This window comes from Mesorhizobium sp. M6A.T.Cr.TU.017.01.1.1 (assembly GCF_004023115.1).
GTDB classification, from domain to species: Bacteria; Pseudomonadota; Alphaproteobacteria; order Rhizobiales; family Rhizobiaceae; genus Mesorhizobium; species Mesorhizobium mediterraneum.
The window spans coordinates 17,366-74,044 of record NZ_RZTA01000008.1 but is presented as its reverse complement, the minus strand read 5'-3'; the positions used below and the strand labels follow the sequence as shown (position 1 = coordinate 74,044).

Genomic DNA, 56,679 nt, shown 5'->3' with positions numbered 1-56,679 from the left:
GCCGAGGGTCTGAACGGCACGGTCGAGAAGAACGTCACGCTCGCCTTCGCCACCGAATTGCGGGCCAGACTTGCCGCAGTCGGCAAGTACGACGTGTTCATGACGCGCGAGACGGATCAATTCCTGCGGTTGGACGACCGCGTGCGCATTGCTCGCCAGCACGAGGCCGATCTGCTCATTTCGATCCACGCTGACACGATCAGGGTCAAGGGCCTTCGCGGCGCAACCGTCTACACGGTCTCCGATAAGGCTTCCGATCCCGAAGCGCAGGCGCTCGCCGACCGTGAAAACCTTTCCGACCAATTCGCCGGCATGGAGATCAAGGACGATAACAAGGAAGTGACCGACATTCTGATCGACCTGATTCGACGCGAGACGCATAGTTTCTCGATGAGTTTCGCCCAGACTTTGGTCGGCCAGCTTTCCACCAGCGTCGGCCTCATCAACAATCCGCAGCGTTCGGCCAGCTTCAAAGTGTTGAAGGCGCCGGATGTCCCCTCCGTGCTGGTCGAGCTCGGCTATCTGTCGAACGCCAAGGACGAGGCGCAACTGCTCAGCGCCGATTGGCGCGGCAAGGCGGCCCAGAGCATAACCAACGCCATCGCCCTGTTCGCTTCAGCCAGGGTCGGAGCAGGAACCGGAGGCTGAGATGCCAGCCGTCGCCCACAACCAGAGGCAGCGTTGCACGACAACAACACCCCGTACTTATTTCCCCGATTCGAGACCGAAATTCCGTGCTGCCGCATTTTCCCCACATGGTGGCGACATGGGTTTTCGATTACTGGTCGGGATCATCTCGAAAGCTTGCGCGAAAGGCGGCTTCGTTTAGGAGATTCCCGAACCAAGGACTGGAGCGGGCATGATTCGTCTCATTGGCTATTTCTTCGGCATCGGCACGGCTCTGGCCCTTTTGGTCGCGGCGGGCGTGGCGATCTATATCAGCCATTTGTCGAAGGATCTGCCCGACTACGAGGTCCTGGCTAAGTATGAACCGCCAGTGACGACCCGCATCCATGCGTCCGATGGTGCGCTGATGGCCGAATATGCGCGCGAGCGCCGCCTGTATTTGCCGATCCAGGCGGTGCCGGATCGTGTCAAGGCGGCCTTCCTGTCTGCCGAGGACAAGAATTTCTACAATCATCCCGGCATCGATATGACCGGCCTTGGCCGCGCAATCATGGTCAATCTGCAGAATTTCGGCTCGGGCAAGCGCCAGGTCGGCGCCTCGACGATCACCCAGCAGGTGGCGAAAAACTTCCTGTTGTCCTCGGACCAGACCTACGAGCGCAAGATCAAGGAGATGATCCTCGCCTTCCGCATCGAGCAGGCCTATTCGAAGGATCGCATTCTCGAGCTCTACCTTAACGAGATTTTCTTCGGACTTGGCGCCTACGGCGTCGCCGGCGCAGCACTCACCTATTTCGACAAGGCGGTGAATGAACTCACCGTGGCGGAGGCGGCCTACCTGGCGGCTTTGCCGAAGGGCCCCTCCAACTATCACCCGTTCAAATATGCCGACCGCGCCATCGAGCGCCGCAACTGGGTCATCGACCAGATGGTCGGCAACGGCTACGTCACGCCCGAGGAAGGCGCCAAGGCCAAGGCCGAGCCGCTCGGCGTCAAGCCACGCCGCTCCGGCACCTATCTGTTCGCCGGCGAATACTTCACCGAGGAAGTGCGTCGCCAGATCAGCGCGCGCTACGGCGAGAATGCGCTCTACGAGGGCGGCCTGTCGGTCCGTACAACGCTCGATCCCAAGATGCAGCTCATCGCCCGCAAAGCCATGCAGAACGGCCTGATGAAGTTCGACACGCTGCGCGGCTATCGCGGGCCGGTGAAGACCATCAGCGTATCCGGCGACTGGGGCGTGCCTTTGAGCGAAGTCAAGGGACTTGACGACGTGCCCGAATGGTCGCTCGCCGTCGTGCTCGACAGCTCGGAGAGCGGCCTGTCCATCGGCCTTCGGCCGACGCGGCAGATCTCGGGCGAACTCGTCAAAGATCGCATCGAAGGCACCGTCAGCCGCGAGGACATGAGCTTCGCCATGCGTCATGTAGTCGACGGCAAGACGGTCAAGGCCAAGTCGCCGGCGGATGTGCTGAAGCCGGGCGACGTCATCTTCGTGCAGAAGAAAGAGGGTACGGACGGAGCCTATATCCTGCGCCAGGCCCCCGAAGTGGAAGGCGGCTTGATCGCCATGGATCCGCATACCGGCCGTGTTCTGGCCATGGTCGGCGGGTTCTCCTACGCGCAATCCGAATTCAACCGTGCCACGCAGGCCATGCGGCAGCCGGGTTCGTCGTTCAAGCCGATCGTCTATTCGGCCGCCCTCGACAATGGCTATACGCCGGCTTCGGTGATCATGGACGGCCCGATCACCATCAAGAGCGGCAACACGACCTGGACGCCGAAGAACTACGATGGAAGGACAGCTGGCCCGGCGACCTTGCGGTCCGGCATCGAGAGGTCGCGCAATCTGATGACTGTGCGCCTGGCCAACGACATGGGCATGAAGCTGGTCGCGGAATATGCCGAGCGCTTCGGCGTCTATGACCGTCTGGCGCCGTACCTGCCGATGGCGCTGGGTTCGGGCGAGACCACCGTGATGCGCATGGTGTCGGCTTATTCGATCATGGCCAACGGCGGCAAGTCGATCAAGCCGACGCTGATCGACCGCATCCAGGATCGCTACGGCAAGACGGTGTACAGACAGGACGAACGCGGCTGCGAAAATTGCAACGCCGCCGAATGGCAGAACCAGCCTGAGCCGGAACTGGTCGACAATTCCGAGCAGGTGCTCGATCCGATGACCGCCTATCAGATCACCTCGATGATGGAGGGCGTCGTAGAGCGCGGCACCGGCGCCACCGTCGCCGAACTCGGCCGCCACATCGCCGGCAAGACCGGAACGACAAACGACGAGAAGGATACCTGGTTCATCGGCTACACGCCCAATCTCGTTGTCGGGCTTTACATGGGCTACGATCAGCCGAAAGGTCTTGGCAAGGGCGCGACTGGCGGCGGCCTCGCCGCGCCGATCTTCAAGGACGTCATGCGCGTGGCGCTGGACGGCACGCCCAATGTCGATTTCAAGGTCCCCGAAGGCATGAAGCTGATCGCCATCAATCGCAAGACCGGCATGCGCGCCAACCCAGGCGACGCTGGCGCCTTTATCGAAGCCTTCAAGCCGGGCACCGGCCCCGCCGACAGCTACTGGGTAATCGGCATGGATGCGGACGGCTCCAACGCCTCCGGCGGTTCGCTGTCGCCACAGGCCAACCAAGCCATCCAGTCCGGCGGCGGCGGGCTCTATTGACATAGGATATGGCATTCTGGGCCGGCTTTCGAGCCGGCCCATTTCGCTTTACAGGCGGCGGTGCCGTCCCTATGTATCGCGCCAACGCAAGCTCTGTTTAAGCAATAGGGCACCATTTCAACACAGGACAGAACAGCCAGCCATGCGCGCGGAAACGCAGAACATTGTCGACGAAATCAGGCAGGCGATTACCCTGCTGAGGAGGCATCTTTGACTGGGATCAGGCCATAAAGCGGCTTGAATACCTGAACGTGCGTGCCGAGGATTCGAGCCTCTGGAACGAGCCGCTGGAGGCGCAGAAGCTGATGCGTGAGCGCCAGGGCCTCGAGGACGGCATCGCCGCAGTCAAAGGCCTCACCCAGGCGCTGGAAGACAATATCGGCCTGATCGAGCTTGGCGAGGAAGAGGGCGACGAGAGCGTCGTCGCCGAGGCGGAAGCGGCGATCCGCTCGATGCGCGGCGAGGCAAAGGCGCGCCAGATCGAGACGCTGCTTTCGGGCGAGGCGGACGCCAACGACAGCTATCTCGAGGTCCATGCCGGCGCCGGCGGCACCGAAAGCCAGGACTGGGCCTCGATGCTTCTGCGCATGTACACGCGTTGGGCCGAGCGGCGCCGCTTCAAGGTCGAGGTGCTGGAAGTGCATGACGGCGAAGAGGCGGGCATCAAGTCCGCCACGCTGCTGATCAAGGGCCACAATGCCTATGGTTGGCTGAAGACGGAATCCGGTGTCCACCGTCTCGTGCGTATTTCGCCCTATGACAGCAATGCGCGCCGCCACACGTCGTTCGCCAGCGTCTGGGTCTATCCCGTGATCGACGATACGATCGAGATCGACGTTTCCGAATCGGATGTTCGCATCGACACCTATCGTTCGTCCGGATCGGGCGGCCAGCACGTCAACACCACCGATTCGGCGGTCCGCATCACCCATCTCGCCACCGGCATCGCGGTCGCCTGCCAGGCCGAGCGCTCTCAGCACAAGAACAAGGCGAAGGCCTGGGAGATGCTGCGCTCGCGGCTCTACGAGGAAGAGCTGAAGAAGCGCGAGGCGGTGGCGAACGCCACCGAAGCGTCGAAGAGCGATATCGGCTGGGGCCACCAGATCCGCTCCTACGTTCTGCAGCCCTATCAACTGGTGAAGGATCTGCGCACAGGCGTCGAGAGCACAAGCCCGTCGAGCGTGCTGGACGGCGACCTCGACGACTTCATGGAGGCCTCGCTGTCGCAGCGCATCGAGGGCGGCGCCGGCGAAGTGGTGGCCGATATCGACTGAAGCTCCTACGCACCAAAGCGGCAGGAACATCACGCTACAGTAACAGGCTCTCACCCTAATTGAGCGGTCGCTTTATGGCTTTGTTTTTTCATCGAATTTTTCAGAACGACTTCTACTTCGGGGGTAGATTCTGCCGGCCTGCCGGCGCTTAGCCCGGAACCACTGCGAGCTGAATCTCGTTATCTGCGATCCCATCTGCCGGGGTTGATGAAGTCACTCTCGTCGACCCCGGCAGTCTGGTTCCGGCTGCAGATGTCGGCGCTCGGCTTGCACAGCAATCTTGCGCCAACAAAGGAATCAGCCCAGCATTCGAAGGCTGGGGGAAAAAAAGCATTTATGGCCGGACGCGGCGTATCTGCGACCTGACGATCCGGCCACTGGGAAGACACGATCCGGGAACGGGCAAGCGAAACGCTTGAACTCGTTGATAGGAACTGCGCCCATGCCTGCTTTCACGACCCGACCGGCCTCAGCCGTCAACACGGCGCGCCGCCTCCTGAATTCAATCATCGCGGTGGTGGCTCTGACGGCCGCCACCATCACATTTGCAGCGGCCGCTTTGGCGCACGACGCCAAGCCGACCGCAGCGAAGCCGCAAGGCTGGAGTTACCCATTCTCCTGTTGCTCGGGTTATGATTGCCGCGCCGTCTCGCAGACCTCGATCAGCGAGCGTCCGGAGGGCTACGTCATCAAGGGGACAGGCGAGGTCGTGGCCTACAGCGACACACGGATCAAGAATTCGCCCGATGGCGAATATCACTGGTGCTCGGTCGCCGGCGCCAACGACGGAAAGACCATCTGCCTGTTCGTGCCGCCGTCGTCCTTTTAGGCGCCACGCGTCTGACGCAGGCAAGCGAGTCTGCTGCAGACGGTTGTCAGAAGCGTCTCTTTATGTTGCCTTGCCGCGCGGGCGGCAGGCAATCGGGAGGAAGGCGTTCATGACCATAAAGGCAAGCTGCCACTGCAGGGCGACGACATTCGAGGTCTCGCAAGCGCCGCAGACCGTGACGCAATGCACCTGTTCCTTCTGCTCGAAGCGCGGCTCGTTATGGGCCTACTACACCCCGTCGCAATTCAAGCTCACCAGCCCACTCAAGAATGTCTCATTCTACCAGTGGGGGTCGAAAACGATCAAACACGGTTTCTGCGCCACCTGCGGCTGCGGCACCTTTACCGAAACGCCGGACTGGTCGACCGGCAAGCCGGATTTCGACAATCCGAAGATCAGCGTGAACTCGCGGCTGTTCGACGATTTCGACCTCGATCAGGTCGAGATCGTCGTCATCGACGGCAAGAATCTCTGGTAGCCGATAGTTTCTGGCAGCCAATCAAAATTGCGCAATATCGCGGCCGCGGATTTTGACCGGGAAAAGCCATAGCCAGCCGCGTTCCCGTTCCATTTTTCGCCGCATTTCATGTTACAAGACATTAGAGCGACGTGCCTCCACTTGGACGCACAAAGTACGCTCTAAGACTTTGAATCTATGCATCGTGCCTTCCGAAATCGATGATTTTCGGGTCGATGCGACGGAAGGGCTGATGCGGCGCGCCGTCGGTGGGACCGCGGACTGGAGAGGGACTACCCAATGAAAAAGACTGTGCTCGTCGCCGTGGCGACGGCTGTACTCGTGAGCGCCTGCACCACGACCGATCCGTATACCGGAGAGCAGAAGGTTTCCAACACTGCGGCCGGCGCCGGCATCGGCGCGCTGGCGGGTGCGGGGCTCGGCCTGCTTGCCGGTGGCAACGATCGCCGTAATGCGCTGATCGGCGCTGGCGTCGGCGCGCTCGCCGGCGGCGCCATCGGCGCCACCATGGACCAGAACGAGGCCGAACTGCGCCGGCAGCTTCAGGGCTCCGGCGTCAGCGTCACCCGCACCGGCGACCAGATCATCCTCAACATGCCGTCCGACATCACCTTCAACGTCGACCAGGACGCGGTGAAGCCCGGCTTCTATCAAGTGCTGAATTCGGTCGCACTTGTGCTGAACAAGTTCCGGCAGACCACGGTCGACGTGTTCGGCCACACCGACTCGACCGGTGGCGACCAACACAATTTCGACCTGTCGCAGCGCCGCGCGCTGGCAGTCGCCAACTATCTGTCCGGGCAGGGCGTCGATTCCCGCCGCTTCGCCGTCACCGGCTTCGGCAAGACGCGTCCAATCGCTTCCAATGCGACGGCCGACGGCCGTGCCCAGAACCGCCGCGTCGAGATCCAGCTTTCACCGCTCACCTGAGCAAGACAAACAAGAACACGGTATTGAACATGAGAACGGCCCCGCAAGGGGCCGTTCTTGTTTGCTTTTGCTGGACCGACGAGCATCGGCGCCCGTCGCTTCGTTTTCGTAGTGTCAGGGTCGGACCGGCTGATCGACAATCGCCGCAACGATCCGGCGCACGATCGGAAGGACAATCAGCAGGCTCGGAAACGCAACAACCCATGACACGCCCCATGCGTATGACCAGGTCGCCACGAAACCGTTCGTCCAGCCCGTGCCGATCGCCGTCGAAACCGCCGAGATGATGCAGGTCATGAGGATTGAAAGAACGAACGGCATTACCACTGCACTGTAGGAAGGCGGCAGTTTTCTCAGCTTCAACGTCTTTTGCGGTGATGCTTGCATGGAAATCTCCTAGTCAGAAAATGTTTGTGGGCGCGATCAGGCGACCTGTGCCGTTTGCAAGGCTAGTTCTCGGATAAAGCTTCGTAGCGAACGCGGCTCGCGGCCCAAGGCGCAGCGCAACGTCAGGCTGTTTCCGCCGAGACCATATTTGGCGTAGTGTTCATGGACTTTAGCCAGCAGCTGCAATTGGCGGTCATCGTAGGGAAGACGGGTATTCGCCGCCCACTCACCAAAGGTCGGCTCGCCAGCAGAAATGGACCGGCCAAGTTCCTCACTCATCATTGAAACGATCTCTTCCCGGCTATGCATACCGTCCGCGCACAGTTCAAGCGTCGCATAAGACAACCGCGCTTCGGTCAATGCGATCGCTGCCACTTCGGCGACATCGCGGTAATCGACACGCGCCAGCTTTGCTGTCTTTGGAAACGGTTCCGAGAAAACGCCGTCCCTAACGATGGACGGCCAGGCTGCTGCGATGTTCTGCATGAAATTGGCAGGATGCAAAATGGTGTATTCCATGTTCGTCGAGTAGAGAGCATTGCGCAAATTGCCGGTCACGACCTCGGATGCCCCGAGCCTCCGGGCCTTTTCGGCGTTCGCAGGGGCGCGAATGAGTGCTCGAACAGTGGCATTGCGGCGGATAAGTTCAGGCACGACAAATCCGGCAAATCGGCCTGTTGCGCCCACGACCAGGACGGTTGGATCGGGTGCTCGCATGACAATTCCCTTCGATGAAACCTGCCCTTTCGGGATTTCTTTCAGGGAAATAAAACGTCGCGAACAGCGTTACAATTATTTGGCTTTGCGATAGTTTCTCTCGATTTTCGAGAGAAACGGAGATGTCATGAGCCGGATAGTCGATTTTGAAGCTTTCATGGCAGTCGTCGAGCACGGAAGTTTGACGGCCGCCGCACGCCGGCTGAACCGCTCACTGCAATCGATCAGCCGGTCTTTGGCGACGCTGGAGGAATCCGTCGGGGTCGAGCTTGTACAGAGAACGACGCGCCGTTCGACACCAAGCGAAGCTGGGGCGGCGTTTTTCCACCGCATCAAACCCGCCATCGACGAAATAAACGACGCAAGACTCCAAGCCGCCAACCAACGATCGGAACCATCGGGCATCTTGCGCGTGGGCGCGCCAGTTCTGTTCGGCCCGGATTTCGTAATACCTGTCATCGCCGACTACATGCAGATGCATCCTCAGGTCGAGGTTGACCTCCAGCTCGCCGACGGATTTGTCGACCTTGATGCCGAGGGCCTCGATCTGGCAATACGGATCGGCAATTTGCCGGATTCCAGCTTGCGAGCCAGACGCTTGGGCGCGTTGCGGCGCGTCGTGTTCGGCTCGCCTTCCTACTTTGAACGCCGTGGCCGACCAACGCATCCCTTTGAACTGAGCAAGCACAGTTGCATTGTTCGAACCTCCGACCAGCGTCCAGGCGAATGGATGTTTCAGATCGAGGGGAAACCTCGGGCGTTGAAAGTGGCTGGCAGTTTTCGATCCAATTTGATGGCACCGATCTATGCGGCCGCAGTTCACGGATTGGGTTTGGGCTACTCGCCCCTTTGGCAGATAAGGCATTTGGTGGATGATGGCCGCCTAGAGGTGGTTTTAAGCGACTTCGAGCCGGTGCCGGTGCCGATGCACGCCGTGTGGCCGGAAGGCAGATCATCTTCAGCCAAAGTTCGCACGTTTCTGGATATGTTGCCGTCCCGCCTGGAATTTAAAAATCTGTAGCCACCGGATCAGACAAGACAACGCGGCGCGGTCGACGGCCTCGTGGTCATGGCGGCCTCGACCCCGCCTAGGACTAGAACCGACACGCTGAGATCCAGCTTTCGCGCCGCCAACCTGAACAAAGCAAATATCAGACATGAAAACGGCCCCGCAAAGGGCCGTTTTCGTTGGCATTTGAGAATTTCTGCTGTGATCAGACCTTGGCCACGATGCGCATGAAGGCGGGCATATCGTCGCCGAAGCCGACGGTCGCATCATTGTCTTCCTGGCGATTGCGGGCAGGGCGGTTGCCGTCGCGCTGCGGCCTGGTGTCGCCACGTTCCGGCGCACGCTGTTCGTTGCGATTGCGATCGGGCGAAGCCTTGCGTTCGGATGAAGCTTGGCGTTCGGGGGAGGCTTGGCGCTCGGGGGAAGCTTGGCGCTCGGTATTTTCCGAGCGGATCGCTTCCTTGCGCGCGCGCCGCTCACCGGCATCGGTGACTGCGGTCTCGGCCATCACTGGCTCGCCCGTCGTATCCGGTGCTGCATCTTCGCTTTGCCTGGCGTGGCGTTCGCGCGGTTTGCGTTCGCCCCTGTCCTTGCGGTCGTCGTCCTTACGACCGGCACGGCGCGGCGCGCCGCGGCCACGGCGGGGAGCATCGTCCTCTCCACCCTCGCTGGCGACGACCGTCGACAGATCGCCGTCATGCCACTCGATCTTGTTGCCGATCAGCCGTTCGATCGCGTCGATGTATTTCGTGTCGGACTTGGTGGCGATGGTGAAGGATTTGCCCGAGCGTCCGGCGCGGCCGGTGCGGCCGATACGGTGGACATAGTCCTCGGCATGGATCGGCACGTCGTAATTGAAGACGTGGCTGACATCGGGAATGTCGAGGCCGCGCGCGGCAACGTCCGAAGCAACGAGGTAGCGCAGTTTGCCGTCACGGAAATTGGCCAGCATCTGCATGCGCGCGCGCTGGTCCATGTCGCCATGCAGCGCGCCGGCGTCGAAATCATATTTCAGCAGCGACCGGAAAAGCTCCGAAACCTCGACCTTACGGTTGCAGAAGATGATGGCGTTCTTCAGCTCGGCGTCCTCGGCCTTTATCAGATTGCGCAGCGTCTCGCGCTTATCCCAGGGTTTCGAACCGGATTTCACCAGCCGCTGGATGATATTGGTGGCGGCCGACGCGGCCTTCGAAACCTCGACGCGCACCGGGGCGTGCAGGAATTTCTCGGTGAGCTTGGTGATCTCAGGCGGCATCGTCGCCGAGAAGAACAGCGTCTGCCTCGTGAACGGGATCATTTCGCAGATGCGCTCGATGTCGGGAATGAAGCCCATGTCGAGCATGCGGTCGGCCTCGTCGATGACGAGGATCTCGACGCCGTTGAGCAGAAGCTTTCCGCGCTCGCGATGGTCGAGCAGGCGGCCGGGCGTCGCGATCAGCACGTCGGCGCCGCGCTCCAGCTTCTTGTCCTGCTCGTCGAAGGACACGCCGCCGATCAACAGCGCGATATTGAGCTTGTGGTTCTTGCCGTATCTGATGAAATTTTCTTCGACCTGCGCGGCAAGCTCGCGCGTTGGCTCGAGGATCAGTGTGCGCGGCATGCGGGCGCGTGCCCGGCCTTTTTCGAGGCGGGTCAGCATCGGCAGCACGAACGAAGCCGTCTTGCCGGTGCCGGTCTGGGCGATGCCCAAAATATCCTTACCGAGCAAGGCATGCGGGATGGCGCCCGCCTGGATCGGCGTCGGCTCGGTGTAGCCGGCATCGGTGACTGCGGAAAGGACCTTCGGCGACAGGCCGAGGTCTGCGAAGGTCAACGCTTCTTGAGCGATCTGGGCGTCTGAGGACAAGTTTGGCTGTCTTTGGCTGGTTCGGGGGCGCAACATAAGCAGTCGCGGCAAGCGCCGCGCGCCTGCAAGATTGGTATTGCAGGTAGGCGCAAGCCCACGATTTGTCAACAGAAACGGGCGGGGAACGGCATGATTGTGAAGTCGTAACCTTAATCGCGATGCTTAATCGAGCTGTCGGTCGCTGTACCGGCTCAGTAACGGAACTGTTCGGCGAGAATGCGCTCATTCCACGAATGGTTGGGATCGAACAGCAGCGTCGCGGTCGCCGTCGGTGATTCCCTGACCGTGACCGTGGTCACCCCCTTGACCTCGGTGTGGTCGGCGGCGGCATTCACCGGCCGTTTTTCCGGCTCCAGAATTTCAAAGCGCACGACCGCCTTGTTGGAGAGCAGCGCGCCGCGCCAGCGGCGCGGGCGGAACGGACTGACCGGGGTCAGCGCCAGCAGCGGTGCGTCGAGCGGCAGGATCGGCCCGTGCGCGGACAGATTGTAGGCGGTCGAGCCGGCTGGCGTCGCGATCATCACACCGTCACAGTTCAATTCCTCCAGCCGCACTTGCTCGTCCACGGTGATACGGATCTTGGCCGTCTGGTAGGATTGGCGCCACAGCGCAACCTCATTGATCGCCAAGGCCGAAATCGTTTCGCCCTCTGCCGTCACCGCCTGCATCTCCAGCGGACGGATCGTTTCGGCAACGGCCGCCGCGATGCGCCCCGTCAAACCGCTGGCGCGGTATTCGTTCATCAGGAAGCCGATGGTGCCACGGTTCATGCCGTAGATCTTTTTTCCTGTGCTCATCGTGTCGCGCAAGGTCTGCAACAGGAAGCCGTCGCCACCCAGGGCGACGACAATCTCGGCATCCTCGATGGATGCCTGGCCATAGCGCGCCGACAGGCTTTCCAGCGCCGCATTGGCGTCAGCGGTGCCGGACGAGACGAAGGCGAAACGGTTGGCGGCTTTGCTCATGGCTCCCCAATGGCGACCGGTTGCTGGGGCCGCGCCAGCGCCGGGTTAGCATGGGCGGGCAAATCTGCAAAGGCAGGCATGTGCTGAGTTCTACACAGTGCCGGGAAGCGCGCCGGCCAGGCGCTCGCGCATCGTGTCGAGTGACAAGCGAATGTGATGGTTAAGACGGGGATTAAACTCTCGTAAAGCCGGATCGATCATGTTAGCCGGCAGTGGATGGGCGGCGTGGGGGCCAGCCAGTCGGATCAATCTATTGCCGGTAACACGCCTGATCATCATCGTCCTGATGCTGGGAAGTTTTGCTCTTGCCTTTGCCCAACTGGTGCGCCAGTCCGAAGAGACGAGTTTGAGACCCCAACCCACGGCTTCACGCTGCGGCGATGCCGCCGGCACGCCGTGCCCGCAAAGGGCGCTGTGAATTCGCCAAGCACCTCCCGCGATACGTGAGGCCGGTGCCTATCGCGCCTGCAGCAGATGGCAGCCGGCCTGCCGCTTTTGTGCGAGATACTCCTCGATAAGCTGGCGATAGCGCACCTTGCCGAAACTCGGGAAATGGCCGCCATGCACGACCGCGATATCGAGCTCGCGCATCCGTAATAGCGTCTCGACATAGTCGTCGACGGCTGAATGATAGACATCGTCGATCAGCGGGCCGTCATAGATGATGTCGCCGGAAAGCAGGATGCCAGTCTTCTGCTCGTAGAGCGCGATGCCGCCGGGCGAATGGCCCGGCGTGTGGATCACCTCGAAGGCACGGTCGCCGAGATCGATGATGTCGCCTTGCCCGAGCAAGCGATCGGCCGGCGCCGGCAGGATCCGGTAGCGCGCCGTATCCCAGCCCTGCGGCAGGCCGTCGAACATTGCGTCGGTCGCGTAGCGGTCGGCGACCGTCCATTCGTTGCGCGGGTCGGCGAGGATTTCGGCCTCGGCGCGATGCACGCAGCGGTCCGGAAATTCGTGATGGCAGCCGATATGATCGAAATGCGTGTGGCTGGCCACGCAGGTGAGTTTTCGTTCCGTCACCAGCGGCACATGGCGCCGCAGGCTGAAATGGCCGAGGCCGGTGTCGAACAGCAGGTCGCGGTCGCGACCACGCACATGCCAGATGTTGCAGCGGAAGAACGGCTTGATCCACGGCTCGTGGATCAGCGTCACGCCATCGCCCATGCGGATGGTTTCATACCAATTCGGAGCGTCGATGACCGGAAGCGTGCCCATGGCTCAACCCGCCAGAAGGATGATGTGGCCAGCGTCGCACGAAACCGCAACGATGTCGCCCGGCCGGACGGCCGCAGCGGCGGGAACCCTGGCGATGAAGTGCAGCGCCGGGTCTTTCTCGGAGACGGCAAGCACGCGCTTGAAGCTGCCTTGAAACACAACGTCGCTCACCTTGGCTGTGCCGAGCCTTACAGCGCCGCTGGCCGCGCCGAGAACGAGATGCTCCGGACGGATGGCAAGGGCGACGGCCGTCCCGGCTAACGCTGTGTCGGGCAGCGAGAACGATCCAGTCTGCGTCGCGACAGTGGTTGTTCCGTCCTTCGCCTTCGTCACCGTTCCCGATATCAGCGTGCTTTCGCCCATGAAGGTCGCGGAAAACCGCGTCGCCGGCCGCGCATAGACGCGCTCGGGCGGCCCTTCGTCCTCGATGCGCCCGTCGTTCATCACCACGCAGTGGTCGGCCAGCGCCATCGCTTCTTCCTGGTCATGGGTGACATGGATGAAGGCGGTGCCGACGCGTTTCTGGATCGCTTTCAGCTCGTCCTGCATCTGCCGGCGCAGCTTGAGATCGAGCGCGCCGAGCGGCTCATCGAGCAGCAGCACCGCCGGCTCGATCACCAGCGCTCGCGCCAATGCGACGCGCTGCCGCTGGCCGCCCGACAATTGGTGCGGCTTCTTGTCGAAGGCGGCGGCCAGCCCGACCAGCGCCAACGCCTCGCGCGCCCGCGCGGCACGTGTCGCGGCATCGACGCCTTGCATGCGCAGGCCGAAGCCGACATTGCCGCCGACGCTCATATGCGGAAACAGCGCATAGTCCTGGAACACCGTGGTCGTCGGACGCTTCGCCGGCGGCACGGCGGTGCAGTCCTCGCCGCGGATCAGCACCTTGCCTTCGCTCGGCGTGACGAAACCGCCGAGAATGGAGAGCAGCGTCGTCTTGCCCGAGCCCGACGGCCCGAGCAGGATGGTGTAGCTGCCCGGCTCGATTTGCAGCGACACGTTCTTCAGCACGGTGTGCTGGCCGAAGCGATGCGAAACAGAGCTTATATCGACCAATGGCGCGGTCATGCCGGCTTTCTCCGCAACAGCATCAGTTCGAACAATACCACCAGCACGATTGACACGGCGAAGACCAGCGAGCCGACGGCGTTGGTCTTGGGATTGAGGCCTGAGCGGAGGAGGTTCCAGATCTCGACGGGCAGCGTGGTGTCGAAGCGCGTCAGCAGGAAGGAGATCACGAACTCGTCCCAGGAGAAGGTCATCGACAGGAAAAACCCGGCGAAGATCGCCGGCGCCATCACCGGCACGGTGATCAGCAGCAGCACCTTCCATTCGGGCGCGCCGAGGTCACGCGCGGCGCGCTCGATGTTGATCTGGTGGTCGCCCATCTGACTGTAGATGATGGCAAAGCACAGCGGCAGGTTGATCGCGACATGGCCGATGCCGGCTGCAAGCAGCGATTTTGGCACGCCGGCCCAGTTGAACAGCACCAGCAGTCCCATGCCGATGATAAGATAGCTCACTGTCAACGGCAGCGTGATCAGCCCACGTAGCAGGGCCGAGCCGGGCAAGGCGAAACGTGCAAAGCCCCAGGCAGAAAGGAAACCCAGCGTGACGGCGGCAGCTGAGGAGATGGCCGCCACTAGAAGCGAATTGACCAGCGCCGAGGTCAGCCGTTTGTCGGCGAGCACGGCATCGTACCAGCGCAGCGACGGCCCGGTGAAGGGCGGGATTGGAAACGAAGTCGCCTGCAGCGAAAACAGCACCAGCACGACCACCGGCAGGAAGATGAAGCCATAGATGGCGACGGCATAGAGACCGGAGACGATGCGGATGAGAGCGCGCATCTCAGGCCCGCTCGATCTTCAGCCAGCGGGCGCAGGCGAGATAGGCGACAGTGACGACCGCCATCAGGATGATCGATAGCGCCGAGGCGAGCGGAAAGTCGCCACGCCGGCCGATCTGCATCATCACCAGCTGCGGCATCAAAAGCTCGTTGTTGCCGCCCAGAATCTGCGGCGTGATGTAGTCGCCGATGCACAGCACAAAGGTGAGAAAGGCGCCGACCATGATGCCGGGCAACGTCAGCGGCAGGATAATATGCAGGAACGTGCGCGCCGGCCCGGCGCCGAGATCGGCGGCAGCCTTGCGGTAGCTGGGGCTGAGCTGCTTCAGATTGGCGAAGATCGTCAACGTCAAAAGCATGACGAAGAAATGCACGAAGCCGATGACCGTGGCCAGCCGTGTGTTGGCGAGCTGCACCGGTTCCATGAACAGGCCGGAGCCGGTCAGCGCGCGGTTGATCACGCCGTTCTGCGCCAGCACCAGCAACCAGGAGTAGGAACGCACGACATAGGAGGTCCAGAACGGCAGCACCGCCAGCATCAGCGCCAGCCGCTGCCAGCGTTCTGGCACCTGCTCGGCCAGGATCCAGGCGAAGGGGTAGGCGAGCAGCACCGAAACCACTGTGACGATGGCGGTGACCTGCAGCGAGTTCACCATCGCCTGCCAATAGGCCGGATTGGCAAAGAACTGGCTGTAGTTGGCGAGCGTGAAGCCACCGCCGTCATGCGCCGTCAGGCTGGAAAACCCCATGGCGATGAAGGGCAGCACGAAGAACAGCAGCGTCCAGCCGAGCGCCGGCGTGACCAGCGCCCAGGGCAGGGCACAGCCCGCCCGGGGCAGGGCACGCCCGCTGTTCGGGGCAGCGTTCACGACCGGCGACCGGTCACTGCGCCTGCAGCATTTCGGTCCATACGTCCTGCATCTTCTTGTCGAGATCGGCGTTCGGCGCCGGATAGGACTGGGCCCGCGCAAGGAAATCCGGCTGCTCGTCGAAGCGCAGAATCTTCTTCTGCTCGTCGCTCAGCGCCGCCTTGGTATTCGCCGGCATGCCCCAATAGCAGGCGGAGGTGGCAAGCCGCGCCTGGCCTTCAGGGCTCATAATGTACTGGATGAATTTCAGCGCCATGTCCTTGTTTTTGGAATCCTTGAACATCGCCAGCGACTGCGACCACAGCACAGCACCTTCTTTCGGAATAGAGAAGTCGAGGGCAGGGTTCTCCTTGGCCAGTCCGGCCGTCACCCATTCGCCGCCGCCGACCAGAATGTCGACCTCGCCGGTCGCCAGCGCCGTCTGGCTGGCGGTCACCTCGCCGACCAGCTTGGCATTGGCTTTCATCTTGAGCAGCTCTTCCTTGATGGCGGGAAGGTCGGCTTCGGTCAGCTCGGCGGTCTTCTTGCCGATCGCCAGTGCGGCCATGCCGATGACCGGCAGGTAATAGTCATAGATGGCGATCTTGCCCTTATACTTGTCGCCGGTCAGCGCAGCCATCGACTGCATGTCGGCCGGATCGACCTTGGTCTTGTTGTAGCCGATCGTGTTGTAGCCGAATTTTTCGGTGATGCCGTAGCGCTTGCCGTCGACGACGGTGGAGCTATCCATCTTCACCTGGGGGAAGAGGTCGGCGAGCGGCAATTTGTCTTCCGGCAGCGGCTCGAACAGGCCTTTTTCCACGCCGCGCGGTATGTCGATGCTGTCGATCACCATCACATCCCAGTCGCCGGGCTGCGACTGTTCGACAATTGCCATGCCGGCGCCGGTGCCCTCGAATTCCTTGACATTGACCTTGACGCCATTGGCCTCCTCGAAGGGCTGCAGCAGTGCCGGGTCGGCGTGATCGCACCAGATCAAGGCGTTGAGATCCGCAGCCTGAGCGAGGCTGCCCGTCGCCAGCAGCAGTGCTGTCGAAGCACACGCGGCGTGGAGATGGCTCTTCAGAACGGAAACCGGATTCTTGGTCGTCGGATTCGGGGTCTTTGGATTGATAGACATCGAGTGTTCTCCCTTGCCTTTTTGGCTTCTGGTAAAAAATTGAACCAATTCTAAAATTGAGTCAATTATGTTTTTATGGCAAATAGCCGATATGAGTGGATTGAGGGCAAGGCAAAAGGCGGATCGGCACCGCCGTATCATCGAGGCGGCGGCGGCGCTTTTCCGCGACGCCGGCTATGAAGGCGCCAAGATCGAGACCATCGCGGCGCAGGCCGAGGTGTCGGTCGGCACGATCTACAATTACTATGAGAATAAGGGCGATATCCTCGGCGCCATCGTCTCGATGGAGGTCAACGAGGTGCTCAGCGCCGGGCAGGGCGTCGTCGCCAACCCGCCGGCCAATGTCGGCGACGCGCTCGACACGCTGCTCGGCATCTATATCGAGCATTCGCTGCACTATCTCAGCAAGGAGATGTGGCGGCAGGCGATGGCGATCTCGACGCAACTGCCCGACAGCCCGTTCGGCCAGGCCTATACCGCGCTCGACCGGGCACTGACCGAACAGATCCGCGCTCTGATCGCCCGGCTGCAGGCGATCGGCCTGGTGCGCCGCGATATCGACGGGCAGGCCTTGGGCGAGCTGGTCTTCAACAACATGAACATGATGTTCATCGAGTTCGTGAAACGCGACAAGGCCAGGATTGCCGAACTGCGGGCGGCGATACGAAGGCAGAACCGCATTCTGGTGGCGGCGATCGCGGTTTGACCGCAAGGGTTGAGAAGAACCTAGGCACTACCTTAAATACATGATAGGAGTTGATACAACTCAAGGCTGCATTGCATGGAGGGGAAATGGGTTTTTCGTTCTGGCACTGGGCAATACTGTTTTTGCTGATTGGGGTGCCTGTCTTTGTCGCTGTGCAGTCTGCGACCAAACCTTCGCAGAATCCAGCGAGCCTCGTGGGGTTTGGAGGTTGGCTAAATGCTGCTTGCGATCCTTCAGGCTTTCTCGCCGCTACGCACACTCGTGTCTTTGGGTTCATCGAGTGAAGGCTACCGACAGCTCATGGCGCTCCCGAATGGCACTTTGGCGGTCTATGGCGAGGTTGCCCTCTTGCTGGCGTTTGTGGTGTTCCAGGTGGTTGTGCTCGTTACGATGCTGCGGCGGAGTTACCGCTTCAAGCAGCTATTCCTGTACCAGTGGTTTGTAATACCAATCGTATTTATTCTGGACACGGCTTGGATTTCAGCGGTTCTTGGCATTCCGGTGAGCCAGGTGCTTGCCGGAAATGCGCTGATAGCGCCTATAGTGTCTTTAGCCCTGACCGGAATTTGGGTCGTCTACGTCTACAAGTCAGTCAGGGTGAAGAACACGTTCACCAAGACGGGCGCGTCTGGTCAAGTCGTAAGTGTGCCATAGAGCCGATCGGCAATTTTACCGAGCATGCTTGGGCCGTGCGCGCGGAAACGGCACGACGGTCAGTGGCGCCTTGCGGAATTCCGCGATGGCTATTTCCTCGATCAGGGAATCCAGCGCCTCGCTGACGCGTTGGCTCGTTTCATCCATGCCGCAGAGCCGGTTTTGGGCGCACTCCAAGAGCTCGCGCGCAGCGGCGAAGTCGCTTCGCATGACATCACCCATTTGATTTTACCCGCCGCCCGGTCATTGTCGACGCGCTAAATTGAGCGATTGCTAATATACACAGGAGCATTTTAATCGAATGGCTTTAAATGCCCGGGTAGCAGGGATGCGAGCGGTACGCATCGCCCTGTTGCATCAGTTGGTTCGATTTTACTGAATTTTTCTGATGGCCCGATGGCCCAGAGGGCCCGGGGCTTTGCGTTGCAGAACGCGGGGATCAGTCCTGATACGATCTTGGACGGCTTAGAAATTTTCTGGCGGCAGCGATCTGGCGTCGATGCTCGCGAAGGAAAGTCAGGCTGAAACAAATCGAAAAGGCCAGTCCTGAAAAGATTATCGTTGTTTGCGAGGTTGGATCAGGATCGGGAATTATCAGGAAGCGGAAACCGAACGCCAACGCGAGGGCAACAAGGCTGCCATACATGCCACCAATAAAGGGGGCGATCGTGCGTTTCTGCTCCAACAGAGACTCCTATGGTTTCCACTAGGGAATATAAGCGTTGGAACTGATATGCTACGGTCCCAACCTGTGGAAATCGGGGATGAGCAGATATCGACCGCCTTAAGACGTTCTCACAAGAGGCGCTTGCTGGGTGCCCCGGACCGCGATAAGACCCAAATCCAACTTGAGCGTTCCCAGAATTTGACCAGAAATCAATCGGATAGAAAGGGCCTCTTCCTCTGAAGCGGTTAAGCCCGTGTACCGTTTTGTACCCGAGCGTTGGACCTACTGTTAACCTCGTTTGGCCGCTTTCAGGTGCCGACGATTTTGATCGGTTCGGGAAACGGGCTCGCAAGTTTCTTCCAGAGCAATGAGTTCCGCCGCGACCGGCCAAGGCCCGCCATCTGCCGGCGCCAGACCCAATTCGGTGCGATTTCCCGCGTCGGTTGCATCGCATCCCCAGACACGCTATCATTACCTTCTTACGTTCCCGGGGGGGAAGGTGGATGAGAATCGTCCATAGGGTCGGTCCAGTTCTAGATCAGGCGATTGCCGCAGTCCTCAACAGGGCCGGCCATGGGGACACCGTTTCGGTCAAAGCAGCATTGAACCAAGTTCGGCAGGCTGCACCTGGTTTGGTCGCATCCAACGACGATTTAACCGAAGCTATCCTCGAAGTAGCTGCTGCCCTGGGCCTGTTCGTGGCTTTCGATGAGCGCAATCCAGCTTAGTTATCCGACGAGTTGCGTTCAAAGCTGAAGGTGACCGTTATGGCAACCCGAGATTTCGATCGTGGCTTCCGAGAGTTGTTCGGAAGGCAATCGCCGGAAGTTATATTGGCTTCCTTCCGCCTCTATTTTGACAGCGTCGGGTAAGACGAAATCCTTTTTGCCATCCAGCACCATCGCGACAACAGCCTGCTTCGGCTCAATTGTGGTTTGTCCGAACTGGCACTGGTAGCGTTCCGACCATGAACCGAATACGATGCGGGGTTGGTTCCCCCGTAGGTTCCCCCGGACAAACGATCTGGGATGATCCCAAACCAAGGCCGTTGATTTTATTTTGTTTATTCGAGTTTCTGGTGCCCCCGGACGGAATCGAACCGCCGACCTTCGGTTTACAAAACCGCTGCTCTACCAGCTGAGCTACAAGGGCACGGCGCTCCGGTTAGCATATTTGTTGCGCCAGTAAAGACAAAACTCTGTTTTAGGCTACCCGTGAGCGCGCCGGAACGGCCGGCGCGGGCATCCTGAAAACGGCCAATTCGCTTCCTATATTGAAGGTGCAATCGGGTAGGCGAGGGTGCCGCATGATCAGATTTGTCGTCATTGCCCTGGTCGTCGTCGTGGCCTGGATTCTCTTGGTGAAGCTCGTCAAGAATCTGAAGAGCGCCAATGTCGATTGGACCGGCGTCACCACCATCATCGGCTTCATCGCGCTCGCCTTCTGGCTGCGTCATATCACCGGCATAGGCTGAGGCCTCCCCGCCGGGATGTCGACCGGCGCCGCCTGCCGGTCATGATTGCGTGCTGACAGCGAACCTTGTCAGACCGGTCGATTTTCCTCGTTCGAAAAAATTCGAAAAATCATCGAACCTTTTTCCTTGCCGCAACGACTGATGGTCAAGAGGCGGATGGATCGCCTCTCACACAACGCAGTAAGGAGATCGTCATGTTCAAGCGCACCATCGTTTCCGGCCTCATCGCCACCGCTGTCGCCGCCGCCATGCTGGCCGGCACCGTTCAGCCTTCGGCCGCCCATCACAAGCATCACAACAAGCACCTTGGCATCGGCATTGCCGCCGGCGTCGGCGGCTTCCTGCTCGGCACCGCGCTCGCCCAGCCTCGCACCGTCTATATCGAGGAACACGGCGGTTCGTGGCACGTCCGGCGCTGCCTCAACCGCTATCAGAGCTACGATCCGTACTCCGATACCTATGTCGGCTACGACGGCTACCGTCACCGTTGCCGGATTTGAGAGGACCGTTTCAGGCAACCGGAAGAAGGGGCACCCCACTGCCCCTTTTTCAGCTGTCTGGGTTGCAAATTGAACCCGGCACCGCAACCGGTTCCAGCGAGGGATGTACAGGGATTTTTCGACATCTTAGTCTGGCGGTGAAGGCACCAGAGGGAGAGGGACGCTTGGACGAGCACGAACCCAAGGAAGAGCAGATTGAGACGGATTTCCGCAACGGCACGATCACCACCGTCGGCATTCTACTGGCTTTCTCGCTGGGCTTCATCACGCATTGGGCCGCCAACCCGCTCCCTTGGGAAATCTATCACCTGGCAGCAGTCGTGCCGATTTTGATAGGCATTGCCTTGCAGATACGAGCGCTGCGGTTGCTGCTCGACACAACGTCTCTACAGCGACGCGTCTATGAACGCGCCACCCGCATCTTCATCGCCGGCCTCATCTTCACCGCCTGCGGAGTTGGGCTGGCGATCCTGCTTGATTTCTACGACCTATCGACCAGGAGCGCGGTGCCCGGGGCCTAGCTCATCCTGACAGATGTCGCACCATTCGGCGCCGGTCAGCGCTGCCATGCGCTCGACGCCTATTTTCACCGCTGCATTGGTTGCGCCGGCCGCTGGCACGACCTGATCGTAGACGCGCAGCGATACGTCGCAATAGACCGGCAACGGCGAGGCGAGGCCGAAGGGGCAGACGCCGCCAATCGGATGGCCAGTGATTTCGGCCACCTGCTCGGCATCGAGCATGCGCGGCTTGCCGCCGAATGCATCGCGCGATTTGCGATTGTCGATGCGCGCGTCGCCGCGGGCGACGACCAGCATGACCCGGTCACCGACGCGCAGGCAGATGGTCTTGGCGATCTGCCCCGGCTCGACGCCGTGCGCCTCGGCCGCGAGCGCGACGGTCGCCGAGCTTGTCGGCGTTTCGATCACCTCGATGTCGGGGGCATATTCGGCGAAGAAGGCTTTGACGGATTGGAGGCTCATGCGTCTTTCGGGCGTCGGCTGGCGGAAGGTGGACGCAAACTTGGCCGTAGCCGGGCGGCTGTCAAGGTGAGCGCCCTGCGCCAATCTCGAAGAGTGAACCCGGTTCGGCGGCGCGGCTTGGTGAAGAAGGGGGTGGCAGACCACCAATCATCCTGGTTATTTCCGTTGCGGCTTCGTGCACGAGCGGGCCGATCTCAGCCAGCCGCTCCGGTGTGACGCGCACCGTCGGCCCCGAGACCGAAACGCCGCCGATCGGCTCGCCGAACTCGTTGAAGATGGCGGCGGCCACGCAGCGCATGCCGGGATGCCGCTCCTCGTCGTCGACCGACCAGCCGCGCAGCTTGATCGTCACCAGGTCGCGCGCCAGCGCCGAGATGTCGGACAGCGTCTTTTCGGTGAAGCGCTCCAGCCCCGCCCGGCGTAAGATGGCGCCGACGCGCTCCGGCTCGAGATGCGCCAGCACCGCCTTGCCGATGCCCGAGGCATGGAAGGAGCTGCGCGTGCCCGGCCGGAAGAAGGCGCGGATCGCCTGGTGCGTCTCGACCTGGCTGACGAAGACGACGCAGTCGTCCTCGGCGACGCCGAGATTGGCGGTCTCGCCGGTCTTCTCCATGAGTTCCTGCATGACGATGCGGGCGCGGTCGACCAGCTTGCGGCGGCGCAGGAACGCCGCACCCATGCGATAAGTCTCGACGCCGATCGACCAAAGCTGGTCGGTGCTGTCGAACTCGACCATGCCGTGGTTTTCCAGCGTCGTCAGCATGCGGTAGGCGGTAGACGCGGCGAGGCCGCTCTGCGCGGCGATCTCGCTCAGCGACAGGCCGCTGCCGTCGGCGACGATGGCCAGGATGCGCAGCGCCCGATCGAGCGACTGCACCGAAGCGGCCTCGGACGGACCGTGGAAGGCGCGCGGCCGTCCGCGCTGGCGTTTTTCGGTGGTTTCCATGACGGCATTCTTGCCGATTTCGCGAAATGCGCAATGAAAAAGTTTTTCACGATTCGCATCCGCCGAATCCATGGAAAACGCAAAACATAATTAAATCAGAGCATAGTAGCTGTTTTCTAGAAATGAAAAAATATTCTGAAAAAATTGAAAAATAGTCGGCCCACTGGCATTCTCAGCCATCAACAAATTCCGTGGAGGCTGAAATGGCCAGGATGCGCGCGGTCGACGCAGCGGTTCTCGTTCTCGAAAAGGAAGGTATTTCCTGCGCCTTCGGCGTACCGGGTGCTGCGATAAACCCGTTCTATTCGGCGCTGAAGGCGAGGGGCACCATCCGCCACATCCTGGCGCGCCATGTCGAGGCGGCGTCGCACATGGCCGAAGGCTTTACCCGCGCCAAATCAGGCAATATCGGCCTGTGCGTCGGCACTTCGGGTCCGGCCGGCACCGACATGATCACCGGCCTCTATTCGGCCGCGGCTGATTCTATTCCCATCCTCTGCATCACCGGCCAGGCGCCGCGGGCGCGTCTCAACAAGGAGGATTTTCAGGCCGTCGACATCGCCGCCATCGCTGCGCCCGTCGCCAAATGGGCGGTCACCGTCATGGAACCTTATCTCGTGCCGATGGCGCTGCAGAAGGCGTTCCACCTGATGCGCTCGTCGCGGCCGGGGCCGGTTCTCGTTGATCTGCCGGTCGATGTGCAACTGGCCGAGATCGAGTTCGACATCGATGCCTATGAGCCGCTGGTGCCGTTCAAGCCGGCGATGTCGCGCAGCCAGGCGGAGAAGGCGTTGGCGATGCTAAACGCGGCCGAAAGACCGCTGATCGTCGCCGGCGGCGGCATCATCAATGCCGATGCCTCGGACCTGCTGATCGAATTCGCCGAAGTTACCGGCGTGCCTGTTATCCCGACGCTGATGGGCTGGGGCGCGATCCCCGACGACCACCGGCTGATGGCCGGCATGTGCGGGCTGCAGACGTCGCATCGATACGGCAACGCGACGATGCTCGAGGCCGACTTCGTCTTCGGCATCGGCAACCGCTGGGCCAACCGCCACACCGGCTCTGTCGACGTCTACACCAGAGGCAAAAAATTCATCCATGTCGACATCGAGCCCACTCAGATAGGCCGCGTCTTCGCGCCGGATCTCGGTGTCGTGTCGGATGCGGGCGCGGCGCTCAAAATGCTGCTCGACGTCGCCACCGAGTGGAAGACGGCGGGGAAACTGCGCGACTGGTCGGGCTGGGTCAGGGAATGCCAGGGTCGCAAGAAGACGATGAAGCGCAAGACGCATTTCGATCAGGTGCCGCTGAAGCCGCAGCGCGTCTATGAGGAGATGAACAAGGCATTCGGCCGCGATACCACCTATGTCACCACGATCGGGCTTTCGCAGATCGCCGGCGCGCAGTTCCTGCATGTCTACAAGCCGCGCAACTGGATCAATTGCGGCCAGGCCGGCCCGCTTGGCTGGACGCTGCCGGCAGCGCTTGGCGTCCGCGCCGCCGATCCGCAGCGCAACATCGTGGCGCTGTCCGGCGACTATGATTTCCAGTTCATGATCGAGGAATTGGCGGCCGGCGCGCAGCACAAATTGCCCTATATCCACGTCGTCGTGAACAATGCCTATCTCGGCCTGATCCGCCAGGCGCAGCGCGGCTTTTCGATGGATTTCGAGGTCAGTCTCGCCTTCGAGAACGTCAACCGGAAAGACGGTCCCGAGGCTGGCTACGGCGTCGATCACGTTGCGGTCGCCGAGGCCATGGGCTGCAAGGCGGTCCGGGTGCGCAGGCCGGAGGAATTCGCCGGCGCCTTCGAGCAGGCGCAGCGCCTGATGAAGGAGCACCAGGTTCCGGTCGTGCTCGAATTCATCCTCGAACGCGTCACCAACATTTCGATGGGCACCGAAATCGACAAGATCACCGAATTCGAGGAGCTTGCCGAACATCACGAAGACGCGCCGACCGCGATCGTGATGCTCGATTAGAGCCTGATCCATCCCGCTGGGATGGGGCTCTATCTTCTTGTTTGACCATGATCTTTCCGAAAACCGGTTTTCACTTTTCGGGATCATGGTCTGGAACCGGAGAAAAAAGAATGCCGCGTTTTTCAGCCAATCTCTCGATGCTCTTTGGCGAGCACGATTTCCTCGACCGCTTTGATGCCGCCGCCCGCGCCGGCTTCAAAGGCGTCGAATATATCGGTCCTTATGACCATGCGCCGGAGGTGGTTGCCGCGAGGCTCAGGAAGAACGGCCTGACGCAGGTGCTGTTCAACCTGCCGGCCGGCGACTGGGCCAAGGGCGAGCGCGGCATCGCCGTGTTGCCGGATCGCGTTCCCGAGTTCCGGCAAGGCGTCGCCAAGGCGATCACCTACGCGCATGCGCTGGGTTGCGAACAGGTCAACTGCCTCGCCGGCATCGCGCCGCGGGGCGTCGAACGGAGCGTGCTGGAAGATGTCTTTGCCGAGAACCTGGCTTTCGCAGCGGAGAAGCTGGAGCAGGCCGGCATCAGGCTTCTGATCGAGCCGATCAACACGCTCGATATTCCAGGCTTCTTCCTGAATTATTCGGTTCAGGCCTTGGCGCTCATCGACCGCGTCGGCTCGAAGAACCTGTTCCTGCAATACGACATCTATCACATGCAGATCATGGAGGGGGATCTCGCCCGCACCATCGAGGCAAACCTCGGCCGCATCGCGCATATCCAGCTTGCGGACAATCCCGGCCGTCATGAGCCGGGGACGGGCGAGATCAATTTTCCCTTTCTGTACAACCACATCGACCGCATTGGTTATTCCGGCTGGATTGGGGCGGAGTACAAGCCGAAGGCCGGCACGGAAGCCGGACTCGGATGGTTCCGGAACTTGGCCGGGCAGGGTAGTGCGGCGGCTTAGCGACCGGGGAGGTAGTGATTGAGGTCGCATTCCTTCGCGCCCCCCCTCTGGCCTGCCGGCCATCTCCCCCACGGGTGGGGAGATTGGCAGCTTCGGCGCCTCGCTCACTCCTGCAACCTTGGAGATTGGCGAAGGCGGCGGTGACATCCAATCTCCCTCCTTGTGGGGGAGATGGCCGGCAGGCCAGAGGGGGGCGCGAAGGAACGCGGCCTTAACAAGGAACACGACGGAGAAAATGAATGGAAACCATCGGTTTCATCGGCCTCGGCATCATGGGCGCGCCGATGGCGGGGCATCTGCTCGACGCGGGCTACACCGTCGTCGCCAGCGACCACCGATCCAAGCCACCGGCCGATCTCGTCGCCAAGGGTCTGAAGACCGTCTCCGGCCATCACGCCGTGGCGAAAACGGCCGACATCATCCTCACCATGGTTCCCGACACGCCTGAGGTGGCCGATGTGCTGTTCGGCAACAACGGCGTCGCCTCAGGTCTGTCCGGGGGCAAGCTGGTCATCGATATGAGTTCGATCTCGCCGATCAAAACGAAGGAATTCGCCGAGAAGATCAACGATCTCGGTTGCGACTATCTCGACGCGCCGGTGTCCGGCGGCGAGGTCGGCGCCAAGGCCGCATCGCTGACCATCATGGTCGGCGGCGAGGAAAAGGCCTTCGAGCGCGCCAGGCCGGTGTTCGGGAAGATGGGCAAGAACATCACGCTGGTTGGCCCCAACGGTGTCGGCCAGACCACCAAGGTCGCCAACCAGATCGTTGTTGCGCTGACCATTGAAGCAGTCGCCGAAGCGCTTGTTTTTGCGTCAAAAGCCGGTGCCGACCCGGCCAAGGTACGACAAGCGCTGATGGGCGGGCTGGCGGCCTCGCGCATTCTAGAAGTGCATGGCGAGCGCATGATCAAGCGCAGCTTCGCGCCGGGCTTTCGCATCGAACTGCACCAGAAGGATCTTAATCTCGCTCTTGAAGGCGCGAAGGCGCTCGGCGTCGCGCTACCCAACACCTCTACCACACAGCAATTGTTCAACTCCTGCGCGGCCAATGGCGGCGCCAAGGAGGATCACTCGGCGCTGGTCAGGGCGCTGGAGAGGATGGCGGGGCATGGGTTAGGGCAGTAGGGCAGTAGGGCAGTAGGGCAGTAGGGCAGTAGGGTGGATCCACTCTGAGCGAAACATACTGCCTTATTGCCCTATTCCCTTACTGCCCTAAAAACTTCCTCGCCGCATAAAGGCTCACCGCCGCAGCATTCGACACGTTGAGCGAGCGGATGGCGCCGGGCATGTCGAGCCGGGCGAGCGTCGTCACCGTCTCGCGCGTCTTCTGGCGCAGGCCCTTGCCTTCGGCGCCCAGCACCAATGCGATCTTTTCTCCCGAAAAACTCTTTTCGAGTTCCGCCGGCCCGTCCGAATCGAGGCCGATGGTCTGGAAGCCGGCCTCGTGCAACTGGCCGAGCGCGTCGGCGAGGTTCTTCACTTCGATCTGGTCGATATGCTCCAGCGCGCCGGAGGCCGATTTCGCCAGCACGCCGGATTCATGCGGGCTGTGGCGCGCCGTGGTGATCAGCGCGCCGGCGCCGAAGGCGACTGCCGAGCGCAAGATCGCACCGACATTGTGCGGGTCGGTGACCTGGTCGAGCACCAGCACCAGCGTCGTATCGCCGAGCGCGTCGAGGCGCTTGGGTTTTAGCGGCTCGGCCTCGATCAACACGCCTTGATGAACGGCATCGGAGCCGGTGACCTTGTCGATGTCCTTCGGTTCGACCAGCTCTGCCTCGAAGGGCAAGGCGGCGAGGTTGGCGATCGCCAGCCGCTCGGCGGCATTGCGCGTCACCAGCATCTTCCTGATCCGCCGGCTCGGATTGTCGAGTGCCGCCCGCACCGTATGCAGGCCGTAGAGCCTCACCAGGCCGTTCGCGACGGTCTCTCCCGGCGGCACCGGCTGGCGCGGCCTGAACGTCGGCGCGCCGCCGCTCTTCTCGTCTCGATGCGCACGGCGCAGCTTGGCGTAGTGGGTGTCTTTTGGGGTCTTGGGCTTGTTGTCGTTGCTCATGGCCGGTTCTATAGCCGTGTCGTCTGCGTATGGATACAGCCGCAGAACCTGCTTGTCGGGCGAGGCATCAAATTCAGCGCGTTTTGCCGGGATGTTGCGGTTGACAGTTTTGGGCGCTGCCGCCATAAGGCGCTTCGCGAAGGGCTGCTACGGCGGTTGCGACGCGTCGATGCCTCGTTGCATGGCTCCGGCGGCAGACTGGAGAGGTGCCCGAGTGGTTAAAGGGGACGGACTGTAAATCCGTTGGCTATGCCTACGTTGGTTCAAATCCAACCCTCTCCACCACTGCCGGCCCGGAAGCCCTGAAACGCGGAAGCATCGGATCGAAAAGTGCATAGCGGTTTTCGGCCGATGCCTAGCTGAAAGGCGCGGGTATAGCTCAGTGGTAGAGCAGCAGCCTTCCAAGCTGAATATGCGGGTTCGATTCCCGCTACCCGCTCCAGATTTCCATTCGCTGCTCCGTCGGGCTTCGCGCATGATCCAGAACCAAAGGTCAGCGCAAGGTTGAAACGCTTTGCGGACGGGACCGTCCGCAATTGAAATTCAAGGTGTTGGAGCTTCGTAGCGCGTCCAAGGGGCGCGGCGACCTAGCTGCTGAATTTGCTGAATATCGACGCGAGCTGATTCTGTTGCGGCACCTGTCCGTTCGGCGTCATTTGGTCGACGAGACCCGGCAAAGCCGCGGACAATTGCTTGAGCAAGTCCTGCTCGTTCAGCCCTGTCCTTTGCGCGATCTCGCGAATGACCTGCGGGCCCAACGCATTGCCCAGATCGTTGGCCTGGATGGGCTGGTTCTGCCCGGTGCCGACCCACGAATCGGCGGCATTGCCGTGGCCGGCGTCTTTCAGCTTATCGAGCAGGCCGCCCAGTCCGCCGAGCAAGCCACCGTCGGCGGATGCGGTTGTATCAGGCGGCACGGGGGCGGGGCTTTGGGCCGGATCGGTCTGGGCGGAACTTCCACCGCTCAGCATTTTTCCAACCAGCAGCGCACCGAGCGCGATCATCAGCGGCTTGGCGACGTTACCGCCGGGAACGGCATTGTCAAACAGTCCCATTGTGGATCTCCATGTCAATGTTGCCCGTCCCATCTCCACAATGACCCATTCGGGTCGAATTTCAAGCTGGTTGAGCTTTCCGTAATCATGAATTTCAAGTTGGCTTGAGCTTTGCTTAATAATGTGGAAGTAATCGGAGGCGGGGAATGGAGAGGAAAATGTCAATATTAAGCTGGATCATCCTTGGCGTTATCGCCGGCTTTATAGGCAGCAAGATCGTCAACAAGAGCGGGCAGGGCCTTGTTCTTGATATCATACTCGGGATCGTCGGCGCTGTTGTCGGCGGCCTGATCTTCAGCGCCTTTGGCGCGTCAGGCGTTACCGGCCTCAACATCTACAGCCTGATCGTCGCCGTGCTGGGATCGGTGGTCGTTCTGTGGGCCTATCACCAGTTCACCGGGAACCGGGCTCTTTAGAGATTAAAAGCCGACAGGCAAGGCGGCTTCGGCGGGCCGCCTGACGTGTTCTGGCCGGCCGCTTTCGGTCCATCCGATATCGCGGCTTTCCGCTCTGGGAAGCCGCGACTTCTCGTCCAATTTACCCGTGCGACGGTGCGGCGAGGAGCGCTCTATCTGATCCGTTTGAGAATTTCGCGGACCAGCGTGTTGAAGCCAGCTTCGAGCCCTCTGGCCAGGATTGGCCACAATTCATCGAGCAGACGTCTGAAAGCAGTTTCCAGAGCTGCGTCACGGCCGCTTCTGACAGGCAGGTCGGGCATCGACCCCATCGCCACCATGACCTGCTGGCGCAGCCGGTCGCCGCAGGCGCTCGCGCCGACGACCGTCGGGTCAAAGGGCAGGCGGCTAACATCCCATTTTCCGCGCTGCTCGATGCCGAGATTGCGCTCGACCTCGGCGTGCGAAAGAACCGTTTTGGGCGTGACCTTGATGCGATAGTATTTGCAAAGCGCGGCGACGACGACGATCAGCGCATCCCACTGCGTCCTCGTCATCGGGTATTGGCCGGCATTGAATGGTCTTTCTTCCGCCCCGGCCATGCAGCAGAGAGAAACCCCGATCGAGCCGCTGTTGCAGTTGAGGGTGTGAGCTGCGTATCCCGATTTCACCCTCCCGGAATTGAGCGTGATGGAAGGCCGGCCCCTGACGAGGCCACCATTCCCCTCGACCAGGATATGATAGGCGTCCTTGTCGGTCTCGCCTGCCGAATGCAAGCCTGCCGTCCAATGGCAAATGACCCGCTTCATCGGAACGTTGGGCATCCAGTCCGGCGGCAATGCCACAGAAAATCCCCGCAACAAATCTGGCAAACGCGATCACTATAGTTTCTTTGACAGAGAATGCGAAAACGAAACGATAATTTGGTTGAGCGTTTCTAACGTTCGGCGCTTTTGCACTTGTCGCCTAAGGCAGGATACCGGGCTGCGGCCCGCTTGTTCCTGGCTAGAGGCAAGCGGGCAACTCTGATAGGGAATTTCCGGCACGGATTTGGGCGGGATGGGCGATGTCGGGCGCAGTCGGCAATGGCGATTGAAATAAAAGAACTCGCGATCACCTATTATCCCATCCCGAAGAGTGGCAGCAGCAGCGTCAAATATGCGCTTATGGCGCTCGACGGAAAGGAAGGCTCGCTCTCCGGGTTCGACCCCGACAATGACGTTCACGGCCATTTGGCGACAAACTACGTCGACCCTTTCTTTCCCACATATGACGGACACAAGGGCCGGTTCACGATCGTCCGCGATCCCCTGGAGCGGCTTCTCTCCGCCTATTCCAGCAGGATCTCCGACACTCGGGTTCTGACCAGACCGGAGGTGGACAGGGAGAAGCTTGAAAGGCTCGGCATTCCGGTCGATCCGGACTTCGATACGTTCATTTTCAACATCGAGAAATACTGCGCCTGCTCCTGGGAGATCCAGTTCCACGTGGCGTCGCCGCGCTATTTTACCGGCTGCAGCCTGTTCCTCTTCGAACATGTCTTCAAATTCGAGCAGATGGACAGAGTGAAGGCGTTTCTATCCTCTGTAAGCGGACGGGTATTCGACCTGCCACGGCTGCAGGTCGGCGGCAGGAAAATCAGCCCTTCGGACCTGTCGCCGGCGGCGTTGGCCAAGGCGATGCGGTTTTGCCGCTACGACTATGGATTTCTCGTCGATTACTACGATCCGCAAAAATGGGGAGGCATTCCTGAAGGCGATGCCGATGATCCCTCGACGCTGCATGTTTTCGGCGATCCGGGAGCCTTGCGCGATGGCCGGATCATCTATCCCCGAACACCGCGCAATCTCTTTCACTTCATGTCCAAGCGCTCGCTTATCGAGCCGAGGATAATTCTCTAGCTGCCGGTCTGTGCCGGCTGTCCGTCAGCACCTTCGGCGTTCACCACATGCTCTTCGAATTGGGGCAGGTCGTCGGTGATTGCAAACCACTTCGCCTTGGAGCCGACAAAGATGTGATGCGTCGGGCGGATAGCCGGCTCGTCGACGAGGGTTCCCATGGCGACGTGCACGAAAGCGCCGTCGCGGACGACCGAATAGAGCAATGAGCCGCAGGTCTTGCAATGGGTGTCATGGACGGTCTCCTCGCCGAAGATCAGGAGATTGTCCTCGCCTTTGGTCAGGCTCAGCCTCTCACGCTCGATGCCGGCAAACGGCTTGAAGGCGGAACCGGTGGTGCGCCGGCAGTTCGAGCAGTGGCAATTCGCAGCGTAGATGAACTCGTCGGCCACCGCGTATTGCACGGCGCCGCACATGCACTTTCCGGCAAGCATGCGGTTGCCGGCATTCTCCTGGCTTGTCACGGGCTTCTCCATTTTAGCGGTGACCAGCTTGAACTAAGCGACCACGGTCAGCCGGCGCCTGCGCTCGTCGAGCGACACGATGGTCAGCCCGCTGGCCACCACCAGAAGAATGCCGCTGATCGCCAGCGCGTTCGGGAATTGCTGGAACACCACCAGACCCGAAATGACCGCCCAAACCGTGAAGCAGTAGTAGAACGGCGCCACCACGCCGGTTGGCCCGACGCGATAGGCCATGAAGATGAAGAAGTGGCCGAAGATCAGGAACAATCCGGCCCCGGCCATCAACAGCAGATGATGCGTCTCGGGCATTACCCAACGCTCCGACACCAAATGCGCGACGCCTGAGCCGACCAGCACCACCACCACCGCGGAAATAGCGACGATCATTCCAGGCACATCGGCGGCGACCCGCCGCCCGGCGAGATCGCGCGCGGCGGCGAATGCCGCGTTGCCGAGCGCCAGCAGGGCGTAGACCGAGATCCCCTGCATGGTCGGCTGCGCCACCATCACCGCACCGATGAAGCCGAGCCCGATCAGCGCCATGCGCAGCCCTCCGATCCGTTCGCGGAACAGGACAGAGGAGCCAATCAGCATGAGCAGGGGAGTGATCTGCCCCAAGGCGGTCGAATCGGCGATCTGCATGTTGGCCAGCGCCACCACGTAGCAAAGGATTGCCGCCAGCTCGAACAGGTTTCTCCGCAACACTCTTCTTTCGAGGATCAGCGGGATCTGCTTGGCGTAGCCCAGCGCAAACAGCAACGGGATGCCCCACAGCGTCGCCGCCGTCCCGCGCAGAAACAGCACCTCATAGGGTGGCAGCCCCACCGTCGCCAGCTTCATCATCGTGTCGTTGACGACATAGGACCCGGTCGAGAGGATCATGAACAGCGGGCCGCGGATGGCGATCGGAATGAAATGCATTGGAACAGGAAATCAGACCTGGTTAATGGCGGCAATGGGCGCCAACGGGCAAGGGAGCAGGACTTGCTTCAGTTCGCGCGGGCCATTCCGGGCCGCGAAACCGCCGGACGTATCGGGACGGCATAGACCTGCAATGCACGGCCGATCACCAGGCTGAGCACGAGCAGCGCCGAGAAGAACGCGGTGGGAGCGTATTGCGAGGGACCGCAGCCGACCAGAATGCCTGCAGCGATCACGACGGCGCTCTCTTTCGCCGAAAAGCCTGTTTTCCCCAGAAACACCAGCGGAACGGCGAGGGCTACGAAATCGTAGATGAACGCGTATGGCGAGCCGAGGATCGTCGCCGTCGCGAGAGCTGCTGCCTTGACATGGAAAGCTCCTTTTTGAAGCCATATCCAGATGATGCCGGCGCTCAGGGCTGCGATGAGAAAACCCTGCGCGACCCATGCGGTCGTCAAGCTTCCGCCAAGCGCGCGGACAAAGCCATAGAGGCTTTGAAGCTTTGAAAAATCGGCCCTGCCGTCGACGAGGATCATCCCGTTTATCTTGGCGGCGGTGTCAAAGAAGTCGGACCAGATCTGCGTGCCGAAAACGGCGATGGAAAGCACGGCCATTGCAGTGGCGGAAATGGTGGCCCATCCGATGACCCGCCAATAGCCTCCAGCGATGAGGGCAACGGGTATGATTAGACCGAACTGCGGCTTGTAGGTAAGCAGGCCGAAGAAGAGGCCGGCGAGCGCCGGGCGTTTTTCAATCGATGCGATAGCTGCGCCAAGCAGGGCGGCGGTGACGAAGCCGTTTTGCCCGACCGCTGTGTTCCAAAGCACGGGAGGCCAGGCCATGGCTGCCAGAACCGCAAGGCGTGTCTCCCCGATCAGCCGTATGGCAAAGGCATAGAACGTTATCCCGAATGCCATCCACGAAACCAACGCGGCGGGATAAGACACCAGCGCCAATGCTGCGGTCACCAGCAGGAAAGTTGGAGGATATTGCCAGGAATAATAGCCATTGAAAACGGCGCCGCTTTCAGCGGACGAGATGCTCTTGTGTATTTCCAAGTTATAGGCATCGGCTGCGTGGCCTTGCAGAACAAACTTGCCAGCGCCCCAAAATGCCAGGAAATCGGTGGCGATTGGCTGTCCGTTCGCGTCGAACAGCCAATCGCCAATCAATACCGCGATGACAAGCACGCAGAGATAGGCAAATGTCAAGCCGCAGACGGCGAGATAGATAAGACGTTGCAGGTTTTTTCCTGCCGTGAAGTCGGCTATCCGCATGGTGCCCGTTTGCCCGCGCCGCAAGGTGCCCGGGCGTTATCTTGCCCCCGTTTTCATTAAGAGTTTGTGTCGCGACTGGCCGCGGTGGTGTCCGTCTTACATTTGCGTCGCCTCATTCCCATATCGGCGTCACATCCCTGAAATCGGATCATGGGTTCGGGATCGAGTGAAAATGCGTTCGGCCACAAGGCACTTGTGTTTTTCGGCCGTAGTCGCTAATCGCCCCGCATTCGACTGAACTGAAGGTCCAGGCCGTCCAAGGAAAGAGACTATGGCAAAAGGTAAATTCGAGCGTACAAAGCCTCATGTGAACATTGGCACGATTGGCCACGTCGATCATGGCAAGACGTCGTTGACGGCGGCGATCACCAAGTATTTTGGCGAATACAAGCGCTACGACCAGATTGATGCGGCGCCTGAAGAGAAGGCGCGCGGCATCACCATCTCGACGGCGCATGTCGAATACGAGACGGCCGCCCGCCACTACGCCCATGTCGACTGCCCCGGCCACGCCGACTATGTGAAGAACATGATCACCGGCGCTGCGCAGATGGACGGCGCGATCCTGGTTGTGTCGGCCGCCGACGGCCCGATGCCGCAGACCCGCGAGCACATCCTGCTGGCCCGTCAGGTCGGCGTGCCGTCTATCGTGGTGTTTTTGAAAAAGGTCGACAAAGTCGACGACGCCGAGCTGCTCGAGCTGGTCGAGCTCGAGGTGCGTGAGCTGTTGACCAAGAACGAGTTCCCCGGCGACGACATTCCGATCGTCAAGGGCTCGGCGCTTGCGGCTCTGGAAGATTCCGACAAGAAGATCGGCGAGGACGCGATCCGCGAATTGATGGCGGCGGTCGACGCCTACATCCCGACGCCGGTTCGTCCGTTGGACAAGCCGTTCCTGATGCCGATCGAGGACGTGTTCTCGATCTCGGGCCGCGGCACGGTTGTGACCGGTCGCGTCGAGCGCGGCGTGGTCAAGGTCGGCGAGGAGCTGGAGATCATCGGCATCCGTCCGACGACCAAGACGACCTGCACCGGCGTCGAGATGTTCCGCAAGCTGCTCGACCAGGGCCAGGCCGGCGACAACATCGGCGCGCTGCTGCGCGGTGTCGACCGTGAAGGTGTCGAGCGCGGCCAGGTTCTGGCCAAGCCGGGCACGGTCAAGCCGCACAAGAAGTTCGTGGCCGAAGCCTACATCCTGACCAAGGACGAAGGTGGCCGTCACACGCCGTTCTTCACCAACTACCGGCCGCAGTTCTATTTCCGCACGACCGACGTGACCGGCATCGTGTCGCTGCCGGAAGGCACCGAGATGGTGATGCCGGGCGACAACATCACGGTCGATGTCGAGCTGATCGTGCCGATCGCCATGGAAGAGAAGCTGCGCTTCGCCATCCGTGAAGGCGGCCGCACCGTCGGTGCCGGCATCGTCGTCACCATCAAAGAGTAATCGACACCGGCACTGCCGGTCAGATCGAATGCGAAAGGGCAGTCCTCGGGCTGCCCTTTTTGCTTTCTGGGGCACCGCCGACATGCGCCTGCGCAGTCGTCCCAAACACTATTGCAAGCGTCCAAACCTCAACTAGTATAGGTTGCATCGCGGGGGCTTGCCCAAATGGTTCCATGGCACCGTTTGAATGGCCAGACATGGTGGACGCTGGGGGTGATCTGCTTGGCGTCGTTCCTTGTCATGGGACACGCTGCCTTCGCGGCGAATACAAAAAAATCCGTGCCGGATCTTGGTCCGGCGATGCGGTTTGTCGTCGTCCGCAGCAGCGCGCCTGGTTGCGAGCCGACCTGCCCGGAATGGATATCGGCTGAAGGCTCGATAGAAGCCGGCACACCGGCCCTGTTCAAACGCACGCTCAAAGCACTCGGCCGCCGAAAACTGCCTGTTGTCGTGGACTCTCCCGGCGGCAACGTCGAAGCGGCGCTGGCGCTTGGCCGGGTTCTCCGCAAGAACAAACTCGATATCGCGGTCGGCAAAACCCGGTTCACCGGTTGCCAGCCCGAAGCCAAGGACTGCAACGAGAACGATGCCAAGGGCGCTCGCTATTTCGGCAATGCCTATGCCAGCGGCGCCATCTGCAATTCCGCTTGCCCGCTGATGTTTGCCGGCGGCATCAGGCGCGTGGTCGGGCAATGGGCCTATCTCGGCGTCCATCAGATCACCACGACCTACATCCGGACGAAATTGCAGTACCGGACCACCTATCGCGTGGTGAGGGGCAAGAAGAAGGTCCTCAGCAAGAAGATCGTCGGCCGCAAGAATGCCGGCAGCTACAAGACCTACGAGATGAGCAAGTCGGTGGAGAAAAGACTGGCGGCCTATCTGAAGGAAATGGGCGTCGGCCAAGGCGTGCTCGAGACGATGAAGAACACGCCGGCCAGCACCATCCAGCAACTGGCTCCCTACGACATGCTGCAGACGAAGCTCGTTACCAGCCTGGATGCCGTCGACCTGCTGACCGCGGCAACCCTGTGCAACACCGATCCGGTGGCCCCGAACTGCAGGGAAGTACCGGCGCCGGCCGGCGATGTGGTGGCATACGCCAAGCCCGCTCCCGACGCGTCGGTCGAACGCGAAACCGTGCAGCGGGCCGATGTTGGCGATATGCGCTTCGTTCTGGTTCGAGGCAGAAGTTTTCTCTGCGATCCCAATTGTCCCGAATGGATCTCCGCGGAAGGCACGATTAGCGCTCAGACGCCGGAACGGCTGCGCCAACTGCTGGACAAGATCGGTGGTCGGCGATTGCCCGTGGTGATCAACTCGCCGGGAGGTGACGTGCTTGGCGCTCTGGCCGCCGGAAGGCTGATCCGAGAACGCAAGCTCGACGTGGCGGTTGCGCGGACGGACTTCATTGGATGCGAGCCGGACAAGGCGGATTGCACCGCCGAAGATGGCGTCTATGTCGGGCTCACGATCGATGCCAGCGGGGAGTGTGGGGCGGCCTGTCCGATCATGCTTGCCGGTGGTGTCAGGCGCCTTGTCGGCCCTCGTGCGCAATTGACCGTGGATTCCACGGGGTCGGAGCAGCAGGTCAAAACCTATCTCAAGGACATGGCGGTCGGACCCGGTCTGCTGGTGGCGATCCGGTCAGTGCCGGCTTCGCGTGATCGGCAGCTCGAACCCGACATGATGTTGAAAGTCGGGCTGACGACCGGGCTTGAATCGGTTGACGAATTTACCGGTCCGACCATCTGCAAATCGGCGCCAATGCCGGAGAATTGTCGCGTGGTTCCGACGTCCGAGGTTCAGGCTGACGCGCCCGTCAAGTTGTAAGGCGCAGGCATGCAGCCGGCCCAAGCTGGCCATCGAGGCAGGTTGAGCAACGTTCGATAGTTCCGCTATCGTCCGAAGCAAGTGACGCTCTGGCCGGTCGAGGATCGAGAATGAGCCAAAATATCCCGACATTGTTCGAATGGGCCGGCGGCACCGAAGCGCTGAATCGCCTGACCCAAACCTTCTATGACAAGGTGTCTAGGGATTCCATCGTCGGCCCGGTGTTCAACAACATGTCGCCGGACCATCCTGCGCATGTCGCCGCCTTCATCGGCGAGGTCTTTGGTGGACCGAGACCTACAGCGAGGAGCATGGCGGCCACCGCGAGATGGTGATTCACCATCTCGGCAAACACCTGAGCGAGGAACAGCGCCGCCGCTGGATCAATCTTCTCGCTGACGCTGCCGACGAGGTCGGGCTGCCCGACGATCCGGAATTCCGCTCGGCTTTCATGGCCTATTTCGAATGGGGGTCGCGGCTGGCGAAGATGAACTCGAACCTTGGCGAGACTTGCGACCCTGAGACGGAACCGATGCCGGCCTGGGGCTGGGGCGTGCCTGGCGGACCGTACAGGCCGCCGTCGGGCGGATGATCCCGATTTGGCACGAAGATTTCCGACCTGATGCTGAAAGCAGGCAGGAATGGGACGATCAGATCAGACCGCTCTTTACAGCGCGCGCGGAAGCTTTTAGGAAGCGCCTGCTGCGCCGACATGCGCACGATACGGGCATAGCTCAGTTGGTAGAGCGGCGGTCTCCAAAACCGCAGGTCGTAGGTTCGAGCCCTGCTGCCCGTGCCATTTTTCGAAATGGCCATTTCATGAAAATTGTCTGGTCTTCCACGCATCGGCCCTTTGAAAATCGCGCGGTGACTTGCCATATAGCCTGTCTTGGGGCATAAGAGGCCATAGCCGGGACGGGACGACTGGATGGTTCCGAGGCGGCGTTTGGTCATAAAGCGGACACTTGCCACTTGCGTGGATCAAGAATCGGTTTTATGTAGACGAAACAGACACGCGACGCGTGGAGCTGGGAAGCCGGCTTTACGCGTCCGATTTGCATGGGCGAAATGATTGCGCTGATTCGGCGTGAACACAGGCTCAGGCGGCACATCCCGGCCAGCGGGATCATCCAGGAGATCCGGTCAACGGGTCTCGAAGACAGGCGGCACATGGCTTCGAAAACCACAAATCCTTTCGTCTTTCTCCAGCAGGTTCGCTCGGAGACCGCCAAGGTGACTTGGCCGTCGCGGCGCGAAACGATGATTTCGACGGTGATGGTCCTGGCGTTCGCTGTGATCGCGATGATCTTTTTCTTTACCGCCGATCAGCTCATGGGCCTCGCGGTCGAGCAGATTCTGGGCATTGGACGCTAAGTCCGGCGATTACGGAGAAGTCTTGAGATGACTGCGCGGTGGTACATCGTCCACGCTTATTCGAACTTTGAAAAAAAGGTCGCCGAGGACATCGAGAACAAGGCCAAGCAGAAAGGCCTGTCCGCTGACATCGAGCAGATCGTCGTGCCGACCGAGAAGGTCGTCGAGATCCGCCGCGGCCGCAAGGTCGATGCCGAGCGCAAGTTCTTCCCGGGCTATGTGCTCCTGAAGGCCAACCTGACCGACGCGGTGTTCTCGCTCGTGAAGAACACGCCGAAGGTCACCGGCTTCCTGGGTGACTCGAAGCCGGTGCCGATCACCGAGGCCGAGGCCCAGCGCATCCTGAACCAGGTGCAGGAAGGCGTCGAGCGGCCGAAGCCGTCGGTCACTTTCGAGATCGGCGAGGCGATCCGCGTCTCGGACGGTCCGTTCGCATCGTTCAACGGTTTCGTCCAGGAAGTGGACGAGGAGCGGGCGCGGCTCAAGGTGGAAGTTTCGATCTTCGGGCGCGCCGTGCCGGTCGATCTCGAATTCGGACAGGTCGAAAAGGGCTGATCCGAAATCCTTGTCGCCCATTCGGCGGTGAGGGGAGGCGGCGTGGAACTCGCGGCCAACACAGGTGGGAGGCGAGTGCGGCTTTAGCCGGCCACAGGAACCGCACCACCAGACTGCAACCGCCGGTGTTGCCCACATGGTGGGGCCGGCATGAGATGAAGGCAGGAAGAGATGGCTAAGAAAATTGCAGGCCAGCTCAAGCTCCAGGTTTCCGCGGGTTCGGCTACGCCGTCGCCCCCGATCGGACCGGCGCTTGGTCAGCGCGGCATCAACATCATGGAGTTCTGCAAGGCGTTCAACGCGCAGACCCAAGAAATGGAAAAGGGATCGCCGGTTCCGGTCGTGATCACCTATTACCAGGACAAGTCGTTCACCTTCGTCATGAAGACGCCGCCGGTGAGCTACTTCCTGAAGAAGGCCGCAAACCTGAAGTCGGGCTCGAAGGAGCCGGGCAAGGTCAAGGCCGGCACGATCGGCCGCGACAAGGTGCGCGCCATCGCCGAGCAGAAGATGAAGGATCTGAACGCAACCGATATCGAGGGGGCCATGCGCATGGTCGAGGGCTCCGCCCGCTCGATGGGTCTGGAAGTGGTGGGCTGAGATCATGGCAAAGATTGCAAAGCGTGTATCGAAGACCCGCGAAGGCATCGATCCCAACAAGGCCTATGCCTTGGGTGATGCGCTGAAGCTGCTCAAGGACCGGTCCTCGGTGAAGTTCGACGAGACCGTTGAAGTCGCGATGAACCTGGGTGTCGACCCGCGCCATGCCGACCAGATGGTCCGTGGCGTGGTCAATTTGCCGAACGGCACCGGCCGTACCGTCCGCGTCGCCGTTTTCGCGCGTGGTGACAAGGCCGAGGAAGCCAAGGCGGCCGGCGCCGATATCGTTGGCGCCGAGGATCTGGTCGACATCGTCCAGAAGGGCACGATCGACTTCGATCGCTGCATCGCCACGCCGGACATGATGCCGCTGGTCGGCCGTCTGGGCAAGGTGCTCGGCCCGCGCGGCATGATGCCGAACCCGAAGGTCGGCACCGTCACCACTGACGTCACCGCCGCCGTCAAGGCGTCGAAGGGCGGCGCCGTCGAGTTCCGCGTCGAGAAGGCCGGCATCGTGCATGGCGGCGTCGGCAAGATCTCGTTCGACATCAAGGCGCTGGAAGAGAACGTCCGCGCGTTCGCCGACGCAGTGAACAAGGCGAAGCCGGCTGGCGCCAAGGGCAACTACGTCAAGAAGGTGTCGGTCACCTCGACGATGGGCCCGGGCCTCAAGCTCGACGTCTCGACGCTGGCAGCGTCCTGATACGACCTATTTGGATCGGACGCTAAAGGGCCGATCCGCAAGCAGAATTCCGGGCCTCCGATTTATCTTGGCGGCCCGGTACCGGAAGTCGGAAGGCTTCCGGACATCCTGTCCGAGATTGCGGGCGGCCCCAAGCCTTAGTTCAAGGGGGGCCTTAATTCATGTGGGCCTGCATGAGACGGGTGAAGACCGGACAACGGAGCGACTGCTCCAATGAAAGGTTCGAACCGTGTTTGCCTTTTGTCTGCGCACCATTCGGCTTGCCGGCTGGTGTGGCGAAAGGGGGCAGGATCCTCGAGCGTCGTTCGGGAGATCCGTTACTGGATGGCCCGGCCGGCAAAAGGCAACCCGACGCCTGTCCTCGTGAAAAGGGCAGGGGTCAACTGGAGATAGGCAGTGGACAGAGCGGAAAAACGCGAACTCGTCACGGGCCTGAATGAAGCGTTTTCGGGCGCTGGTTCAGTCGTCGTGGCCCACTACGCCGGTATTACCGTCGCGCAAATGAACGACCTTCGGTCGAAAATGCGTGTCGCCGGTGGCACCGTCAAAGTCGCGAAGAACCGTCTCGCCAAAATCGCTCTTCAGGGCACGGACTCCGCATCGATCATCGACCTGTTCAAGGGACAGACGCTGATCGCCTATTCGGAGGATCCGATTGCGGCGCCGAAGGTCGCGTCCGATTTCGCCAAGGGAAATGACAAGCTCGTCATTCTCGGCGGCGCAATGGGCACCACCTCGCTCAACGCCGACGGTGTGAAGGCACTCGCCACACTTCCGTCGCTCGATGAGCTGCGCGGCAGGCTGGTTGGCATGATCGCCACGCCGGCAACCCGGATCGCCCAGATCGTCAATGCGCCTGCGGCTTCGGTCGCGCGTGTCATCGGCGCTTACGCCCGGAAGGACGAGGCGGCATGAGGCCGTTCCTCGCTATCACAAACACACGTTCGAACCTTATGAAGGAATATTGCAATGGCTGATCTGGCAAAGATCGTAGACGACCTTTCGAAGCTGACCGTCCTTGAGGCGGCCGAGCTGTCGAAGCTTCTGGAAGAAAAGTGGGGCGTTTCCGCAGCTGCTCCGGTGGCGGTTGCCGCCGCTGGCGGTGCTGCGGCCGCAGCTGCTCCGGTCGAGGAAAAGACGGAATTCGACGTCGTCCTCACCGAGGCGGGTGCTCAGAAGATCAACGTCATCAAGGAAGTTCGCGCCATCACTGGTCTTGGCCTCAAGGAAGCCAAGGACCTGGTCGAGGCGGCTCCGAAGCCGGTCAAGGAAGCTGTTTCCAAGGCCGACGCGGACAAGTTCAAGGCCCAGCTGGAAGCAGCCGGCGCCAAGGTCGAACTGAAGTAAGCGTTTGATACCGGCGGGCGGCTTCGCGCCGTCCGCCACTCCCTTGGCGCGAAGGGAGGCTGCGTAACGCGAAGAGCACGAAAACCTCTTTCCTGAGGGCCGTAAACCGGCCTTCAGGAAACGGGTTTTCTCCCGTTTTGGCCGGCCACCGACAGGTGGCGGGTGAACAAATTAAAGGCCGCCGCCGAGGTGGCCGAGAATGCAAGGCGAGCCGCGGCGAGGCTCGCCCCGAGAATCGAGCTAAGGAGCGACGATGGCCCAGACACAAACTTTCAATGGCCGCAGACGCGTACGCAAATTCTTCGGAAAGATCCCGGAAGTTGCGGAGATGCCGAACCTGATCGAGGTTCAGAAGGCATCCTATGACCAGTTCCTGATGGTGGAGGAGCCCAAGGGCGGGCGTCCTGACGAGGGACTGCAGGCGGTTTTCAGGTCGGTCTTCCCGATCTCCGACTTTTCCGGCTCCTCGATGCTGGAATTCGTGAAGTACGAGTTCGAAGGACCGAAATTCGACGTCGACGAATGCCGTCAGCGCGACCTTACCTATGCCGCGCCACTCAAGGTGACGCTGCGCCTCATCGTGTTCGATATCGACGAGGATACCGGCGCCAAGTCGATCAAGGACATCAAGGAGCAGGACGTCTACATGGGCGACATGCCGCTCATGACCTTGAACGGCACCTTCATCGTCAACGGCACCGAGCGCGTCATCGTCTCGCAGATGCACCGTTCGCCGGGCGTCTTCTTCGACCATGACAAGGGCAAGTCGCACTCGTCCGGCAAGCTGCTGTTTGCCGCGCGCGTCATCCCCTATCGCGGCTCGTGGCTCGACATCGAATTCGACTCGAAGGACGTCGTGCACGCCCGCATCGACCGCCGCCGCAAGATTCCGGTGACGTCGCTGTTGATGGCGCTCGGCATGGACGGCGAGGAGATCCTGTCGACCTTCTACAACAAGATCACCTACAAGCGTGCCGGCGACCACTGGCGCATCCCGTTCAACGTCGAGCGTTTCCGCGGCCTCAAGGCCGTTGGCGACCTGGTCGATGCAGACACCAACGAGGTCGTCGTCGAGGCCGGCAAGAAGATCACCGCCCGCCAGGCCAGGGCGCTCGGCGAAAAGGGTCTCAAGGCGATCAAGGCAACCGACGAGGATCTGCTCGGCAACTACCTTGCCGAGGACATCGTCAACTATGCGACCGGCGAGATTTTCCTCGAAGCCGGCGACGAGATCGATGAAAAGACGCTGAAAGTGCTTCTCAGCGCCGGCGATGATGAGATCAAGGTTCTCGACATCGACCACGTCAATGTCGGCGCCTACATCCGCAACACGCTCAACGTCGACAAGAATGAGAGCCGCCAGGACGCGCTGTTCGACATCTACCGCGTCATGCGCCCCGGCGAGCCGCCGACGCTCGAGACCGCCGAAGCCATGTTCAACTCACTGTTCTTTGACAGCGAGCGCTATGATTTGTCGGCCGTCGGCCGCGTCAAGATGAACATGCGCCTCGAGCTCAAGGCCGAGGATACCGTGCGCGTGCTGCGCAAGGACGACATCCTGGCCGTGGTCAGGACGCTGGTCGAACTGCGCGACGGCAAGGGCGAGATCGACGACATCGACAATCTCGGCAATCGCCGCGTGCGCTCGGTCGGCGAGCTGATGGAGAACCAGTACCGCGTCGGGCTGCTGCGCATGGAGCGCGCGATCAAGGAACGCATGTCCTCGATCGAGATCGACACGGTGATGCCGCAGGACCTGATCAACGCCAAGCCGGCGGCTGCCGCCGTGCGCGAGTTCTTCGGCTCCTCGCAGCTGTCGCAGTTCATGGACCAGACCAACCCGCTGTCGGAGATCACCCACAAGCGCCGTCTCTCGGCGCTTGGACCTGGTGGTCTGACCCGCGAGCGCGCCGGCTTCGAGGTGCGCGACGTGCACCCTACGCATTACGGACGCATCTGCCCGATCGAGACGCCGGAAGGCCCGAACATCGGTCTGATCAACTCGCTGGCCACCTTCGCGCGCGTCAACAAGTACGGCTTCATCGAGAGCCCGTACCGCAAGATCGTCAACGGCAAGCTGACCAATGAGGTCGTCTACCTGTCGGCGATGGAAGAGGCCAAGCATCACGTTGCTCAGGCCAATGCCGAGCTCGACAAGAATGGTGGTTTCGTCGACGAATTCGTCATTTGCCGCAACGCCGGCGAAGTGATGATGGCGCCGCGCGAAAACGTCGATCTGATGGACGTGTCGCCGAAGCAGATGGTGTCGGTGGCCGCGGCCCTGATCCCGTTCCTCGAGAACGACGACGCCAACCGCGCCCTGATGGGCTCGAACATGCAGCGTCAGGCCGTGCCGCTGGTGCGCGCCGAAGCGCCGTTTGTCGGCACCGGCATGGAGCCGATCGTCGCCCGTGACTCGGGCGCCGCCATCGGCGCCCGCCGCGGCGGCATCGTCGACCAGGTGGACGCGACGCGTATCGTCATCCGCGCCACGGAGGATCTCGATCCCGGCAAGTCGGGCGTCGACATCTACCGGCTGATGAAGTTCCAGCGTTCGAACCAGAACACCTGCATCAACCAGCGTCCGCTGGTGCGCATGGGCGACCGGGTCAACAAGGGCGACATCATCGCCGACGGTCCGTCGACCGAGCTCGGCGATCTGGCGCTCGGCCGCAACGTGCTGGTCGCGTTCATGCCGTGGAACGGCTACAACTACGAGGACTCGATCCTCTTGTCCGAGCGCATCGTCGCCGACGACGTCTTCACCTCGATCCACATCGAGGAGTTCGAGGTCATGGCGCGCGATACCAAGCTTGGGCCGGAGGAGATCACGCGTGACATTCCCAACGTCTCGGAAGAAGCGCTGAAGAACCTCGACGAGGCCGGCATCGTCTATATCGGTGCGGAAGTGCAGCCGGGCGACATCCTGGTTGGCAAGATCACGCCGAAGGGCGAAAGCCCGATGACGCCGGAAGAAAAGCTTCTGCGCGCCATCTTCGGTGAAAAGGCATCGGACGTGCGTGACACCTCCATGCGCATGCCGCCGGGAACCTTCGGCACCGTTGTCGAAGTGCGCGTCTTCAACCGCCACGGCGTGGAGAAGGACGAGCGCGCCATGGCGATCGAACGCGAGGAGATCGAACGCCTCGCCAAGGACCGCGACGACGAGCAGGCGATCCTCGACCGCAACGTCTATTCGCGCCTTTCCGACGTTCTCGTTGGCAAGGAAGCGATTGCCGGGCCGAAGGGCTTCAAGAAGGGCTCGAAGCTGTCGAAGGACACGCTTGACGAGTATCCGCGTTCGCAGTGGTGGCAGTTTGCGGTGGAGAACGAAAAGCTCCAGAGCGAACTGGAAGCCCTGCGTGGCCAGTACGACGATTCCAAGAAGGCGCTCGAGCAGCGCTTCATGGACAAGGTCGAGAAGGTGCAGCGCGGCGACGAGATGCCTCCCGGCGTCATGAAGATGGTCAAAGTCTTCGTGGCCGTGAAGCGCAAGATGCAGCCCGGCGACAAGATGGCCGGCCGACACGGCAACAAGGGTGTCGTGTCGCGGATCGTTCCGGTCGAGGACATGCCGTTCCTCGAGGATGGCACGCATGCCGATATCGTGCTCAACCCGCTGGGTGTGCCGAGCCGCATGAATGTCGGCCAGATCCTGGAGACGCATCTGGGCTGGGCTTGCGCCGGAATGGGCAGGAAGATCGGCGATCTGATCGACGCCTACAAGACGGCCGGCGACATCAAGCCGCTGCGCAAGACGCTTGAGAGCTTCATGCCGGCCAACGACCGCAACGAGCCGATCCGCGAATACGACGACGAGAGCATCGTTCGCCTCAGCGAGCAAATGCGTCGCGGCGTCTCCATCGCGACACCGGTGTTCGACGGTGCGCACGAGGCCGACATCAACATCATGCTGGAGCAGGCGGGCCTGCACACCAGCGGTCAGTCGCAGCTCTATGACGGACGCACCGGCGAGCCGTTCGATCGCAAAGTGACGATGGGCTACATATATATGCTCAAGCTTCACCATCTTGTGGACGACAAGATCCACGCGCGTTCGATCGGGCCGTACTCGCTCGTTACCCAGCAGCCGCTGGGCGGCAAGGCGCAGTTCGGTGGCCAGCGCTTCGGCGAGATGGAGGTCTGGGCGCTCGAAGCGTACGGCGCCGCCTACACGCTGCAGGAGATGCTGACGGTGAAGTCGGACGACGTCGCCGGCCGCACCAAGGTCTACGAGGCGATCGTCAGAGGCGACGACACGTTCGAGGCCGGCATTCCCGAGAGCTTCAACGTTCTCGTCAAGGAAATGCGGTCTCTGGGCCTCAATGTCGAGCTGGAGAACACCAAGCTGGACGACAACCCGGTTCGGCTGCCCGACGCGGCCGAGTAAGCAAGACGTCCGGTCGCGGCTCTCGCGACCGGACGCCGAGCATGATCCCGAAAAGTGGTTACCGGTTTTCGGCCAAGATCATGCTCAAACAAGAAGTTTCTTCGGCCGGTGGCCGACAAGTCGGCGGGCGTTTGGCCCGCGCTAGATGCAAGGGGTTTTCGAGGACCCCGAAAAGGAGAACGGCATGAACCAAGAGGTCATGAATCTCTTCAATCCCCAGGCGCCTGCGCAGGTGTTCGATTCCATCCGGATCTCGCTCGCCAGCCCTGAGAAGATTCTGTCCTGGTCGTTCGGCGAGATCAAGAAGCCGGAGACCATCAATTACCGCACCTTCAAGCCGGAGCGCGACGGCCTGTTCTGCGCGCGCATTTTCGGTCCGATCAAGGACTACGAATGCCTGTGCGGCAAGTACAAGCGCATGAAGTACAAGGGCGTTATCTGCGAGAAGTGCGGCGTCGAAGTCACGCTGTCGCGCGTCCGTCGCGAGCGCATGGGCCATATCGAGCTGGCCGCGCCCGTCGCCCATATCTGGTTCCTGAAGTCGCTGCCGTCGCGTATCGGCACGCTGCTCGACATGACGCTGAAGGATATTGAGCGCGTTCTCTACTTCGAGAACTATATCGTCACCGAGCCTGGCCTCACCGCGCTGAAGGAGCACCAGCTCCTCAGCGAGGAAGAGTACATGATGGCCGTCGACGAATATGGCGAGGATAGCTTCACCGCCATGATCGGCGCCGAGGCCATCCACGACCTTCTGGCCGGCATGGACCTGGAGAAGATCGCCGGCGACCTGCGTTCGGAGCTGGCTTCGACCACGTCCGAGCTGAAGCAGAAGAAGTATCTGAAGCGGCTCAAGGTCGTCGAGAACTTCATGGAGTCCGGCAACCGTCCGGAATGGATGATCATGAAGGTGGTTCCGGTGATCCCGCCGGACCTGCGCCCGCTGGTCCCGCTGGACGGCGGCCGTTTCGCCACGTCCGATCTCAACGATCTCTATCGCCGCGTCATCAACCGCAACAACCGCCTGAAGCGGCTGATCGAGCTGCGCGCCCCCGGCATCATCGTGCGCAATGAAAAGCGCATGCTGCAGGAAGCCGTCGACGCGCTGTTCGACAACGGCCGTCGCGGCCGCGTCATCACCGGCGCCAACAAGCGCCCGCTGAAGTCGCTGTCCGACATGCTCAAGGGCAAGCAGGGCCGGTTCCGCCAGAACCTGCTCGGCAAGCGCGTCGACTATTCCGGCCGCTCGGTTATCGTGACCGGCCCGGAGCTCAAGCTGCACCAGTGCGGCCTGCCGAAGAAGATGGCGCTCGAACTGTTCAAGCCCTTCATCTACGCCCGTCTCGACGCCAAGGGTTATTCCTCGACCGTCAAGCAGGCGAAGAAGCTGGTCGAGAAGGAGCGCCCGGAGGTCTGGGATATCCTCGACGAGGTCATCCGCGAGCATCCGGTGCTGTTGAACCGCGCGCCGACGCTGCACCGCCTCGGCATCCAGGCGTTCGAGCCGATCCTGATCGAAGGCAAGGCGATCCAGCTTCACCCGCTGGTCTGCACGGCCTTCAACGCCGACTTCGACGGCGACCAGATGGCGGTTCACGTGCCGCTGTCGCTGGAAGCACAGCTTGAAGCCCGCGTGCTGATGATGTCGACCAACAACATCCTGCACCCGGCTTCCGGCGCGCCGATCATCGTGCCGTCGCAGGACATGGTTCTGGGTCTCTACTATCTCTCGATCGTCAACCAGAACGAGCCGGGCGAGGGCATGGTGTTTGCCGACATGGGCGAACTCCAGCATGCGCTCGAGACCAAGGCGGTGACGTTGCATTCCAAGATCAAGGGTCGCTTCCGCTCGGTCGATGCCGAAGGCAATGTCGTGTCGAAGATCCATGACACCACGCCTGGCCGCATGATCATCGGCGAGCTTCTGCCGAAGAACGTCAACGTGCCTTACGAGACCGCCAACCAGGAGATGACCAAGAAGAACATCTCCAAGATGATCGACACCGTCTACCGCCATTGCGGTCAGAAGGAGACGGTCATTTTCTGCGACCGCATCATGGCCCTCGGCTTCAGCCACGCCTGCCGCGCCGGCATTTCGTTCGGCAAGGACGACATGCTGATCCCGGATGCCAAGATCAAGCTGGTTTCCGACACCGAGGCTTTGGCCAAGGAATACGAGCAGCAGTACAATGACGGTCTGATCACGCAGGGCGAGAAGTACAACAAGGTCGTCGATGCCTGGGCCAAGTGCTCGGAAAAGGTTGCCGACGAGATGATGGCCCGCATCAAGGCGGTCGAGTTCGAGGACAATGGCCGTCAAAAGCCGATGAACTCGATCTACATGATGTCGCACTCCGGTGCGCGCGGCTCGCCCACCCAGATGCGCCAGCTTGCCGGTATGCGCGGCCTGATGGCCAAGCCTAGCGGTGAGATCATCGAGACGCCGATCATCTCGAACTTCAAGGAAGGCCTGACCGTGCTCGAGTACTTCAACTCGACCCACGGCGCCCGCAAGGGTCTGGCCGACACCGCCTTGAAGACGGCGAACTCGGGCTACCTCACCCGTCGTCTGGTCGACGTGGCGCAGGACTGCATCGTCAACTCCGTCGACTGCGGCACCGACAAGGGCCTCACCATGCAGCCGATCGTCGATGCCGGCCAGGTCGTCGCCTCCGTCGGCCAGCGCGTTCTCGGCCGCACGTCGCTCGACGACATCACTCATCCGGTCACGGGTCAGGTTCTGGTCAAGGCCGGAACGCTGATGGACGAACGCGACGTCGAAGAGATCGAAAAGGCCGGCGTCCAGTCGGTCCGCATCCGCTCGGCGCTGACCTGCGACGTCAGGGTCGGTGTCTGCGCGGTCTGCTACGGACGCGATCTGGCCCGCGGCACCCCGGTCAACCAGGGCGAGGCTGTCGGCGTCATCGCCGCGCAGTCGATCGGCGAGCCGGGCACCCAGCTCACCATGCGTACCTTCCACATGGGCGGTACGGCGCAGGTGGTGGATAGCTCGTTCCTTGAAGCCTCCTATGAGGGCAAGGTCGAGATCCGCAACCGCAACGTGGTGCGCAACTCCGACGGCCAGCAGATGGTCATGGGCCGCAACATGGCGGTGCTGATCCTCGACGAAGCCGGCAAGGAGCGTGCCACGCACCGCCTCACCTATGGTTCGCGCATCTTCGTGGACGATGGCGACAAGGTGAAGCGCGGCCAGCGCGTTGCCGAGTGGGATCCCTATACCCGCCCGATCCTCACCGAGATCGAGGGCAAGGTGGCGTTCGAGGATCTGGTCGACGGCATTTCCGTTCAGGAAACGGCCGACGAATCGACCGGCATCACCAAGCGCGAGGTCATCGACTGGCGTTCGACGCCACGCGGCAACGACCTCAAGCCGGCGATCGTCGTCCAGGATGCCAAGGGCAAGGTCGGCAAACTGTCGAAGGGCGGCGACGCCCGCTTCCTGCTCTCGGTCGAGGCCATTCTTTCGGTCGAGCCGGGTGCGCAGGTTCGCCCCGGCGACGTGCTGGCGCGTATCCCGATGGAAAGCGCCAAGACCAAGGACATCACCGGCGGTCTGCCGCGTGTTGCCGAACTGTTCGAGGCACGTCGTCCGAAGGATCACGCCATCATCGCCGAGATCGACGGCACGATCCGCTTCGGTCGCGACTACAAGAACAAGCGTCGCATCATCATCGAGCCACATGACTCGACGCTTGAGCCGGTCGAATACCTGATCCCGAAGGGCAAGCCGTTCCATCTCCAGGACGGCGACGTTATCGAGAAGGGCGACTACATCCTCGACGGCAATCCGGCGCCGCACGACATCCTGGCGATCAAGGGCGTGGAGGCGCTTGCGTCCTACCTCGTCAACGAGATCCAGGAGGTCTACCGCCTGCAGGGCGTGTCGATCAACGACAAGCACATCGAGGTGATCGTTCGCCAGATGCTGCAGAAGGTCGAGATCACCGTCCAGGGCGACTCGACCTACATTCCGGGCGACCACGTCGACGTGATCGAGCTGGAAGAGGTCAACGAGCGCCTGGTCGAGGACGGCAAGAAGCCGGCCGAAGGCCAGCCGGTGCTCTTGGGCATCACCAAGGCCTCGCTGCAGACGCCGTCCTTCATCTCGGCCGCCTCCTTCCAGGAGACGACCAGGGTGCTGACCGAAGCGGCGGTTGCCGGCAAGACCGACATGCTGCAGGGGCTGAAGGAAAACGTCATCGTCGGCCGGCTGATCCCGGCCGGCACCGGCGGCACGATGAGCCAGATCCGGCGCATCGCCACCTCGCGCGACGAGTTGATCATCGACGAGCGCCGCAGGGCGTCAGGCGTGGAGGTCGCCGAACCGATGCTGACCGATATGGTCAACGCCGCGCAGTAGGCGCGGCGTTACAGATCTCAGGCAACAAAGCCGTCGGGGCAACCCGGCGGCTTTTTTGTTTGTTGCGTTGAAGCGTATGTCGATGGTGACGGAATGGGAGTAATGCGATAGCCCTGCCGTTCACGGGGAGAAGGTGGCGGCAACCAGATGAGGGGCGGCGCAACGTTTGCAAGATGGTAAGGACCGGAGCGATGGTCGCTCCTTACAGCTTCAGTCGAAAAACGCTTCCACCACATTGCGCTTGCCGAGCATGAAGGCGTCGGCGACATGCTGCAGCGGGGCGAGATCGACATCGGAGACGCCGGCGCGCACGATCTCGGCGAAACGCCTGTAGAGCATCGGATATTCGGCTTCCGGCTCGTCGTGAACGACGCGGCCGTCGACCTCGAGTTTTGATCCGCCGCCCGAAAGCACCATCGCGCCCTTGTCCGTCTCGGCCAGAATGTCCCAGCTTTGCGGGCCGGTCTGGCGCCAGTCGAGCTCCATCGTCACCGGCAATCCACCAGAGGTGCGGAAGGCGATATGGGCGGCGATCGGGGCGGCGCGGTTTTCGGGAAAATCGAGAATTGCCGAGGTGATGAACATCGCCGGCAATATGTGGGTCGCGATCGACAGCGCGTTGATGCCGGGATCGAAGACGCCGAAGCCGCCTGGGGCCCAGATCCAGTCCTGATTCGGGTGCCAACGGCGCACGTCTTCCTTCCAGTTGATGGCTGCCGATCTGATCTGGGTCGAGCCGAGGAATGCACGCGCGGCTTCCACCGCCGGCGCATAGCGCGAATGCCAACTGGCGAACAGCGAGACGCCGTTCGCGACCGCTAGCGCCTTCAAATCCTCGACCTCGCTGACCGTGGCGCCGGGCGGCTTTTCCAGGAAGACATGCTTTTTCGCTTCGAGCGCGGTCCGTGCGGCATCATAGCGGAACTGCGGCGGCATGCAGAGTGATACGGCATCGAGCTCTGGCACAGCATCGAGCATCGCCTCGATGGTTGGGAAATTCGGGATGTCTTCCACCTTGCCGTGCCGGCTGGCGGCAGCGGCGAGGCGATAGGCCTGGTCCTTTGCCAAGGCCGGCAGGTGCTGGTCGCGGACGATCTTTCCCACCCCGACGATGCCGAGCTTGATGGGGTTGCTGTTCGAGGACATGGGAGACTCCGCGGATTGGATGCGCTTGGCTGTCAGCAGCGAATGGTTCTTAGCAGAGAACCGATGCCGGGCAAGTCTCGGCAGAGTCGGACATGACAGTCCCAGGCGAGGGCAGGTACAGCCGCCATTGCCTCTCGTTCAGACTGGCCCTGCTTCAGACTGGCCCTGCTTCAGGCCGGAACGTCGAAGGTGACGATCGACACTTCGCCTTCGAGCGCGCCCTGATAGGCCGACAGGTGCGGCTCTTCGTCGGGCACGCCGTCCAGGTCGCCGATCTGGTCGAGCTCCGCCTCGGCGTAACCTTCGGCCGAGAGCGATTCGAGCGCCCGGCGCACCGCCGAATCGTCGTCGGGCGCCACCAGCATGAGGTGGACGCCTTCCGGCTTGCCGCCCTTCCTTTTCCATGCCCGGCCGGTGATGATGGTGACCGGGCGCTCATCATTGTCGTTCACGGGCTGATTCCTCCGGGCGAGGGGATTTGCGCTATTCATGCCGTCTTTTTCGCATGAAGCATTGCCGCGCAACAGCCGAAAGCCGGTCACTTTCTTCCTTCCTCTTGCAAAATGACGAAAGAAAATTACATGCGTCTTTCGCATGGCTGCCAAGCCTTGGTTTCAGCGTAATATTTGGCGCTCCGGGGTTGACGGGCAACAGGCTTGCGAGTAGAAGCCGGCCAGTCAGAACCGATGTGAGGCTCTCCCTTCCGAAGCGACACGCTTTGGAGTTTGCCTCAAACAGGGTTCGTTTTACGAGCGAAAAGACATTTCCGGCGTGCATGAAGCGGCTTCCGCTTCCTCTGCCATTTGTTCGGGCAAGACCGCGAGGCGCGGTTTGTGGCCCGAACTTGCGTATGGAAATGACGCTTTGAGCGGCCCTGACCGGGCGAGACACGGAATTGAGAGACAAGAGGGTTTAATGCCTACCGTCAACCAGCTGATCCGCAAGCCGCGCATTGCGCCGGTGAAGCGCAACAAGGTCCCGGCCATGCAGCAGAACCCGCAGAAGCGGGGCGTCTGCACGCGCGTCTACACAACGACCCCGAAGAAGCCGAACTCGGCGCTGCGCAAGGTCGCCAAGATCCGCCTGACCAATGGTTTTGAAGTGATCGGCTACATCCCCGGCGAAGGCCACAACCTTCAGGAACACTCGGTGGTGATGATCCGCGGCGGCCGCGTCAAGGATCTTCCGGGCGTCCGCTACCATATCATCCGCGGCGTGCTCGACACGCAGGGTGTGAAGAACCGCAAGCAGCGCCGTTCGAAGTACGGCGCCAAGCGTCCGAAGTGACCGAAGCGTAGCCAAGGCCATCCCGGACGGCGCCAGGCGACGATCCGGGATCCAGGCCACCACGCAGAATTGAGGCAGAGAAAAAATGTCCCGTCGTCACAGTGCAGAAAAGCGTGAGATCAACCCGGACCCGAAGTTCGGTGATCTGATCGTCACCAAGTTCATGAATGCCGTCATGTATGACGGCAAGAAGTCGGTTGCCGAGACCATCGTCTACGGTGCGCTCGACCAGGTCCACTCCAAGACCAAGCAGGAGCCGGTCACCGTCTTCCATCAGGCGCTCGACAATGTCGCGCCGCATGTGGAAGTGCGTTCGCGCCGCGTTGGTGGTGCCACCTACCAGGTTCCGGTCGATGTGCGCCCCGAGCGCCGTCAGGCGCTGGCCATCCGCTGGCTGATCGCTGCGGCCCGCAACCGCAACGAGACCACTATGGTCGACCGCCTCTCCGGCGAGCTGATGGACGCGGCCAACAACCGCGGCACCGCCGTGAAGAAGCGTGAAGACACCCACAAAATGGCAGAAGCCAACCGCGCCTTCGCGCACTACCGCTGGTAAAGCGCGAACGAGACTGAAGAGGCACCTCCCATGGCCCGCGAATATAAAATCGAAGACTACCGCAATTTCGGTATCATGGCGCATATCGACGCCGGCAAGACGACGACCACCGAGCGCGTCCTCTACTACACGGGCAAGTCGCACAAGATCGGCGAAGTCCATGACGGCGCTGCCACCATGGATTGGATGGAGCAGGAGCAGGAGCGCGGCATCACCATCACGTCCGCCGCGACCACGACCTTCTGGAAGGCTCGTGACGGCAAGATGCATCGCTTCAATATCATCGACACCCCCGGCCACGTCGACTTCACCATCGAGGTCGAGCGTTCGCTGCGTGTTCTCGACGGCGCCATCGCGCTGCTCGACGCCAATGCCGGTGTCGAGCCGCAGACGGAGACCGTCTGGCGCCAGGCCGACAAGTACCGCGTGCCGCGCATGATCTTCTGCAACAAGATGGACAAGATCGGCGCCGATTTTTACCGTTCGGTCGAGATGATCGGCTCGCGCCTCGGCGCGCATGCCGTCGTCATGCAGCTGCCGATCGGTGCCGAGACCGAATTCAAGGGTGTCGTCGACCTCGTCGAGATGAACGCGCTGGTCTGGCGTGACGAAACGCTGGGCGCTGCCTGGGACGTCGTCGAGATCCCGGATGACCTCAAGGCTCGTGCGGAAGAATACCGCGAGAAGATGATCGAGGCTGCCGTCGAAATGGACGAGACGGCGCTTGAGAATTACCTCGAAGGCAAGATGCCGAGCAATGACGAGATCCGCGCGCTGATCCGCAAGGGCACCATCGCGGTGAAGTTCTATCCGATGTTCTGTGGCTCGGCCTTCAAGAACAAAGGCGTGCAGCCGCTGCTCGATGCCGTCGTCGAATATCTGCCGTCGCCGGCCGATGTTCCGGCCATCAAGGGCGTCGACGCCAAGACCGATGCCGAGATCGAGCGTCATGCCGACGACAACGAGCCGCTGTCGATGCTCGCCTTCAAGATCATGAACGACCCGTTCGTCGGTTCGCTCACCTTTGCCCGCATCTATTCGGGCAAGCTCACCAAGGGCATCTCGGTCGACAACACAGTCAAGGGCAAGAAAGAGCGCATCGGCCGCATGCTGCAGATGCATGCGAACTCGCGCGCCGACGTCGAAGAGGCTTTCGCCGGCGACATCGTCGCACTGGCCGGCCTCAAGGACACGACCACCGGCGACACGCTCAGTGATCCGCTGCATCCGGTCATCCTCGAGCGCATGGAATTCCCCGATCCGGTCATCCAGATCGCCATTGAGCCGAAGACCAAGAACGACCAGGAAAAGATGGGCCTCGCCCTTCACCGCCTGGCCGCCGAGGATCCGTCCTTCCGCGTCAAGACCGACGAGGAAAGCGGCCAGACGATCATTTCCGGCATGGGCGAACTTCACCTCGACATCATCGTCGACCGCATGCGTCGCGAGTTCAAGGTCGAGGCCAATGTCGGCGCGCCGCAGGTGGCCTATCGCGAGACGATTACCCGCAGCCAAGAACAGGACTACACGCACAAGAAGCAGACCGGCGGTACCGGTCAGTTCGCCCGCGTCAAGATCCTTTTCGAGCCGAATCCGGAAAGCAGCGAATTCCAGTTCGAAACCAAGATCGTCGGCGGCGCTGTGCCGAAGGAATACATCCCGGGTGTCGAAAAGGGCATCAACAGCGTCATGACCTCGGGTCCGTTCGCGGGCTTCCCGATGATCGGCGTCAAGGCGACGCTGATCGACGGTGCTTACCACGACGTCGACTCCAGCGTTCTGGCCTTCGAAATCGCTGGCCGTGCCTGCTTCCGTGAAGCGGCGCCCAGGCTTGGCGTGCAGTTGCTCGAGCCGATCATGAAGGTCGAAGTGGTGACGCCGGAAGATTACGTCGGCAGCGTCATCGGCGACCTGAACGGCCGCCGCGGCCAGATCCAGGGCCAGGAGGCCCGTGGCGTGGCAGTGGTCATCAACGCGATGGTGCCGCTCGCCAACATGTTCAAATACGTCGACAATTTGCGCTCGATGAGCCAGGGCCGCGCGGCCTACACGATGCAGTTCGATCACTACGAGCCGGTGCCGACCGCGGTCGCTCAGGAAGTCCAGAAGAAATACGCGTAACCCGGGCGGGTTGCAGCGCTAACTTAATTCAAAGCCCGCACGGGCGAGCAGGAATGGAGACATCACATGGCAAAAGGTAAATTCGAGCGTACAAAGCCTCATGTGAACATTGGCACGATTGGCCACGTCGATCATGGCAAGACGTCGTTGACGGCGGCGATCACCAAGTATTTTGGCGAATACAAGCGCTACGACCAGATTGATGCGGCGCCTGAGGAGAAGGCGCGCGGCATCACCATCTCGACGGCTCATGTCGAATACGAGACGGCTGCCCGCCACTACGCCCATGTCGACTGCCCCGGCCACGCCGACTATGTGAAGAACATGATCACCGGCGCTGCGCAGATGGACGGCGCGATCCTGGTTGTGTCGGCCGCCGACGGCCCGATGCCGCAGACCCGCGAGCACATCCTGCTGGCCCGTCAGGTCGGCGTGCCGTCGATCGTGGTGTTTTTGAACAAGGTCGACCAAGTCGACGACGCCGAGCTGCTCGAGCTGGTCGAGCTCGAGGTGCGTGAGCTGTTGACCAAGAACGAGTTCCCCGGCGACGACATTCCGATCGTCAAGGGCTCGGCGCTTGCGGCTCTGGAAGATTCCGACAAGAAGATCGGCGAGGACGCGATCCGCGAATTGATGGCTGCGGTCGACGACTACATCCCGACGCCGGTTCGTCCGCTGGACAAGCCGTTCCTGATGCCGATCGAGGACGTGTTCTCGATCTCGGGCCGCGGCACGGTTGTGACCGGTCGCGTCGAGCGCGGCGTGGTCAAGGTCGGCGAGGAGCTGGAGATCATCGGCATCCGTCCGACGACCAAGACGACCTGCACCGGCGTCGAGATGTTCCGCAAGCTGCTCGACCAGGGCCAGGCCGGCGACAACATCGGCGCGCTGCTGCGCGGTGTCGACCGTGAAGGTGTCGAGCGCGGCCAGGTTCTGGCCAAGCCGGGCACGGTCAAGCCGCACAAGAAGTTCGTGGCCGAAGCCTACATCCTGACCAAGGACGAAGGTGGCCGTCACACGCCGTTCTTCACCAACTACCGGCCGCAGTTCTATTTCCGCACGACCGACGTGACCGGCATCGTGTCGCTGCCGGAAGGCACCGAGATGGTGATGCCGGGCGACAACATCACGGTCGATGTCGAGCTGATCGTGCCGATCGCCATGGAAGAGAAGCTGCGCTTCGCCATCCGTGAAGGCGGCCGCACCGTCGGTGCCGGCATCGTCGTCACCATCAAAGAGTAATT

Annotated in this window: 54 protein-coding genes, 4 tRNA genes and 1 pseudogene (1 of these 59 running past the window's edge); 37 read left to right on the top strand and 22 right to left on the bottom strand. The window is 61.4% G+C overall.

The features are described from left to right. The 6 genes from EOB36_RS04385 to EOB36_RS04360 form a co-directional block, all read left to right on the top strand. Positions 1-648 carry the 3' portion of an N-acetylmuramoyl-L-alanine amidase gene (locus EOB36_RS04385; RefSeq protein ID WP_128284369.1) on the top strand. The gene continues 615 nt to the left of window position 1, outside the view, so the window shows 648 of its 1,263 coding nt (coding positions 616-1,263); its start codon lies off the left edge, out of view; the stop codon is at positions 646-648. 211 nt (positions 649-859) lie between these two features. Next, positions 860-3,316, top strand: a complete 2,457-nt coding sequence (locus EOB36_RS04380; protein ID WP_126106740.1) for a penicillin-binding protein 1A — start codon at positions 860-862, stop codon at positions 3,314-3,316. 142 nt (positions 3,317-3,458) lie between these two features. Beyond that, positions 3,459-4,590 (top strand): peptide chain release factor 2 gene (gene prfB, locus EOB36_RS04375; protein ID WP_101954579.1). Its coding sequence is split into 2 segments (ribosomal slippage): positions 3,459-3,524 and positions 3,526-4,590, totalling 1,131 coding nucleotides; the frame shifts between segments, so codons are not numbered across the junction. Positions 4,591-5,032: 442 nt separating this feature from the next. Further along, positions 5,033-5,419, top strand: a complete 387-nt coding sequence (locus EOB36_RS04370) for a hypothetical protein (protein WP_095489480.1) — start codon at positions 5,033-5,035, stop codon at positions 5,417-5,419. 109 nt (positions 5,420-5,528) lie between these two features. Continuing rightward, positions 5,529-5,897: a GFA family protein gene (locus tag EOB36_RS04365; RefSeq protein WP_126106738.1), complete on the top strand. Its 369-nt coding sequence runs from the start codon at positions 5,529-5,531 to the stop codon at positions 5,895-5,897. Between the two features lie 279 nt (positions 5,898-6,176). Beyond that, positions 6,177-6,827, top strand: a complete 651-nt coding sequence (locus EOB36_RS04360) for an OmpA family protein (protein WP_095489478.1) — start codon at positions 6,177-6,179, stop codon at positions 6,825-6,827. A 114-nt stretch (positions 6,828-6,941) separates the two neighbouring features. On the opposite strand, the gene EOB36_RS04355 is transcribed toward EOB36_RS04360, so the two are convergent. Both EOB36_RS04355 and EOB36_RS04350 read right to left on the bottom strand, forming a co-directional pair. Further along, positions 6,942-7,214 (bottom strand): DUF2798 domain-containing protein, encoded by a 273-nt coding sequence (locus EOB36_RS04355; protein ID WP_128284368.1) that lies wholly within the window; start codon positions 7,212-7,214, stop codon positions 6,942-6,944. Positions 7,215-7,250: 36 nt separating this feature from the next. Continuing rightward, positions 7,251-7,931, bottom strand: a complete 681-nt coding sequence (locus tag EOB36_RS04350) for an NmrA family NAD(P)-binding protein (protein WP_128284367.1) — start codon at positions 7,929-7,931, stop codon at positions 7,251-7,253. Positions 7,932-8,058: 127 nt separating this feature from the next. Here EOB36_RS04350 and EOB36_RS04345 point away from each other — a divergent pair, with 127 nt between their 5' ends. After that, positions 8,059-8,952, top strand: coding sequence for a LysR family transcriptional regulator (locus EOB36_RS04345; protein ID WP_126106735.1), 894 nt, complete (start codon positions 8,059-8,061; stop codon positions 8,950-8,952). A 193-nt stretch (positions 8,953-9,145) separates the two neighbouring features. Here the strand turns inward: EOB36_RS04345 and EOB36_RS04340 are convergent, their stop codons facing one another. Together EOB36_RS04340 and EOB36_RS04335 are read right to left on the bottom strand one after the other, a co-directional pair. Beyond that, positions 9,146-10,786, bottom strand: a complete 1,641-nt coding sequence (locus EOB36_RS04340; RefSeq protein WP_164897449.1) for a DEAD/DEAH box helicase — start codon at positions 10,784-10,786, stop codon at positions 9,146-9,148. 191 nt (positions 10,787-10,977) lie between these two features. Further along, the gene (locus EOB36_RS04335; RefSeq protein ID WP_128284366.1) at positions 10,978-11,751 is read right to left on the bottom strand and encodes an NAD kinase; all 774 of its coding nucleotides are present in this window, start codon (positions 11,749-11,751) and stop codon (positions 10,978-10,980) included. 253 nt (positions 11,752-12,004) lie between these two features. On the opposite strand from EOB36_RS04335, the gene EOB36_RS04330 reads away from it, so the two are divergent. Next, positions 12,005-12,169: a hypothetical protein gene (locus EOB36_RS04330; RefSeq protein WP_245458044.1), complete on the top strand. Its 165-nt coding sequence runs from the start codon at positions 12,005-12,007 to the stop codon at positions 12,167-12,169. 38 nt (positions 12,170-12,207) lie between these two features. Here the strand turns inward: EOB36_RS04330 and EOB36_RS04325 are convergent, their stop codons facing one another. From EOB36_RS04325 to EOB36_RS04305, 5 genes are read right to left on the bottom strand one after another with little or no spacing between them, the layout of a single operon-like run. Further along, a complete protein-coding gene (locus tag EOB36_RS04325) occupies positions 12,208-12,969 on the bottom strand; it encodes an MBL fold metallo-hydrolase (RefSeq protein ID WP_128284365.1) in 762 nt (253 codons plus the stop codon). Positions 12,970-12,972: 3 nt separating this feature from the next. Further along, positions 12,973-14,037 carry an ABC transporter ATP-binding protein gene (locus EOB36_RS04320; RefSeq protein WP_128284364.1) on the bottom strand — a complete coding sequence of 355 codons (1,065 nt, stop codon included), beginning with the start codon at positions 14,035-14,037 and terminating at the stop codon, positions 12,973-12,975. After that, the gene (locus EOB36_RS04315) at positions 14,034-14,816 is read right to left on the bottom strand and encodes an ABC transporter permease (RefSeq protein WP_128284363.1); all 783 of its coding nucleotides are present in this window, start codon (positions 14,814-14,816) and stop codon (positions 14,034-14,036) included. The genes EOB36_RS04320 and EOB36_RS04315 overlap by 4 nt, the downstream gene beginning before the upstream one ends. Position 14,817: 1 nt before the next feature. After that, positions 14,818-15,684 (bottom strand): ABC transporter permease, encoded by an 867-nt coding sequence (locus EOB36_RS04310; protein WP_128284362.1) that lies wholly within the window; start codon positions 15,682-15,684, stop codon positions 14,818-14,820. 13 nt (positions 15,685-15,697) lie between these two features. After that, positions 15,698-16,804, bottom strand: coding sequence for a spermidine/putrescine ABC transporter substrate-binding protein (locus tag EOB36_RS04305; protein WP_128284361.1), 1,107 nt, complete (start codon positions 16,802-16,804; stop codon positions 15,698-15,700). 91 nt (positions 16,805-16,895) lie between these two features. Between EOB36_RS04305 and EOB36_RS04300 the strand changes: the two genes are divergently transcribed. After that, on the top strand, positions 16,896-17,510 hold the full coding sequence (locus EOB36_RS04300) for a TetR/AcrR family transcriptional regulator (RefSeq protein WP_128284360.1): 615 nt from the start codon (positions 16,896-16,898) through the stop codon (positions 17,508-17,510). Positions 17,511-17,726: 216 nt separating this feature from the next. Beyond that, the gene (locus EOB36_RS04295; RefSeq protein WP_245467601.1) at positions 17,727-18,164 is read left to right on the top strand and encodes a DUF2569 family protein; all 438 of its coding nucleotides are present in this window, start codon (positions 17,727-17,729) and stop codon (positions 18,162-18,164) included. 15 nt (positions 18,165-18,179) lie between these two features. Here EOB36_RS04295 and EOB36_RS04290 read toward each other — a convergent pair whose 3' ends face one another. Together EOB36_RS04290 and EOB36_RS04285 are read right to left on the bottom strand one after the other, a co-directional pair. Continuing rightward, entirely contained in the window at positions 18,180-18,374 is a 195-nt protein-coding gene (locus EOB36_RS04290; RefSeq protein WP_126107507.1) for a hypothetical protein, read from the bottom strand. A 229-nt stretch (positions 18,375-18,603) separates the two neighbouring features. Continuing rightward, positions 18,604-18,849 (bottom strand): hypothetical protein, encoded by a 246-nt coding sequence (locus EOB36_RS04285; RefSeq protein WP_128284359.1) that lies wholly within the window; start codon positions 18,847-18,849, stop codon positions 18,604-18,606. Between the two features lie 485 nt (positions 18,850-19,334). On the opposite strand from EOB36_RS04285, the gene EOB36_RS04280 reads away from it, so the two are divergent. Further along, complete coding sequence (locus EOB36_RS04280) at positions 19,335-19,559, top strand: hypothetical protein (RefSeq protein ID WP_128284358.1); 225 nt, start codon at positions 19,335-19,337, stop codon at positions 19,557-19,559. A 348-nt stretch (positions 19,560-19,907) separates the two neighbouring features. On the opposite strand, the gene EOB36_RS04275 is transcribed toward EOB36_RS04280, so the two are convergent. Beyond that, positions 19,908-19,983, bottom strand: a tRNA-Thr gene (locus EOB36_RS04275). Positions 19,984-20,137: 154 nt separating this feature from the next. Here EOB36_RS04275 and EOB36_RS34290 point away from each other — a divergent pair. The 3 genes from EOB36_RS34290 (at position 20,138) to EOB36_RS04265 (ending at position 21,326) form a co-directional block, all read left to right on the top strand. Then, entirely contained in the window at positions 20,138-20,305 is a 168-nt protein-coding gene (locus EOB36_RS34290; RefSeq protein ID WP_164759232.1) for a hypothetical protein, read from the top strand. Positions 20,306-20,499: 194 nt separating this feature from the next. Then, positions 20,500-20,805 (top strand): BA14K family protein, encoded by a 306-nt coding sequence (locus EOB36_RS04270; protein ID WP_127205710.1) that lies wholly within the window; start codon positions 20,500-20,502, stop codon positions 20,803-20,805. Positions 20,806-20,969: 164 nt separating this feature from the next. Then, positions 20,970-21,326 (top strand): hypothetical protein, encoded by a 357-nt coding sequence (locus tag EOB36_RS04265; RefSeq protein ID WP_128284357.1) that lies wholly within the window; start codon positions 20,970-20,972, stop codon positions 21,324-21,326. Here EOB36_RS04265 and EOB36_RS04260 read toward each other — a convergent pair. Next, positions 21,294-21,788, bottom strand: a complete 495-nt coding sequence (locus EOB36_RS04260; RefSeq protein ID WP_127205708.1) for a YbaK/EbsC family protein — start codon at positions 21,786-21,788, stop codon at positions 21,294-21,296. The genes EOB36_RS04265 and EOB36_RS04260 overlap by 33 nt on opposite strands. A gap of 61 nt (positions 21,789-21,849) precedes the next feature. Beyond that, positions 21,850-22,734 (bottom strand): HTH-type transcriptional regulator BhcR, encoded by an 885-nt coding sequence (gene bhcR, locus EOB36_RS04255; protein WP_127205707.1) that lies wholly within the window; start codon positions 22,732-22,734, stop codon positions 21,850-21,852. Between the two features lie 203 nt (positions 22,735-22,937). Here bhcR and gcl point away from each other — a divergent pair, with 203 nt between their 5' ends. From gcl to EOB36_RS04240, 3 genes are all read left to right on the top strand, one after another. Further along, the gene (gene gcl / locus EOB36_RS04250) at positions 22,938-24,719 is read left to right on the top strand and encodes a glyoxylate carboligase (RefSeq protein ID WP_128284356.1); all 1,782 of its coding nucleotides are present in this window, start codon (positions 22,938-22,940) and stop codon (positions 24,717-24,719) included. Positions 24,720-24,829: 110 nt separating this feature from the next. Further along, entirely contained in the window at positions 24,830-25,627 is a 798-nt protein-coding gene (hyi, locus tag EOB36_RS04245; protein WP_128284355.1) for a hydroxypyruvate isomerase, read from the top strand. Between the two features lie 239 nt (positions 25,628-25,866). Beyond that, positions 25,867-26,754, top strand: a complete 888-nt coding sequence (locus EOB36_RS04240; protein ID WP_128284354.1) for a 2-hydroxy-3-oxopropionate reductase — start codon at positions 25,867-25,869, stop codon at positions 26,752-26,754. Positions 26,755-26,833: 79 nt separating this feature from the next. Here EOB36_RS04240 and EOB36_RS04235 read toward each other — a convergent pair whose 3' ends face one another. Then, the gene (locus tag EOB36_RS04235) at positions 26,834-27,685 is read right to left on the bottom strand and encodes an RNA methyltransferase (protein WP_127205705.1); all 852 of its coding nucleotides are present in this window, start codon (positions 27,683-27,685) and stop codon (positions 26,834-26,836) included. Positions 27,686-27,885: 200 nt separating this feature from the next. On the opposite strand from EOB36_RS04235, the gene EOB36_RS04230 reads away from it, so the two are divergent. Together EOB36_RS04230 and EOB36_RS04225 are read left to right on the top strand one after the other, a co-directional pair. Then, positions 27,886-27,970: transfer RNA gene (locus tag EOB36_RS04230), tRNA-Tyr, on the top strand. An 83-nt stretch (positions 27,971-28,053) separates the two neighbouring features. Beyond that, a tRNA-Gly gene (locus EOB36_RS04225) sits at positions 28,054-28,127 on the top strand. A gap of 145 nt (positions 28,128-28,272) precedes the next feature. Here EOB36_RS04225 and EOB36_RS04220 read toward each other — a convergent pair. Continuing rightward, the gene (locus tag EOB36_RS04220) at positions 28,273-28,740 is read right to left on the bottom strand and encodes a YidB family protein (RefSeq protein WP_126107505.1); all 468 of its coding nucleotides are present in this window, start codon (positions 28,738-28,740) and stop codon (positions 28,273-28,275) included. Positions 28,741-28,898: 158 nt separating this feature from the next. On the opposite strand from EOB36_RS04220, the gene EOB36_RS04215 reads away from it, so the two are divergent. Next, a complete protein-coding gene (locus EOB36_RS04215) occupies positions 28,899-29,156 on the top strand; it encodes a GlsB/YeaQ/YmgE family stress response membrane protein (RefSeq protein WP_095489451.1) in 258 nt (85 codons plus the stop codon). Between the two features lie 152 nt (positions 29,157-29,308). Here EOB36_RS04215 and EOB36_RS04210 read toward each other — a convergent pair whose 3' ends face one another. Further along, positions 29,309-29,980 carry a peptidoglycan recognition family protein gene (locus EOB36_RS04210; protein ID WP_245467599.1) on the bottom strand — a complete coding sequence of 224 codons (672 nt, stop codon included), beginning with the start codon at positions 29,978-29,980 and terminating at the stop codon, positions 29,309-29,311. 240 nt (positions 29,981-30,220) lie between these two features. Here EOB36_RS04210 and EOB36_RS04205 point away from each other — a divergent pair, with 240 nt between their 5' ends. Further along, positions 30,221-31,036 (top strand): sulfotransferase family 2 domain-containing protein, encoded by an 816-nt coding sequence (locus tag EOB36_RS04205; protein ID WP_128284353.1) that lies wholly within the window; start codon positions 30,221-30,223, stop codon positions 31,034-31,036. Here the strand turns inward: EOB36_RS04205 and EOB36_RS04200 are convergent. From EOB36_RS04200 to EOB36_RS04190, 3 genes are all read right to left on the bottom strand, one after another. Then, positions 31,033-31,467: a GFA family protein gene (locus tag EOB36_RS04200; RefSeq protein WP_245467604.1), complete on the bottom strand. Its 435-nt coding sequence runs from the start codon at positions 31,465-31,467 to the stop codon at positions 31,033-31,035. The genes EOB36_RS04205 and EOB36_RS04200 overlap by 4 nt on opposite strands. A 63-nt stretch (positions 31,468-31,530) precedes the next feature. Then, positions 31,531-32,418: a DMT family transporter gene (locus EOB36_RS04195; protein WP_126106710.1), complete on the bottom strand. Its 888-nt coding sequence runs from the start codon at positions 32,416-32,418 to the stop codon at positions 31,531-31,533. Positions 32,419-32,486: 68 nt separating this feature from the next. Continuing rightward, positions 32,487-33,608: a glycosyltransferase family 87 protein gene (locus tag EOB36_RS04190; RefSeq protein WP_164897448.1), complete on the bottom strand. Its 1,122-nt coding sequence runs from the start codon at positions 33,606-33,608 to the stop codon at positions 32,487-32,489. Positions 33,609-33,966: 358 nt separating this feature from the next. Here EOB36_RS04190 and tuf (EOB36_RS04185) point away from each other — a divergent pair, with 358 nt between their 5' ends. The 12 genes and pseudogenes from tuf (EOB36_RS04185) (at position 33,967) to rpoC (ending at position 50,325) form a co-directional block, all read left to right on the top strand. After that, on the top strand, positions 33,967-35,142 hold the full coding sequence (tuf, locus tag EOB36_RS04185; RefSeq protein WP_128284350.1) for an elongation factor Tu: 1,176 nt from the start codon (positions 33,967-33,969) through the stop codon (positions 35,140-35,142). Between the two features lie 165 nt (positions 35,143-35,307). Further along, positions 35,308-36,975 carry a hypothetical protein gene (locus EOB36_RS04180; protein WP_128284349.1) on the top strand — a complete coding sequence of 556 codons (1,668 nt, stop codon included), beginning with the start codon at positions 35,308-35,310 and terminating at the stop codon, positions 36,973-36,975. A 110-nt stretch (positions 36,976-37,085) separates the two neighbouring features. Then, a pseudogene (locus tag EOB36_RS04175) lies at positions 37,086-37,567 on the top strand (group II truncated hemoglobin). Positions 37,568-37,698: 131 nt separating this feature from the next. Next, positions 37,699-37,774: transfer RNA gene (locus EOB36_RS04170), tRNA-Trp, on the top strand. A gap of 371 nt (positions 37,775-38,145) precedes the next feature. Beyond that, positions 38,146-38,349 carry a preprotein translocase subunit SecE gene (gene secE, locus EOB36_RS04165; RefSeq protein ID WP_029352158.1) on the top strand — a complete coding sequence of 68 codons (204 nt, stop codon included), beginning with the start codon at positions 38,146-38,148 and terminating at the stop codon, positions 38,347-38,349. 27 nt (positions 38,350-38,376) lie between these two features. Further along, positions 38,377-38,904: a transcription termination/antitermination protein NusG gene (gene nusG, locus EOB36_RS04160; RefSeq protein ID WP_006333333.1), complete on the top strand. Its 528-nt coding sequence runs from the start codon at positions 38,377-38,379 to the stop codon at positions 38,902-38,904. A gap of 171 nt (positions 38,905-39,075) precedes the next feature. After that, positions 39,076-39,504 carry a 50S ribosomal protein L11 gene (gene rplK, locus EOB36_RS04155; RefSeq protein WP_023798121.1) on the top strand — a complete coding sequence of 143 codons (429 nt, stop codon included), beginning with the start codon at positions 39,076-39,078 and terminating at the stop codon, positions 39,502-39,504. A 4-nt stretch (positions 39,505-39,508) separates the two neighbouring features. Next, positions 39,509-40,207, top strand: coding sequence for a 50S ribosomal protein L1 (gene rplA / locus EOB36_RS04150; protein ID WP_128284348.1), 699 nt, complete (start codon positions 39,509-39,511; stop codon positions 40,205-40,207). Positions 40,208-40,603: 396 nt separating this feature from the next. Next, entirely contained in the window at positions 40,604-41,122 is a 519-nt protein-coding gene (gene rplJ / locus EOB36_RS04145; protein ID WP_065011395.1) for a 50S ribosomal protein L10, read from the top strand. A gap of 54 nt (positions 41,123-41,176) precedes the next feature. Further along, on the top strand, positions 41,177-41,554 hold the full coding sequence (rplL, locus tag EOB36_RS04140) for a 50S ribosomal protein L7/L12 (protein WP_023680442.1): 378 nt from the start codon (positions 41,177-41,179) through the stop codon (positions 41,552-41,554). Positions 41,555-41,807: 253 nt separating this feature from the next. Beyond that, complete coding sequence (rpoB, locus tag EOB36_RS04135) at positions 41,808-45,944, top strand: DNA-directed RNA polymerase subunit beta (protein ID WP_095488824.1); 4,137 nt, start codon at positions 41,808-41,810, stop codon at positions 45,942-45,944. 184 nt (positions 45,945-46,128) lie between these two features. Beyond that, the gene (gene rpoC, locus EOB36_RS04130; protein WP_128284347.1) at positions 46,129-50,325 is read left to right on the top strand and encodes a DNA-directed RNA polymerase subunit beta'; all 4,197 of its coding nucleotides are present in this window, start codon (positions 46,129-46,131) and stop codon (positions 50,323-50,325) included. Between the two features lie 210 nt (positions 50,326-50,535). On the opposite strand, the gene EOB36_RS04125 is transcribed toward rpoC, so the two are convergent. Beyond that, positions 50,536-51,471: a Gfo/Idh/MocA family oxidoreductase gene (locus EOB36_RS04125; RefSeq protein ID WP_126106704.1), complete on the bottom strand. Its 936-nt coding sequence runs from the start codon at positions 51,469-51,471 to the stop codon at positions 50,536-50,538. A 170-nt stretch (positions 51,472-51,641) separates the two neighbouring features. Continuing rightward, positions 51,642-51,923, bottom strand: coding sequence for a transcriptional regulator (locus tag EOB36_RS04120; RefSeq protein WP_095488828.1), 282 nt, complete (start codon positions 51,921-51,923; stop codon positions 51,642-51,644). Positions 51,924-52,386: 463 nt separating this feature from the next. Here EOB36_RS04120 and rpsL point away from each other — a divergent pair, with 463 nt between their 5' ends. The 4 genes from rpsL to tuf (EOB36_RS04100) all read left to right on the top strand — a co-directional run bounded on the left by rpsL (position 52,387) and on the right by tuf (EOB36_RS04100) (position 56,677). Then, on the top strand, positions 52,387-52,758 hold the full coding sequence (gene rpsL / locus EOB36_RS04115) for a 30S ribosomal protein S12 (RefSeq protein ID WP_006333356.1): 372 nt from the start codon (positions 52,387-52,389) through the stop codon (positions 52,756-52,758). Positions 52,759-52,843: 85 nt separating this feature from the next. Then, entirely contained in the window at positions 52,844-53,314 is a 471-nt protein-coding gene (gene rpsG / locus EOB36_RS04110; RefSeq protein WP_128284346.1) for a 30S ribosomal protein S7, read from the top strand. Between the two features lie 30 nt (positions 53,315-53,344). Further along, entirely contained in the window at positions 53,345-55,435 is a 2,091-nt protein-coding gene (gene fusA / locus EOB36_RS04105) for an elongation factor G (protein WP_095488822.1), read from the top strand. 66 nt (positions 55,436-55,501) lie between these two features. Next, positions 55,502-56,677, top strand: coding sequence for an elongation factor Tu (gene tuf, locus EOB36_RS04100; RefSeq protein ID WP_126106702.1), 1,176 nt, complete (start codon positions 55,502-55,504; stop codon positions 56,675-56,677). The last annotated feature ends 2 nt before the right edge of the window (positions 56,678-56,679 follow it).

Bases quoted from the DNA above. Each gene is read 5' to 3' on its own strand.
- EOB36_RS04370 (WP_095489480.1), top strand. From the start codon at position 5,033: ATGCCTGCTTTCACGACCCGACCGGCCTCAGCCGTCAACACGGCGCGC.
- rplL (WP_023680442.1), top strand. From the start codon at position 41,177: ATGGCTGATCTGGCAAAGATCGTAGACGACCTTTCGAAGCTGACCGTC.
- EOB36_RS04305 (WP_128284361.1), bottom strand. From the start codon at position 16,804: ATGTCTATCAATCCAAAGACCCCGAATCCGACGACCAAGAATCCGGTT.
- EOB36_RS04235 (WP_127205705.1), bottom strand. From the start codon at position 27,685: ATGAGCAACGACAACAAGCCCAAGACCCCAAAAGACACCCACTACGCC.
- EOB36_RS34290 (WP_164759232.1), top strand. From the start codon at position 20,138: ATGATCAGATTTGTCGTCATTGCCCTGGTCGTCGTCGTGGCCTGGATT.
- EOB36_RS04260 (WP_127205708.1), bottom strand. From the start codon at position 21,788: ATGAGCCTCCAATCCGTCAAAGCCTTCTTCGCCGAATATGCCCCCGAC.
- EOB36_RS04240 (WP_128284354.1), top strand. From the start codon at position 25,867: ATGGAAACCATCGGTTTCATCGGCCTCGGCATCATGGGCGCGCCGATG.
- tuf (WP_126106702.1), top strand. From the start codon at position 55,502: ATGGCAAAAGGTAAATTCGAGCGTACAAAGCCTCATGTGAACATTGGC.
- EOB36_RS04360 (WP_095489478.1), top strand. From the start codon at position 6,177: ATGAAAAAGACTGTGCTCGTCGCCGTGGCGACGGCTGTACTCGTGAGC.
- rpsL (WP_006333356.1), top strand. From the start codon at position 52,387: ATGCCTACCGTCAACCAGCTGATCCGCAAGCCGCGCATTGCGCCGGTG.
- gcl (WP_128284356.1), top strand. From the start codon at position 22,938: ATGGCCAGGATGCGCGCGGTCGACGCAGCGGTTCTCGTTCTCGAAAAG.
- nusG (WP_006333333.1), top strand. From the start codon at position 38,377: ATGACTGCGCGGTGGTACATCGTCCACGCTTATTCGAACTTTGAAAAA.
- EOB36_RS04220 (WP_126107505.1), bottom strand. From the start codon at position 28,740: ATGGGACTGTTTGACAATGCCGTTCCCGGCGGTAACGTCGCCAAGCCG.
- EOB36_RS04300 (WP_128284360.1), top strand. From the start codon at position 16,896: ATGAGTGGATTGAGGGCAAGGCAAAAGGCGGATCGGCACCGCCGTATC.
- tuf (WP_128284350.1), top strand. From the start codon at position 33,967: ATGGCAAAAGGTAAATTCGAGCGTACAAAGCCTCATGTGAACATTGGC.
- EOB36_RS04125 (WP_126106704.1), bottom strand. From the start codon at position 51,471: ATGTCCTCGAACAGCAACCCCATCAAGCTCGGCATCGTCGGGGTGGGA.
- EOB36_RS04380 (WP_126106740.1), top strand. From the start codon at position 860: ATGATTCGTCTCATTGGCTATTTCTTCGGCATCGGCACGGCTCTGGCC.
- EOB36_RS04295 (WP_245467601.1), top strand. From the start codon at position 17,727: ATGCTGCTTGCGATCCTTCAGGCTTTCTCGCCGCTACGCACACTCGTG.
- EOB36_RS04345 (WP_126106735.1), top strand. From the start codon at position 8,059: ATGAGCCGGATAGTCGATTTTGAAGCTTTCATGGCAGTCGTCGAGCAC.
- EOB36_RS04280 (WP_128284358.1), top strand. From the start codon at position 19,335: ATGAGAATCGTCCATAGGGTCGGTCCAGTTCTAGATCAGGCGATTGCC.
- rpsG (WP_128284346.1), top strand. From the start codon at position 52,844: ATGTCCCGTCGTCACAGTGCAGAAAAGCGTGAGATCAACCCGGACCCG.
- rplA (WP_128284348.1), top strand. From the start codon at position 39,509: ATGGCAAAGATTGCAAAGCGTGTATCGAAGACCCGCGAAGGCATCGAT.
- EOB36_RS04350 (WP_128284367.1), bottom strand. From the start codon at position 7,931: ATGCGAGCACCCGATCCAACCGTCCTGGTCGTGGGCGCAACAGGCCGA.
- EOB36_RS04325 (WP_128284365.1), bottom strand. From the start codon at position 12,969: ATGGGCACGCTTCCGGTCATCGACGCTCCGAATTGGTATGAAACCATC.
- EOB36_RS04180 (WP_128284349.1), top strand. From the start codon at position 35,308: ATGGTTCCATGGCACCGTTTGAATGGCCAGACATGGTGGACGCTGGGG.
- EOB36_RS04195 (WP_126106710.1), bottom strand. From the start codon at position 32,418: ATGCATTTCATTCCGATCGCCATCCGCGGCCCGCTGTTCATGATCCTC.
- EOB36_RS04365 (WP_126106738.1), top strand. From the start codon at position 5,529: ATGACCATAAAGGCAAGCTGCCACTGCAGGGCGACGACATTCGAGGTC.
- EOB36_RS04355 (WP_128284368.1), bottom strand. From the start codon at position 7,214: ATGCAAGCATCACCGCAAAAGACGTTGAAGCTGAGAAAACTGCCGCCT.
- EOB36_RS04320 (WP_128284364.1), bottom strand. From the start codon at position 14,037: ATGACCGCGCCATTGGTCGATATAAGCTCTGTTTCGCATCGCTTCGGC.
- EOB36_RS04200 (WP_245467604.1), bottom strand. From the start codon at position 31,467: ATGCTTGCCGGAAAGTGCATGTGCGGCGCCGTGCAATACGCGGTGGCC.
- rplK (WP_023798121.1), top strand. From the start codon at position 39,076: ATGGCTAAGAAAATTGCAGGCCAGCTCAAGCTCCAGGTTTCCGCGGGT.
- EOB36_RS04315 (WP_128284363.1), bottom strand. From the start codon at position 14,816: ATGCGCGCTCTCATCCGCATCGTCTCCGGTCTCTATGCCGTCGCCATC.
- fusA (WP_095488822.1), top strand. From the start codon at position 53,345: ATGGCCCGCGAATATAAAATCGAAGACTACCGCAATTTCGGTATCATG.
- EOB36_RS04205 (WP_128284353.1), top strand. From the start codon at position 30,221: ATGGCGATTGAAATAAAAGAACTCGCGATCACCTATTATCCCATCCCG.
- EOB36_RS04270 (WP_127205710.1), top strand. From the start codon at position 20,500: ATGTTCAAGCGCACCATCGTTTCCGGCCTCATCGCCACCGCTGTCGCC.
- EOB36_RS04290 (WP_126107507.1), bottom strand. From the start codon at position 18,374: ATGCGAAGCGACTTCGCCGCTGCGCGCGAGCTCTTGGAGTGCGCCCAA.
- secE (WP_029352158.1), top strand. From the start codon at position 38,146: ATGGCTTCGAAAACCACAAATCCTTTCGTCTTTCTCCAGCAGGTTCGC.
- rpoB (WP_095488824.1), top strand. From the start codon at position 41,808: ATGGCCCAGACACAAACTTTCAATGGCCGCAGACGCGTACGCAAATTC.
- EOB36_RS04215 (WP_095489451.1), top strand. From the start codon at position 28,899: ATGTCAATATTAAGCTGGATCATCCTTGGCGTTATCGCCGGCTTTATA.
- bhcR (WP_127205707.1), bottom strand. From the start codon at position 22,734: ATGGAAACCACCGAAAAACGCCAGCGCGGACGGCCGCGCGCCTTCCAC.
- EOB36_RS04335 (WP_128284366.1), bottom strand. From the start codon at position 11,751: ATGAGCAAAGCCGCCAACCGTTTCGCCTTCGTCTCGTCCGGCACCGCT.
- rpoC (WP_128284347.1), top strand. From the start codon at position 46,129: ATGAACCAAGAGGTCATGAATCTCTTCAATCCCCAGGCGCCTGCGCAG.
- hyi (WP_128284355.1), top strand. From the start codon at position 24,830: ATGCCGCGTTTTTCAGCCAATCTCTCGATGCTCTTTGGCGAGCACGAT.